At 34.4% G+C, this 57671-nt stretch carries 42 protein-coding genes and 1 rRNA gene (1 of these 43 running past the window's edge); 12 read left to right on the top strand and 31 right to left on the bottom strand.

The genetic code is table 11. The annotated features are described in order from the left end of the window. The 6 genes from VB798_RS03030 to VB798_RS03055 all read right to left on the bottom strand — a co-directional run. A 16S ribosomal RNA gene (locus VB798_RS03030) occupies positions 1–94 on the bottom strand; the annotation flags it as partial. A 484-nt stretch (positions 95–578) separates the two neighbouring features. Next, positions 579–1880 carry a tyrosine--tRNA ligase gene (gene tyrS, locus VB798_RS03035; RefSeq protein ID WP_323255837.1) on the bottom strand — a complete coding sequence of 434 codons (1302 nt, stop codon included), beginning with the start codon at positions 1878–1880 and terminating at the stop codon, positions 579–581. Between the two features lie 111 nt (positions 1881–1991). Next, positions 1992–2654 (bottom strand): response regulator transcription factor, encoded by a 663-nt coding sequence (locus VB798_RS03040; protein WP_323255838.1) that lies wholly within the window; start codon positions 2652–2654, stop codon positions 1992–1994. A 55-nt stretch (positions 2655–2709) separates the two neighbouring features. Beyond that, positions 2710–3483, bottom strand: a complete 774-nt coding sequence (locus tag VB798_RS03045; protein WP_323255840.1) for a sensor histidine kinase — start codon at positions 3481–3483, stop codon at positions 2710–2712. Positions 3484–4270: 787 nt separating this feature from the next. After that, a complete protein-coding gene (locus tag VB798_RS03050) occupies positions 4271–4558 on the bottom strand; it encodes a hypothetical protein (RefSeq protein WP_323255842.1) in 288 nt (95 codons plus the stop codon). Positions 4559–4679: 121 nt separating this feature from the next. After that, on the bottom strand, positions 4680–5264 hold the full coding sequence (locus VB798_RS03055) for a riboflavin synthase (protein ID WP_323255845.1): 585 nt from the start codon (positions 5262–5264) through the stop codon (positions 4680–4682). A 292-nt stretch (positions 5265–5556) separates the two neighbouring features. On the opposite strand from VB798_RS03055, the gene VB798_RS03060 reads away from it, so the two are divergent. Next, a complete protein-coding gene (locus VB798_RS03060) occupies positions 5557–6174 on the top strand; it encodes a DUF1684 domain-containing protein (RefSeq protein WP_323255847.1) in 618 nt (205 codons plus the stop codon). A gap of 538 nt (positions 6175–6712) precedes the next feature. Here the strand turns inward: VB798_RS03060 and VB798_RS03065 are convergent. The 3 genes from VB798_RS03065 to VB798_RS03075 form a co-directional block, all read right to left on the bottom strand. Then, positions 6713–8530, bottom strand: a complete 1818-nt coding sequence (locus VB798_RS03065) for an acyl-CoA dehydrogenase (protein WP_323255849.1) — start codon at positions 8528–8530, stop codon at positions 6713–6715. A gap of 670 nt (positions 8531–9200) precedes the next feature. Further along, complete coding sequence (locus VB798_RS03070; protein WP_323255851.1) at positions 9201–9647, bottom strand: hypothetical protein; 447 nt, start codon at positions 9645–9647, stop codon at positions 9201–9203. Between the two features lie 392 nt (positions 9648–10039). Then, complete coding sequence (locus tag VB798_RS03075; protein WP_407654134.1) at positions 10040–10393, bottom strand: DoxX family protein; 354 nt, start codon at positions 10391–10393, stop codon at positions 10040–10042. Positions 10394–10557: 164 nt separating this feature from the next. Between VB798_RS03075 and ubiE the strand changes: the two genes are divergently transcribed. Continuing rightward, entirely contained in the window at positions 10558–11280 is a 723-nt protein-coding gene (gene ubiE / locus VB798_RS03080) for a bifunctional demethylmenaquinone methyltransferase/2-methoxy-6-polyprenyl-1,4-benzoquinol methylase UbiE (protein WP_323255854.1), read from the top strand. Further along, positions 11229–11981 (top strand): type IX secretion/gliding motility protein PorT/SprT, encoded by a 753-nt coding sequence (gene porT, locus VB798_RS03085; RefSeq protein WP_323255856.1) that lies wholly within the window; start codon positions 11229–11231, stop codon positions 11979–11981. The genes ubiE and porT overlap by 52 nt, the downstream gene beginning before the upstream one ends. Before the next feature lie 111 nt (positions 11982–12092). Here porT and VB798_RS03090 read toward each other — a convergent pair whose 3' ends face one another. From VB798_RS03090 to VB798_RS03115, 6 genes are all read right to left on the bottom strand, one after another. After that, positions 12093–15521 (bottom strand): VCBS repeat-containing protein, encoded by a 3429-nt coding sequence (locus tag VB798_RS03090; RefSeq protein ID WP_323255859.1) that lies wholly within the window; start codon positions 15519–15521, stop codon positions 12093–12095. Positions 15522–15545: 24 nt separating this feature from the next. After that, on the bottom strand, positions 15546–18863 hold the full coding sequence (locus VB798_RS03095) for a VCBS repeat-containing protein (protein ID WP_323255862.1): 3318 nt from the start codon (positions 18861–18863) through the stop codon (positions 15546–15548). 37 nt (positions 18864–18900) lie between these two features. Beyond that, a complete protein-coding gene (locus VB798_RS03100; protein WP_323255866.1) occupies positions 18901–20970 on the bottom strand; it encodes a glycoside hydrolase family 97 protein in 2070 nt (689 codons plus the stop codon). 45 nt (positions 20971–21015) lie between these two features. Beyond that, a complete protein-coding gene (locus tag VB798_RS03105; RefSeq protein ID WP_323255870.1) occupies positions 21016–21597 on the bottom strand; it encodes a hypothetical protein in 582 nt (193 codons plus the stop codon). Positions 21598–21678: 81 nt separating this feature from the next. Further along, positions 21679–23172 (bottom strand): RagB/SusD family nutrient uptake outer membrane protein, encoded by a 1494-nt coding sequence (locus tag VB798_RS03110; protein ID WP_323255872.1) that lies wholly within the window; start codon positions 23170–23172, stop codon positions 21679–21681. Between the two features lie 27 nt (positions 23173–23199). Beyond that, positions 23200–26214, bottom strand: coding sequence for a SusC/RagA family TonB-linked outer membrane protein (locus VB798_RS03115; RefSeq protein ID WP_323255875.1), 3015 nt, complete (start codon positions 26212–26214; stop codon positions 23200–23202). Between the two features lie 508 nt (positions 26215–26722). On the opposite strand from VB798_RS03115, the gene VB798_RS03120 reads away from it, so the two are divergent. The 3 genes from VB798_RS03120 (at position 26723) to VB798_RS03130 (ending at position 34612) form a co-directional block, all read left to right on the top strand. Beyond that, positions 26723–29668: an FAD-binding and (Fe-S)-binding domain-containing protein gene (locus VB798_RS03120; protein ID WP_323255877.1), complete on the top strand. Its 2946-nt coding sequence runs from the start codon at positions 26723–26725 to the stop codon at positions 29666–29668. A gap of 489 nt (positions 29669–30157) precedes the next feature. Continuing rightward, complete coding sequence (locus VB798_RS03125; RefSeq protein WP_323255879.1) at positions 30158–32707, top strand: phosphocholine-specific phospholipase C; 2550 nt, start codon at positions 30158–30160, stop codon at positions 32705–32707. Positions 32708–33160: 453 nt separating this feature from the next. Beyond that, positions 33161–34612, top strand: a complete 1452-nt coding sequence (locus VB798_RS03130; RefSeq protein ID WP_323255881.1) for a hypothetical protein — start codon at positions 33161–33163, stop codon at positions 34610–34612. A gap of 184 nt (positions 34613–34796) precedes the next feature. Here the strand turns inward: VB798_RS03130 and VB798_RS03135 are convergent, their stop codons facing one another. The 4 genes from VB798_RS03135 to VB798_RS03150 form a co-directional block, all read right to left on the bottom strand. Further along, complete coding sequence (locus VB798_RS03135; protein ID WP_323255883.1) at positions 34797–36719, bottom strand: outer membrane protein assembly factor BamB family protein; 1923 nt, start codon at positions 36717–36719, stop codon at positions 34797–34799. Between the two features lie 241 nt (positions 36720–36960). Then, positions 36961–38097, bottom strand: coding sequence for a helix-turn-helix domain-containing protein (locus VB798_RS03140; protein ID WP_323255885.1), 1137 nt, complete (start codon positions 38095–38097; stop codon positions 36961–36963). Between the two features lie 201 nt (positions 38098–38298). Next, entirely contained in the window at positions 38299–38910 is a 612-nt protein-coding gene (locus VB798_RS03145) for a low molecular weight phosphatase family protein (RefSeq protein WP_323255887.1), read from the bottom strand. A gap of 26 nt (positions 38911–38936) precedes the next feature. Beyond that, positions 38937–39269 (bottom strand): ArsR/SmtB family transcription factor, encoded by a 333-nt coding sequence (locus VB798_RS03150; RefSeq protein WP_323255889.1) that lies wholly within the window; start codon positions 39267–39269, stop codon positions 38937–38939. A 159-nt stretch (positions 39270–39428) separates the two neighbouring features. Between VB798_RS03150 and VB798_RS03155 the strand changes: the two genes are divergently transcribed. The 3 genes from VB798_RS03155 (at position 39429) to VB798_RS03165 (ending at position 43274) form a co-directional block, all read left to right on the top strand. Next, positions 39429–40505 (top strand): acyltransferase family protein, encoded by a 1077-nt coding sequence (locus tag VB798_RS03155; RefSeq protein WP_323255891.1) that lies wholly within the window; start codon positions 39429–39431, stop codon positions 40503–40505. A gap of 89 nt (positions 40506–40594) precedes the next feature. Further along, positions 40595–42553, top strand: coding sequence for a M1 family metallopeptidase (locus VB798_RS03160; protein WP_323255893.1), 1959 nt, complete (start codon positions 40595–40597; stop codon positions 42551–42553). Positions 42554–42644: 91 nt separating this feature from the next. Next, positions 42645–43274 carry an NUDIX hydrolase gene (locus VB798_RS03165; protein ID WP_323255895.1) on the top strand — a complete coding sequence of 210 codons (630 nt, stop codon included), beginning with the start codon at positions 42645–42647 and terminating at the stop codon, positions 43272–43274. Positions 43275–43362: 88 nt separating this feature from the next. Here VB798_RS03165 and VB798_RS03170 read toward each other — a convergent pair whose 3' ends face one another. After that, entirely contained in the window at positions 43363–43839 is a 477-nt protein-coding gene (locus VB798_RS03170) for a hypothetical protein (RefSeq protein ID WP_323255896.1), read from the bottom strand. A gap of 348 nt (positions 43840–44187) precedes the next feature. Between VB798_RS03170 and secA the strand changes: the two genes are divergently transcribed. Next, on the top strand, positions 44188–47562 hold the full coding sequence (secA, locus tag VB798_RS03175) for a preprotein translocase subunit SecA (protein WP_323255898.1): 3375 nt from the start codon (positions 44188–44190) through the stop codon (positions 47560–47562). Positions 47563–47714: 152 nt separating this feature from the next. Here secA and VB798_RS03180 read toward each other — a convergent pair whose 3' ends face one another. The 7 genes from VB798_RS03180 to VB798_RS03210 all read right to left on the bottom strand — a co-directional run bounded on the left by VB798_RS03180 (position 47715) and on the right by VB798_RS03210 (position 51988). Beyond that, on the bottom strand, positions 47715–48692 hold the full coding sequence (locus VB798_RS03180; protein WP_323255900.1) for an acyl-ACP desaturase: 978 nt from the start codon (positions 48690–48692) through the stop codon (positions 47715–47717). A 164-nt stretch (positions 48693–48856) separates the two neighbouring features. Further along, positions 48857–49741: a carbon-nitrogen hydrolase gene (locus tag VB798_RS03185; RefSeq protein WP_323255902.1), complete on the bottom strand. Its 885-nt coding sequence runs from the start codon at positions 49739–49741 to the stop codon at positions 48857–48859. Next, on the bottom strand, positions 49742–50245 hold the full coding sequence (locus VB798_RS03190) for a DUF6169 family protein (RefSeq protein WP_323255904.1): 504 nt from the start codon (positions 50243–50245) through the stop codon (positions 49742–49744). It lies immediately after the preceding gene. Further along, positions 50235–50408, bottom strand: coding sequence for a hypothetical protein (locus VB798_RS03195; RefSeq protein ID WP_323255906.1), 174 nt, complete (start codon positions 50406–50408; stop codon positions 50235–50237). The genes VB798_RS03190 and VB798_RS03195 overlap by 11 nt, the downstream gene beginning before the upstream one ends. Before the next feature lie 25 nt (positions 50409–50433). After that, complete coding sequence (locus tag VB798_RS03200; protein ID WP_323255908.1) at positions 50434–51390, bottom strand: glycosyltransferase family 9 protein; 957 nt, start codon at positions 51388–51390, stop codon at positions 50434–50436. Continuing rightward, positions 51387–51797: a type II toxin-antitoxin system VapC family toxin gene (gene vapC, locus VB798_RS03205; RefSeq protein ID WP_323255910.1), complete on the bottom strand. Its 411-nt coding sequence runs from the start codon at positions 51795–51797 to the stop codon at positions 51387–51389. The genes VB798_RS03200 and vapC overlap by 4 nt, the downstream gene beginning before the upstream one ends. Beyond that, on the bottom strand, positions 51794–51988 hold the full coding sequence (locus VB798_RS03210; protein WP_323255912.1) for a type II toxin-antitoxin system VapB family antitoxin: 195 nt from the start codon (positions 51986–51988) through the stop codon (positions 51794–51796). Before VB798_RS03210 ends, vapC begins: the two co-directional genes overlap by 4 nt. Positions 51989–52187: 199 nt before the next feature. Here VB798_RS03210 and VB798_RS03215 point away from each other — a divergent pair, with 199 nt between their 5' ends. Both VB798_RS03215 and VB798_RS03220 read left to right on the top strand, forming a co-directional pair. Then, positions 52188–53684, top strand: a complete 1497-nt coding sequence (locus VB798_RS03215; protein ID WP_323255914.1) for a glycine--tRNA ligase — start codon at positions 52188–52190, stop codon at positions 53682–53684. 277 nt (positions 53685–53961) lie between these two features. Continuing rightward, a complete protein-coding gene (locus VB798_RS03220; RefSeq protein ID WP_323255916.1) occupies positions 53962–54858 on the top strand; it encodes a YitT family protein in 897 nt (298 codons plus the stop codon). 28 nt (positions 54859–54886) lie between these two features. Here the strand turns inward: VB798_RS03220 and VB798_RS03225 are convergent, their stop codons facing one another. The 4 genes in view from VB798_RS03225 to VB798_RS03240 are tightly spaced (at most 13 nt apart) and all read right to left on the bottom strand, a layout consistent with a single transcriptional unit that may run on beyond the window. After that, positions 54887–55672: a class I SAM-dependent DNA methyltransferase gene (locus VB798_RS03225; protein ID WP_323255918.1), complete on the bottom strand. Its 786-nt coding sequence runs from the start codon at positions 55670–55672 to the stop codon at positions 54887–54889. Continuing rightward, a complete protein-coding gene (locus VB798_RS03230) occupies positions 55662–56564 on the bottom strand; it encodes a glycosyltransferase family 2 protein (RefSeq protein ID WP_323255920.1) in 903 nt (300 codons plus the stop codon). The genes VB798_RS03225 and VB798_RS03230 overlap by 11 nt, the downstream gene beginning before the upstream one ends. A 13-nt stretch (positions 56565–56577) precedes the next feature. After that, positions 56578–57666, bottom strand: a complete 1089-nt coding sequence (locus VB798_RS03235; RefSeq protein ID WP_323255923.1) for a DegT/DnrJ/EryC1/StrS family aminotransferase — start codon at positions 57664–57666, stop codon at positions 56578–56580. Next, positions 57647–57671 carry the 3' end of a sugar 3,4-ketoisomerase gene (locus VB798_RS03240; RefSeq protein ID WP_323255925.1) on the bottom strand. Its footprint extends 374 nt past the window's final position, so only the last 25 of its 399 coding nucleotides appear in the window; its start codon lies off the right edge, out of view; its stop codon occupies positions 57647–57649. Before VB798_RS03240 ends, VB798_RS03235 begins: the two co-directional genes overlap by 20 nt.

The raw sequence follows: 57671 nt of genomic DNA on the forward strand, positions 1-57671 counted from the left end.
GTGCGCCACTATGATATTGCTATCACCGTTCGACTTGCATGTATTAGGCCTGCCGCTAGCGTTCATCCTGAGCCAGGATCAAACTCTCCATTGTAAATATCTTACTATAGTTTCGTTGTTCTCTTATGCCCTCTATTCTTAAATAAAGAATCAATAACAAAAACAACCTGTCTATTAAAAAAAATAATATTCTCTATTCCTATCAATACCTCAAAGAACTCTTTAACTCAGCTCAATTAATCTCTTAATCTTACCAAATTTAGCTAGCAATTATCTTCCTAATTACTCTATCTCCCCTTATTCCCTCAGCCCGTTGGCGTCGTTTGGGAGTGCAAAGATGTAGGATTAATCCGTAACCACCAAACTTCTTCCAAAAATTTTTACAATCTTTTTTTGAAATAATTCGCAACATAATCCGTAAATAACTTAATATCAATACATTATTACACTCAATAAATTTGAAAATATTTTGAAAAAAAATCAACACTTAAAGATTTTTATAAAAAGCAGGTCTATTAAACACAAAACGAGCACTAAATTTTGGATTCAGTGCTCGTTTATTTTACTCAAAATATGTCTTAACCAACAATAATTAGGTGGTTTTTCTTGCCTTTTCCTACTAATAAGTATTTCCCATTTAGTAAATCAAAATTAGCTGTATGATTTGGGTCAGCAATTTTGGTTTTGTTAATACTTAGTGCATTTCCTTGGATAGCTCTTCTTGCTTCTCCTTTAGAAGGATAAATTTCAGCATTGGTTACTACAGATACTAAATCTGTCACGGTTGCACTAGCTTCAAAATCAGCAGGCGTAATCGCCGTTTGTGGAACTCCATCAAAAACGGCTAAAATATCTGCATCACTCATTCCTTGTAATACTTCTAATGTTCCTTTTCCAAAAAGAATTTCAGAAGCTTTTACGGCTATGTCGTAGTCTTTTTCAGAATGTACTCTTATCGTTACATCTTTTGCTAATGCTTTTTGCATGATACGAAGATGCGGTACTTCTGCATGTTCTGCTTCTAGTTTCTCAATTTCTTCTTTCGAAAGCAAGGTAAATACTCTTAACAAACGAGCACAATCGGCATCTATAGCATTCAACCAAAACTGATAGAATTGGTATGGCGTTGTCATTGTTGAATCTAGCCAAACGTTTCCAGATTCTGATTTACCAAATTTAGTTCCGTCTGCTTTGGTTACTAATGGTGTTGTCAGTGCATAAGCTTTGTGCTCAATTTCATCTGCACCACCTTCTTTACGTCTGATAATTTCTGTTCCAGTAGTGATATTTCCCCATTGGTCAGAACCGCCCATCTGTAAACGAACATTTTTATTTTTGTATAACCAGTAAAAATCGTAGCCTTGTAATAATTGATATGAAAACTCAGTAAATGAAATTCCAGTTTCTAAACGTTTCTTTACAGAATCTTTAGACATCATGTAGTTTACAGAAAGATATTTACCTGCTTCTCGCAAAAAACCTAAAAAGCTAAATTCTTTAAACCAATCATAATTATTAACAACCTCTGCTGAATTATCAATATTACTAAAATCTAAAAACTTTTCTAATTGCTTCTTGATACATTCTTGATTATGGCGTAGTGTATCTTCTGAAAGAAATTCACGTTCTGCTGCTTTTCCTGATGGGTCGCCAATCATTCCGGTGGCGCCTCCTACTAATGCGATAGGTTTATGTCCACAAAGTTGAAAGTGTTTTAGCAACATAATCGTTGCTAAATTTCCGATATGTAAAGATGAAGCTGTAGGGTCAAAGCCGATATAAGCGGCTGTCATTTCTTTTTGTAATTGTTCTTCTGTGCCGGGCATCATGTCCTGAAGCATTCCACGCCAACGAAGTTCCTCTATAAAATTGCTTTTCATTTCTAATTAATAATAAATATGCTCTCTATTAAACTTTTCGCAAAGTTAGAGATTGTATATTGATATTTCACTTGCCTGAATGGTATTCCTGAAATGTTGAGCAATAATCTCTTAACAAATCCCATTTCGTACTGCCCATGCTACTAGCCCTGCTACGTTTTTCGTACCTGTTTTTTCCATAATTCGGTTTCTATGTCCTTCTACGGTTCTGGCACTTAAACACAACATTTCGGCAATATTTTGGGTAGTTGTACCCTGACAGATATGTTCAAGTACTTCTAGTTCTCTATCCGAAATGCCAATTTGAATACTTAATTGATTTTCAGTTTTTTTCTCTGGCTTATTAATCATCCGGTTGTGCATGACTTTTACCAAAAATGGACCATAATAATAGTCTTCTTTGAAAACTGTATAAATGGCATTTTCTACTTCGTCGGGATGAGCATCTTTTAATAAGTAGCCATTTGCTCCTAAAGACATCAAATGTGTCACAAATTTGTCTTCATCGTGCATCGAAATCACGATTATCTTTACTTTAGGAAATTGCTTTTTGATTCGTTCAGTAGCTCTGATGCCATCTAATATTGGCATATTCAAATCCATCAAAACAATATTGGGAAGTGTTTCGGAGATATTGTCTATCAATTCTTGTCCATTAGATGCTTCAAGTACTACTTCAAAATCATCATTGAGACTTAATAATGAAACAAGTCCACGACGAAAAAGGGCATGGTCGTCGGTAACGGCAATTCTAATTTTAGTTAGGTTACTCATTAATGGTTAGCTTTACAGAGATATTTGTTTATAGCACAATGCTATTTTACAATACTTAGGATTCAGAAAGAGCTACCGTAATGATAAAAGTAGAGCCTCTTCCTATTTCAACATCAAATTTAAGTTGTCCTTTGATAAGACTCATACGACTTTCGATATTTTTTATTCCGATACCTCTACTTGGTTGATTTACTCCTTCTAAATCAAAGCCTTTTCCATTGTCTGAAACCTCTAGTCTAAGTGTATTTTTATTTTCTGTTAAAGTGATTTTGATTTCCTTTGCCTCCGCATGTTTTAAGGCATTGTTGACTAATTCTTGTGTAGAGCGATAAAGTGCTAATTCTATTTTAGCATCATATCTTGCATTAATATCACAAATAAAATGAATGGGAAGATTGGTGTGGAGTGTCATTTTCTGTGAGAAATCTTTCAAAGCTTCTATCAAACCAAATTCATCTAAAGTACTTGGCATTAAATCTTTGGAAATTCTCCTGACATTATGAAGGGCTTCGTTTAGTAATTCTTCGGTTCTACCAAGCAGTAAAGTTCTCTTGGATTCATTCTCTGAATACTTGTTTAATTGAGAAAGACTCATTCTTGTAGCTGAAAGTAATGCTCCGATTTCATCGTGCAAATCTCCGCCGATTTGTCGGCGAACTACTTCTTGAGAGCCAACACTTGCCTCAAGCATGGCTTGATGAAGGGCTTCTTCGTGTGCAGCTCTTTGTATTCTTTGGCGACGATAATATACTACTACAAAAAGTATAATTGCCGAAACTGGCAAAAGCATTGCAATGGTACCTAGAATAACGATTTTGACCTCATTCATTCAATTAAATCATTTATAGGCTCCAAATTTCTGCTTTATCAGTCGTTCATGCAAAAAATATACTAAAAGAATAATAGATGTGGCAAAAGTCATCATCATGATAGTTCCTACTTCGATGATGACTTTAATTGTAGAGGCGTCTTGCTGAACCATAATCCTATTGCTAAAAAGATTCTAAAGATGAATGATAATACATAGTAAATATTCCATAACTCCAAATACAAGTCCATATTCTTATTAAAAAGAATCAATTCTCCATAAAGAAACAAAAACAAAGTTCCAGAAAAGTATAACAAACACGATACGCTTATCCAAAACATCGGTAGTATTGACAATTTCTTTACTTGAAGAGTTTGTAGAAGCTGATAAAAATAGATAAAAACCCACGTGATAACAAGTAAACAAGAAATTGCACTTACCATACCATTATATCTTTCAAAACTCAATCGCTCTGTAAAAATAATAACAGAAAATACTGCATAGATGCCTATAGTGGCATAGGTAAGTTTTTTTATTTTTCTCCCCCTAAAAACTTGGTTGTACATAAACCCAATCATGATACATTCAAAAACAGTAAATGTATTTATTATAAAATGATTGGGTTTGTGTAGTACTATAGACCAATAATTTCCAAAAGCTTCATAAATAATTGCACCTATTATATAAAGAAAAAGTATTCTAAACTCGATAGTTAAGTACTTATTCCTATAAATAGCAATTATCAAAGGAAGTAATAATACGGTAGAGGATATATATGAAAGTATTAGGTCTATCACTTCTGAAAGGTTTAAACGAATTTAGGCTTACATCTAGGTGGACAAGGAGGTGGTCCAATGATACAAGAAGTTGAAACAACTTCACAATCATTGTTAACTCCGCTAATAATTAACTGGTGAACCTCGTCTTCGTCATGAGTATGTTCAATTTTAAAACCTACGATTTCAGGATTTTCTTCTAGCATTGCTACTAATAAAGATGCACTTACATAATGAGAATGTACTCCATGCTTTTTCTTGTAATCTTCTAATCCTTTGGAGATGTTTTCTGATTCTCTTTTGATAAGTTTCCCTGCCATATTTTTAAATGATTGGTTAGTTAATAATGTTCAAAACTACTAAAATGTAAATAACTACAAAGTAATCTAATAAAAATAGCGTATTAATACACCTAAAACAGGTATTTATACGCTATCGCATTTAGAGTGTTATCATCTTCTTGATATACTTCCCTACAATATCAAATTCTAGGTTTACAACATCTCCGATTTTTAAGGTATGAAAAACGGTATGTTCGTAAGTGTAAGGAATAATGGCTACTCTGAAAGTATTTATGCCTGAATTAAATACAGTAAGGCTTGTTCCATTAATACAAATTGAGCCTTTTTCAACGGTAACGTTTTGTCCATCGTTACTGTATTCAAAATCATAGAGCCAAGAGCCATCTTGTTCAATAATGTTGGTAACTACTCCCGTTTGGTCAACGTGTCCTTGTACAATGTGTCCGTCGAAACGTCCATTTGCTGGCATACATCGTTCAAGATTTACTTTTGAACCTATTGTTAAAGCGCCCAAATTGGTTTTTTTAAGGGTTTCGTCGATGGCTGTTACCGAATATTCTTCTCCTTTAATATCAATTACGGTTAAACATACGCCATTGTGGGCAAGACTTTGGTCTATTTTTAATTCGTTGGTAAAAGGACAAGTAAGTGTAAATGTAATGTTTGTTCCTTCTTTGCTAAGATTGTTTACTTTGCCTAGTGCTTCGATGATTCCTGTGAACATTTTTTTATCTGTTATCTGTTATCTGTTATCTGTTATCTGTTATCTGTTATCTGTTATCTGTTATCTGTTATCTGTTATCTGTTATCTGTTATCTGTTATCTGTTAAAAGAGTGCTGTTTTGACAAGTAGTTCCCATAATCTTGATATTATTTTATAAAATAGTGTCACAGTGGGAGTATTCACTGATAACCGTTAACAGATAACTGATAACAACTATCGCTTTCGCAAGTTAATTTACTAATTTTGCTTATCTATCAAGAACAGGCATGTTCCTTTTAAAATTCCTCAGAAAATGTTCAAAAATAAATTCTTCCTTGTTTTTACCAGTGTTATTTTAGTTGCTATCATTATTTACTCTTTTGTTGATTCTCAAGAAAAACCTGCTTCTCAGGCTCTTTCAAATGATTATGCTAAAACGATTCTAGCTTCAAGACAAGCCAAAGATGAGGCATTGAAAACCGAAAAAGATTCGCCCATTGAGGATAAAACAAAGTTCAAAGGCTTACATTATTTTGAAGTAAACCCTATTTATAAAGTAGTTGCTACTTTAGATAAATTAACTAGCGGACAAAGTATTAAAATTGCGATGACTGGAGGAGAAACTGAGGAATATGAAGCTTTTGCTAACCTAAAATTTGAAATTGATGGGAAGAAATGTGCATTAAAAGTATTTAAAACTCCTGAAGGAAACCTGTTTTTGCCTTTCCGTGATTTAACAAGTAATAAAGAAACTTATGGAGCAGGGCGTTATCTTGATTTAAAGATGGAAGATATTAAAGACCAAAGTATTGAGATTGATTTTAATCTTTGTTACCAGCCTTATTGTGCATATAATCCTAGTTTTACTTGCCCAGTACCGCCTGCTGAGAATTTTTTGAATGTTGCTTTGAAGGTTGGGGAGAAAATGTAGGAATAAAAGTTCATCTCAAAGAACCTATCATCCCTTCGGGATTGTTACTTCCCTCCTACTTTAATGTAATTACTATTTGCTTCAATATACATACTACTTGCTTTCATGTAATTACTTTTTGCTTTTATGAACCTGTATATTGTTTTAATGTAATTATTCTATGCTTAGATACACCCATCTATTGCTTTAATGCAATTATTCATTGATTTATAGCACTTTAATAATGTTTATATATTATTAGTTTTTGCTTATCTGGACTTCCTAATTACTTAGATTTAATTGATGTTTACTTTATTGTACCTTATAAAGGTTTAACTGTAATTTAATATTGCTTAACTGCACCTTATTGTTGTTTGATTGTAATTTCATTTTGCTAGATAATACTATATTATTGTTTCAATGTAATTATCATTTGATTTACTGTAATTAATCTTTGCTTTGACAAAAACACCAATTGCTTCATTGAAAGAAGGCATAAAAAATCCCCACTTAAAAAAGCAGGGATATGCGTTTGTTTTGATGTATGTGTAATTTAATGTTATTGAAAAACGATATGCTTTTCCGAATCGACAGTTAGTAAAGTATTATCTGTTAATCTGGTTGCCAAAGCATAATTTTTGATTAATTCATAATGATAGAAGAATTTCATCGTATGAATTTTAGATTCATAAAATGAAGATTCGCTTTCTTCAAGATTTTGGGTAATTAATGCTTGTTTAGCTACAATTGCTTGTTTAAGCCATATCCATGCTACAGTAGTAATCCCGAAAAACTCCATGTAAAGGTTTGCATCTGCTAAAAAAGCCTCATTATCTCCTTTGGCAGCAATACTTAACAAGTGCATCGTTACTTTTTGCAAACGTCCTAGCTCCTTTTCAAGCTTTTCAGCATAAGGTTTTAGTTCATCAAAAGTATTTGCCAGCTCTATACTCTTCATTATTTCATTGAAAAGTAACTGTGGTGCTTTGCCATTGTTCAATGTTACTCCCCTACCTAACAAATTCAAAGAATGTATGCCCGTTGTACCTTCGTAGATAGACATAATTCTGACATCACGAGCCATTTGTTCTAATGGAAAGTCTTCTGTGTAACCATAACCGCCAAAAACTTGTAAGCCTTCATTCACTGCTTTGATACCCATTTCGGCTGGATAAGTTTTAGCAACGGTTGTCATCAAATCAAGCATTAATTGGTAAGGTTTAGCTTCCTCTGAGGCTTTCCCAAGCCCATGAATCATGTCTTGCCAGTGATAACATTCTAATAAAAGTCCCAAAGAGCCTTCAACAACGGCTTTTTGAAACAACAACATTCTTTTTACGTCGGGATGGTTAATGATGTACGTCTGTTCTTCTTCTAAATTTTTATTGTTAAGCTTCCTTCCTTGCGGACGTTCCTTCGCATACTCCAACGAAGCATAATATGCGGCAGAAGCAATGTAAGTTCCGCCCATGCCAACACCTAAACGTGCTTCGTTCATCATCTGAAACATGTAGCTAAGTCCTTTGTTGGCTTCTCCAACTAAATATCCGATTGCATTATCTTTATCACCGAAGGTTAAGTGCATAGCGGGCGTAGCTTTTTGCCCCATTTTATGATATATTCCCGTAGAAATCACATCGTTATCCACATTAAATTCAGTGCCATTGGTATTTGCTCTGAATTTAGGAACAACAAATAAAGAAATACCTTTAGTACCAAGTGGCGCACCTTCAATTCTTGCCAATACTAAGTGAATAATGTTATCGGCAATGTCATGATCGCCAGCAGAGATAAATACTTTCTGACCTTTAATCTTAAAAGTACCGTCACTTTGTGGGAAAGCGGTGGTAATAACATCCGAAAGCGAACTACCAGCCTGAGGTTCTGTTAAACACATAGAGCCCGTCCATTCTCCAGTAACCATTCTTTGGGCATATTTTTCTTTTAATTCGTCCGAACCAAAAGAAAAAATCAAATTTGCACAACCTGCCGTTAAGCCAGTAAACATTACGAAAGCATTATTGGCAGAACCTCTAATCATTTCACTCGCTGCGTTGACTACAGTAGGTAATTGTTGCCCGCCATTTTCATAAGCAAAGGTTGCAGCAATCATTCCTGCATCGCCCATTGCTTTTACATAATCTTTTACCGCAGAATGTACTTTTACTTGACCATTAACTAATTGAGGTTGGTTTCTGTCAGACGAGACATAAGCATTTCTGAGGATTTTATCAGCAATTTCTTCGGTAGTATCCAAAACCATGTCGAACATATCAGGTGTATAATCCTGAAAGTATGAAAACTTAGTAAGTTCTGCCACTTGCAGTACTTCTTTCAACATAAAATCAAGATTGCGACGAGAATATTGCTTATTCATGGTTAATGGCTTTGTGTCTTGTTATGCTTGCATACAATAAAGCGTAAAAGTAATAACATTAAATTTATTCTGCAAGCATACTGTTTCAATTTAAAGCACAAAAAAAGTTGTCATTTGGGGTGACAACTTTAAAATTCCGTAAAAAAGCCTCTTTACTTAGCGTTTTTCGTATTTATGGTATTTTTTCCGACATAAATTATCGTTATAAAAAACAAAATAGTTGTAAGCCAACTAAATTGATTGAGTAATACATCTATTTCCCTATCATTGAAGTAAAGACCAACAGCAATCTTTAATAAAACACAGATTGCATATCCGCAGAGTACAAAATATATATTTTTGTTCACGTTTGTCATAGCCTTGGGTATTACTGATGTTGAAATACAATGCTAATGAGAGTATTATTTTCTAATGGATTTCAAAAAAAACCTTCCAATGAAGAAAAGGAAAAGTCCAAATAAAATTACATTAAAGAGTTGCCATAAAATTAGGCTTAGGTCTGAAGTTAAAATATTTTTTATCATGATTTTAAAAGTTTTTTATTTGGAAACTATTTACAATAAAATTAAGATAAATAAAAGCTTTCAGTAAATTCCACTTGTACGATTATAACCTGCAAAAATACCAAAAACACCTTTGATATTGGAGTAGGTTTTTCTGGACGAAACATTTATTTCTTTAATCTCAGTTCAATGGAATTACCTTGATAAGTTACATTAGAAGCTTGTGAACGTTTAAGTGTCATGTTATTATCATTTATCGTCACAGTATAAGAACCATTCAAATCAATTTTTGGACGAGTAGTTTCATATACGAATATTGATGCTTCATTAAAAGACGATGAAGCATTGTACTGTATATTGACTTTCTCATTTCCTTGAAGATTATAAAAACCATTACAAACCTTTGCTTTGTAATCATCACATTCATTCAATTGAAAAATGCTATTGGGATATTTCACCACAGAATCGGGAGCTGTCTGCCCAGTTTTTGAATAGACAATTTCATCTACTTTCCAAGTACCAGCCATATCTTCTAGGAGTTTGATGGTGTCGTCTTTGCAAGAAAAGAGGAAGATAGTGGATAAGGTTAGGAATAGTTTTGAGTAAGTTCTCATGGTATTTAGTTTAGTGTAAATTAAAATATATTAACGATTTGTAGTTGTTATAAATAATATTGTAGTATCATAATCTCTTTGTTCGATAACCCTTCAGAAACAAGTCGAAGTATTTTAGATTCTTTTCTTGACGAGTAAAAAAATCTACTTCGTTAATTTTGGTGTTGTGATGTATGAATTCCATAGGATTTATTAAGTTTTAGGGAATACTATTTGTTAATTATTAATCAAATATAAATTATTTTTCATTTGACAAAACATTATTTTCAGCATTCAATTCTTATTTTAAACAAGAAAAAATCAACGTGTTGATTTTCAAACAATTAAATAAATGTATTTTAAAAAAATGCACTAAAAATCAGCCTAATACATCCATAAACAGCTGATTCACTTCACTTTGTATAACCATAAGCCCACCAAATCAGCAAAAACTGCAAAGGAATGCGTAACCATAAAATCCATTCTGGAATTCTTGTAAATTTTCCAGAACTAATCATAAAAATATTGGCTGGTAAAACCGCTATCAATAACAGTATTATTCCCCAAGCGGCATAAGTACGTGTTACTGGAAAAAGTAAGGCTACTCCTAAAATCGCTTCTGCTAATCCGCTCAAAAAGACCATTAATCCATGTGCTGGAATATATGGAGGCATAATTGCCAAGTAAAATTTAGGTTTTATGAAATGATTGATGCCTGCAATGGTATAAAGAAACGACATCAAGTAAAGTCCAATTTGTTGTATCATCGTTGTTTTTAGTTTAGTAATAATACTGATTATTCTGTAAAGCTTTGACTAATGATAGAAACAATATTTTCAAACAAGATGTTATTTCACGATAGTATGGTAATTTTGTAAAATTATTAAGATAGAATTATTCCGACGGACAAGGTTGTCCGTACAAAAACATAATGAGCGTAGTTCCTTACAAAGAGCAAAATGCAAGCAAAAAAGAGCAAGTAGCTCAAATGTTTGATAATGTTTCACCGAAATATGATTTTTTGAATCATTTATTGAGCGGTGGTATTGATATTTTATGGCGTAAAAAGGCTGTGAAATTATTAAGAAAAGCCCAACCAAAAACGATTTTGGATATTGCGACAGGAACGGGAGATTTTGCAATTGAAGCTTTGGCTTTGAAACCAGAAAAAATCGTTGGCGTAGATATTTCAGAAGGAATGTTGAGTTTCGGTCGTGAGAAAATCAAGAAATTGGGGGTAGAATCAATCATTGAATTACAAAAAGGAGATTCTGAAAGATTGAACTTTGAAGACAATACTTTCGATGCTGTTATCGTTAGTTTTGGAGTACGAAACTTTGAGAATCTTGAAAAAGGATTAACTGATATGTGCCGTGTGATGAAAAAGGATGGTACTTGTATTGTCCTTGAATTCTCGAAGCCATCAGCATTTCCATTTAAACAGTTATATAATTTTTATTTCAAATATATCTTGCCCGTAGTTGGTAAAATTGTTTCAAAAGATACTTCTGCTTATACGTATTTACACGATTCTGTACAAGCATTTCCTGATGGAAACGATTTTATTCAAGTGTTCCAACGTGCAGGTTTTAACAGAACCCAATGCTTACCACTCACTTTTGGAATAAGTACTATTTATATCGGCAGAAAGTAATTCTTTCTTCTTTGTTTTTTGGCATTTGTTCTGTCGTAACTTCGATAGATGCCAATGCGCAAAACTATGATTACAAGCGAATTTATGATGAGTATTATGATGATAAGCCCGTTCATTTTGGCTTTTTGTTTGGTTTTGGTTCATCAAGATTCAACGTTTATCATAGCAATAGTTTCCAAGCTCCAGGCGATACTGCCATTACAATTGTTTCGCCTGGGAATTTTTCATTTCAAGTTGGAGGTTTGGTCAATTTAAAATTGAACGACCGTTTTGATTTGAAATCTGGGATTAATATTGCACTATATGGTCGTCAATTGAATTATCGTTTTACGAATTCTCCAGACTTTCCACCTGAGCTTCGTGAATCTACTTGGCTTGAAATACCAATTTTATTGAAGTATAAATCCATGAGAAGAGGTAATTCAAGAATGTATGTAGATGCTGGTGTTAAGATTGGACTAGAAACCAATGTTCGTAAAAATGCAAACAATACCCGAAAATTAGATACTAGAACAAGTGACCTTTCTTTAGAATACGGAATCGGTTTTGAACAATTCTTTAAGTATTTTAAATTCACGCCTGAACTTAGATTTTCGCATGGATTAACGAATTTGTTCATTGCCCCAAGTGTGAACAACTACGCTAGAGATATACAAAGATTGAATGCACACAGCGTTACTTTGTATTTGATGTTTGAATAGTTTTTTTGAAGTGATTGGTGATTAGAAATTAGTGATTAGAAAAATTGGACTCTTCATTTTCAACACAATTCATTTATTATCTGGGATTATAAAAATACTAATCACCATTTACTAATCACTTTTCTTCAACACCATTAATTTGTCATTATTTCTGGCGATAATCATTAAGGTTTCTTTGCCTACTTTAATGTTTTTAATACTTTTTACTTGTCCTTTAATATTGATTCCATTCAATTTAGTTACCTCAAACTGACATTTTCCTTTGTTTATCAGTACTGTCCCATAATCGGCATCGTATCGTCCCATCTGAATATTGCAGTCATAAAAATTCCCCAACATCAATACATCTGGCAATTTATCTCCATTGGCATCAATGATTTGAGCAGTGTAAAATGGCGATAATTGCGCTTTTTCTGGAAGCGATTGCAAGGTAAAATTTCCTTTGCCATCGTTTACTAAAATGGCATTATCAAAGTAATTGGCTTCAAAAACATTAGCATTTGCTAACTCATTTTCTCCCACGATGTCCACTATACGAGCTTTGGCAAAATCCTTTGCTAAAAGAAATTTCTTTTTGGTAAATGGAAATTGTTTTTGGGTTTCGGCTTTGTTGGCAAACATTACTTCTGTTCCTCCCAAATAATAACTCAGTACTTGGTCGGTTGTACCATTTTTATCAAAATCGCTTACATACATTCTAACAGGTTCTGTTACCGAAGCTTTGATTCTACTATTTTGTCCTAAATTTCCAGCCAAAATATCTAAATCACCATCACCATCAAAGTCGTAAGGCATTGCAAAATTCCACCAACCTTTTTCTTTTGTCAGCATTTTTTTGACAAATTTCCCTTGTTGATTTTCCATTTCACAGATTCCATCCCATTCTAAAGCTAAAATTAAATCTTGGTCGCCATCTTTGTCTAAATCTTGTAAAATAGCATTTTTTACCAAACCAATATTCTTTAAATCTTTGGCATACTTATCGGTTACATCTGTAAATTTTCCTGTTCCATCATTTTGTAAAAGATATGATGACGGAATTTTTCCGTAAGAATAAGGCACAGAACGGCTCGTAATGAATAAATCCATTTTCCCATCTTTATTAAAATCAAGCGTTTCTATAGCAGAGGCTGATATAAAAATATTTTGAAAAGCATTTTCTCTGGCAGACAAATTTCCTTTGCCATCGTTCAAATAAATTCTTGGCGTAAGATAATTTGATTTTCCAAAATATTCATTCCCTCCTTCTGCCACGACTAAATCAAGATGAGTATCATTGTTTACATCTACCCATTTTGCATCAATTTCTTCATAAATACTGTCTTTCTGAAAAACCACTTGTTTACTTTCTCTGAATTTTCCGTTCAGATTTTGTAAAAATAAACGAGGCATTGAGGTTTTTGAAGAACCTAAAAACACATCTTCTAAACCATCATGATTAATATCTGCGACAGCTAGTGCAGGCCCTTCTGATGACATTTTATGAGGAATCAATGCTTCTCGTTCAAACTCATTAAAATCATTTTCTTGATGTAAAACCGCCAAATTTAGCGATTCTGCAACATCTGTAAACTGAGAAAATGGCTTCGTTTTATGTTTGAATTGCTCATAATCAAACACTGGCAAATGCTTTTGATAAGTAATTGTAAGAGAATCTTTATCCGTTTTTAGTTTAATTTTTTGAAACGTTCTATCTGGCCAAATCAAATAAATAGAATCTACTTCGGCTTTATTTCCTAAACCAATTGTCATCGGAATTTCCATACTTGCTTGAAAAGCTTTTACTGGAAATTTTTCATAGGAAATCGTTTCTCCATCTTTTTTGAAAACCAATACTTTTGCACCAATCGCATTCAAATTCTTTTCTGAACCTTTCAAATACAAACGAAGAAAGGCATTTTCAGGAGCGTACTCATTGGCTTTATTTTCATAGACAAAAGCTTTTTCATTGATATTATTGGTGACAATATCCAAATCTCCATCGTTATCTAAATCAACATAAACCGCTCCATTTGAATACGAGTCTTGATTATTAGCAATATTGTTCTCTTTGTCTTCAAAACGCAGGTCTGATTTATTTTGAAAGAATTTATTGGGAATTTTTATTTCTGGCAATTTATCCACCAATGAAATATCACTTTCATCCATTTCTTTTCTTTCCAATTTCATCTGAATATCTTCGGCAGAAACAAAACTGATATAATCAATATCGTTCATTCGTTTCGGAATTCCATTTGAAATAAATAAATCTTTGCGACCGTCGTTTTCAAAATCAAAAAACAAAGGCGACCAAGACCAATCTGTTGCATGCACGCCCGCAAACATCGCCATTTCTGAGAAAGTACCATCCCCATTATTCAACTGCAAATTGTTTCTGGCAAATTGGTAATTGTAGCCGTAGCTTAATTTGTATTGAAAAATATTATAAGAATCTTCGCCTTCCGAACGCTTCAAAATCTCACGGTCGAATGGTAACATATCCAAAGACATGATTTCTGGATAAATATCATTATTAATATCAGCAACATCAATTCCCATCGAAAACTGACTGGTGTGCATCATCGACTTTTCGATACTTTCCAAAAAAGTACCGTTCTTTTGATTGATGTACAAATAGTCATTTTCATGAAAATCATTACCAATGTACATATCTGGATAGCCGTCAAAGTTAACATCACCAACACCAACACCCAAACCATAGCCTAAAGCGTCTCTTTTAATGCCCGTTTTTTCAGCTACTTCAATATACTTCCCATCATCATTTCTAAAAAATTTATCGCCCGCCAAAGGATGAAAAGTACCTTGAAAAGTACTTCTTACGCCAAAAGTACCATTTTGATGTACAGAATGATTGAGTTGAAACATATCCAAATCACCATCCAAGTCATAATCAAAAAAAGTCGCTTGTGTGCCAAAACCTACCAAATCCAATCCGTACTCTTTCGATTTTTCTTCATAAATAGGAATACCATCTTTGGTAATTTCTTTACAAACGAAGAGTAAATTATGTCCTTTTAAACTTTCAAAACCACCTACTTGGCTGACGTAAATATCTAATTTCCCATCTTGATTAATATCCACTACCGAAACGCCATTAGACCAACCTTTTTCTCCTTTGAAATTTGCTTTTTCAGTAATGTCTTCAAACTTCATGCCTCCACGATTGAGGTAGATTTTATTATCTTTCAGATTCGCTGTAAAACACAAATCAACCATTCCATCATTATTAAAATCGCCTGCACCAACGCCTCCGCCATTATAAAAATACATATAAGTAAAGATGTTTAAATCTTTGGTTGGCGTTAGGTCATTTGAAAAATCAATACCTGTTTTTTCAGCATTTAATAATTCAAAAGTCTCAGGCTCTTTGGTTTTGCAGGAGGTGAAAAATAGGAAGAGGAGGATTAAGAACCTCACCCCCAACCCGCAACGGCGGCCGACCTCTCCTGTTGAGAGGGGAGTCTTAAAATTGAATGAATCTTCCCTATCAACAGTGGGGTTGGGGGTGAGGTTAATTCTATTATCGTTTTTTCTCATCATTTCTATATTTAAAAAATGTAGCAACTATTTGAATTTAAATATTTTAGGCACTTCATTATTCAACAAAGTTAGGAAGTTCACTTTTCCCTGAATCTTGATTGGACTGATTTGCTTCACTTCCCCATTTGTCACAAAACCACCTTCTTGGTTTGTTAATACTTTGAACTGAGCTTTGCCCTTGTTCAGCAAAACATTACCACGACTAGCATCAATCATGCCCAATTGTGGGATAAAACCTGTATAATTCCCTCCCAAAATAATGTCATTCAAACCATCATTATTTACATCAAAGCATTCAATGGCATTAATACACGAAAGCTGGATTACTTCTGGTAAATTCACTAAAGTAAAATTCCCTTTTCCATCGTTAATCGCCACCGAAGATTTACAAGTTTTTACCGTTTTCACCAAAGCTCCTTCTAAAACATTACTAGGAAATAAATCTTCAATCGTTTTATTGGCATATTCTGAATGTCTCAAAATTTGTTTCTTCAAGGCTGGGAATTGTTCTGCCATTTCTCTTTTCAGGAAAACTGGTTTGTCTTTTCCTTCAATACTTTTGGTCATGATTTTGTCTATAGAACCATTATTATCAAAATCTTTTACCCAAATTTTCAAAGGAGCATCCATTGAAGCTTTCAGCGTAAAGTTTTCGCCCATATTTCCTAAAATCAAATCATTGTCACCGTCGTTATCAATGTCTGTTACTTTCAATGCTCCCCAAAAACCTGTAAATTCTTCTAAACCAGTTTTTAGTTTCTCTAACTTTTTCCCTTTTAAAGTAAAAATCTCTGGCGACATCCAATCTCCAACAACAATTAATTCTTTCTTTTTATCGCCATTCACATCTTCCCAATACGCATCACGAATCATTCCTAATTCGGTCAGTTCTGGATTTACTTGTTGAGCAATGTCTTTAAATTCACCTTTACCATCATTTTCATAAAAATAACTTGGTGGATTTTTTCCGTACTCCATCGCATAACTTCTACTTCCTACGAATAAATCAAGGTCGCCATCATTATCAAAATCGTAAGGAGCAATCACAGCTGTATTGGTTGCATTTCTTGGAATTGCTTTTGAATTAAAGGTAAAATTGCCTTTCCCATCATTCAAGTATAATTTATCAATCAACTCTATTTCTCCAAAATGTACTTCATTTCCACCACTTCCTACGTACAAATCCAAGTCTTCATCTTTATCGGCATCAAAAAAGAGTACAGCTGTTTCTTCAAAATAAGTAAAATCATTAAATACTTTTTGAATTGATTTTTTGAAACCATTATTCGTTTGCAAATACAATTGCCCAGCTTGGTCTTTCGCTCCTGCGATATAAACATCTTCTAATCCATCATCATTTACATCACCAATAGCAGCTTTCGGGCCTTCTTTAGATAGTAAAGCAGGAAGATTTTTCTCTTGATAAAAATCAACATACTCATCTTCTTGATGTTTATCGAATGTGCTATTTACTACTTCAAAATAGCTTTTAGGAAAAATGGTTTTTGATTTTGTTTTTACGACTTGTGCATCTTTGATTGAACAAGTAAGTAATTGGTCTGCTTTAGGATTTTTGATGATACTTTCTCGTAAATCTGCCCAAGTAATTTTTATTGAATCAATTTTAGCAACATTTCCCAAGCCAAAAGTTAAATTATATTCCGTACTCGACTGAAAACCTCTTGACGGAATTACCGAACGGGTTTGTACGATTCCATTGGCAAAAACATCTGCTTTTGCACCAATTGCAAAAGTATTTTTACCTTCTCCTTTTAAATGCAGTTTGATAAAATGACTTTTCTCCACCTTTTTGTCAGCATTGTTTTTATAGACAAAACATGGCATATTTACATTATTCACAACCAAATCTAAATCACCATCATTATCCAAATCAGCATAAGTAGCGCCGTTTGAAAACGAAGGAGTAGCCAAACCAAATTCCTCTCCCTTTTCTTCAAACTTTAAGGTTTTGGTATTATGAAAGAAGTAATTAGGAATCGGGACAGAAGGCATTTTTTGAATAATTTTATTAATATCTTCTTTCACACCACTCGCTTGCATTCCTTGAATTAATTCATTGGCGAAGAAATCAATAAAATCTTGGTCGATTACGTCATTATAAATTCCGTTGCACACATAAATATCGTTGTAGCCATCATTATCAGCATCAAACATCAAAGCTCCCCAACTCCAGTCACTTCCTCCTACGCCAGCATAATTGGCGATTTCACTAAAAGTACCATCTTGATTATTGAGCTGAAGACTATTTTGCTGAAACTGATTATAAAAACCACGGTCTTTTTTCAGTTTAAAAACGTAATGATTATCAAATGAAGAAGTAGTTTTTAGACGGTACTCATCACGTGGAAGCATATCTGTAGTGATGATTTCTTGGAATCCATCATTATTAACATCAGCCATATCTGCACCCATCGAAGCCAAGCTGATGTGTTTCATTCGTTGCTCAATTTCTTCTTTGAAAGTACCGTTTTTCTGATTGATATAGAGGTAATCTTTCTCATAGAAATCGTTTGAAACATAAATATCTGGATAATTATCGTTGTTCGCATCGCCAACGGTTACGCCTAAACCAAAGCCAATTAAACTGCTATAAATTCCTGTATCTTTAGAAACATCGTGAAAATGTCCATCATCATTTCGCATTAATTTATCACCGCCACCTTTCAAGAAATCTTTCACTGGCCAATCCTCCGCACGCATATCACGGTTATTGGCATAGTTCAAAGTATTCACAGGAATAAAACTATTGTTGAGAATATAGCAATCTAAATCACCATCTAAATCATAGTCGAAAAAAGCTGCATGCGTAGTGTAACCGCCTTCGTCTAAGCCATACTTCGCCGCAGATTCTGTAAAAGTAAGATTACCATTATTGATAAAAAGGGCATTTTTTTGCTGTTTGGTATATTTCTTTACTCCAGCATTGCAAACATAAATATCTAACAATCCATCATGATTGATGTCAGCCATTACAACTCCAGTATTCCATTTATCGGCTTCTTCGATACCAGCTTTAGCAGAAATATCTTCAAATTTAAAATTTCCTTTGTTCAAATAAAGCTTGTTACTTCCCATGTTTGAAGTAAAAAATACATCAGGCAAACCATCGTTATTGATGTCGCCAACGGCTACTCCGCCACCATTATAAAAGTTTCTATAATTGAAAATATTGAACTCTTCGGTATTTTCAATTTTATTATTGAACGAAATCCCTGTATCTTCTTCCTTCATTAATTCAAACAAAGCATTTTTTCCCTTGTCAGAACAACCAAAACACATTGCCAGAATAGCTAAGAAAGATATTTTTTTAAAAATTTTCATTGATAAAATATTTTTGATGTGCAAATAGGTTAAAAGTTTATAATTTAAAAATGCTAACAGCACAGCCACCGCCTTTTGCCAAATTGATTTTAAGAATTGAATTACTATCAACAATTACTTTTTCGATGGTATAAACTTCTGGATTTTTTTCCCAATCAGCATTGTCTACATCACGATAAATAATTGCTTGATACTTTGCTCCCTTATCCAGAAAATCAAAATTAATTTTGGTTATACGTGCATTTTCATCTGTTACAGCACCTACAAACCAATCATCATTTCCTTTTTGTTTACGAGCAGTGGTAATATAATCGCCCGGTTCGGCTTCCAAAATCTTGGTATCATCCCAATCTACGGGAACATCTTTAATAAATTGTAAAGCATCGGGATGAACTTTCAAATTTTCTGGTAAATCTCCCACCATTTGCAAAGGACTATACATCGTTACGTACATCGCCAATTGTTTGGCAAGGGTTGTTCTTACTCTTGTTTTACGCTCTGGAATAAATTGATTCAAGTGCATTCTGAAAAAACCCGGTGTATAATCCATTGGTCCCCCCATCATTCTTGTAAAAGGCAAAATTGTTTCATGTTCGGGTACTAAACCTAAAGTGGGAGCATTGTTAAACTCATTGCCACGAGCTGCTTCATTGGCAAGCCAGTTTGGATATGTTCTGTGTAAACCTGTCGGGCGAGAAGACTCATGTGCTTCTAACATAATTTTATACTCCACCGCTTTATCAGCCACACGATTATAATGATTTACCATCCATTGGCTATCATGATGTTCGCCTCTTGGAATAATTCTTCCTACATAACCTGTTTTTACGGTATTTATTCCTTTTTCATTCAAAAACTGATAGGCTTTATCAATTCTACGTTCATAGTTAATTGCTGAACCTGAAGTTTCGTGGTGCATGATAATTTTCACTCCTCTTTGTTTAGCATAAGCCAATAATTCATCAAGGTTATAATCTGAATAAGGCGTTACGAAATCAAAAACGTCTTCTTTCCAATTACCAAACCAGTCTTCCCAACCTTCGTTCCAGCCTTCTACCAAAACGCCATCAAAGCCATTATCAGCAGCGAAATCAATGTATTTTTTCACATTCTCCGTATTTGCTCCGTGTTTTCCACTGGCTTTTTCCCAAGTAGCTTTTCCCACGTGCATTTCCCACCACATTCCGATAAATTTCTGTGGTTTTATCCAAGAAGTATTTTCAATCTTAGAAGGTTCATTCAAATTCAGAATGGTTTTTGAAGCCAAAATATCGGTTGCTTTATCGCTAATGATAATCGTTCTCCACGGTGTTTTGGCTGGGGTTTGTAAATAGGCTTTGTTACCAACGGCATCTGGCGTTAGGTGCGACAACAGTTTAAAATTTTGCCTGTCCGCTTGCAAGTGCATCACTGGATAATTCACCAAAGCCGCTTCATGAATGTTTACATAAATGCCTTCGGGCGTTTTCATCATCAAAGGCGTTTGAACAAAATTATCACCAATGACCGATTTTAAAGCAATATCTTTTTCTTTATTTGAAGCTGGCAAAGCGTGAATCTCACTAAATTTTGTGGTATTGTACAAATACTCGTTGGTATCATAATCTCCCGGAATCCAAAAAGTTTTGTTGTTGCCTGCCAAATTAAATTGCGTTAATTCGTCGGCTACAATAAAGTGCTTGAAGTTGGCTTGTTCAGGAAATTCATAGCGAAATCCAATGCCATCGTTAAATACTCTGAAAACTACCTTTACCAACACGTTAGAAGGATTAGCTTTCAAGTTTAGTTTTACTTCTTTGTAATGATTCGTAATAGATTTTACTTCTCCCCAAACAGGTTGCCAAGTATCAAAATGTGTGGAAGTGTCTGCCGAAACCAGACTAAAATGATTGAGTGTTAGAGCAGGTTTATTCAATTTAAAACCCAACGAAGAAGGCTTGATAATAATGGTATTTTTGAGATGAATACCATAAGATATTTCTCCCTTTAGTGAAAGAGAAACATTTAATTTGAGGCGATTATCAGGTGATTTCACCTCGATTAATGTTTGTGCAAAGCCTACAAAAGAGGCATAAAGCACCATCAGAAATGTGCCTAAATACTTCATTGAATTAAATTTTTGATGGATAAAAATGGTTAATACAAATGTATTTTATAAAATAGACTTTCCATCAACAAAGTTCTGAATTAATAATTTAGGTTTTTTGTAGATGATGGTACCTTTAAATTCTTTCCACTTGCTACTATCTTGCTGTTCGTGATATTTAGCAATAGTTCCTCTCAGACTTATTATACACTTTTCTTTGTTCAAATCTGTCACAGTAATTTCACCACTAGTCATCAAATAACCTATTCCTAATCTTAGTTTTTTATCTCTAATTTTACCTATCATTACACTAGATACAATAGGATTTTCTGCGAAAACTTGTTTAACAATAGGCATATCTTTAGTCCATTTCTCTGTAATAAAAGAAACAACCAAATTTCCCTCATATTGATCAGTAATATTCAGCCGAAACGATGTTGGATATATTTCTATATCACCAGTAAAAATACTTTCAGATTGATAAAACAAAGTATCTTGAATAGTTATAAGAGCTTTAGCACGACCATCTTCCAACTTACTTAATATCATTTCAGTATCCTCAGAAGAATTTGAACAAGAACTTAGCAACCAAATGCTAAAACTAAATGCTAAAAAAAGAGATGTAGTATAAAATTTCCTCAAATTCATGTTTGTCAACATTTTAGTTACTTCATAAATCAAAAATGCTCGAAAGTTCGAGCATTTTTGATTTATGAAGTAACTTATTGATTAATATCCTGTATTTTGCTTCAAGTTCGGGTTTGATACAATTGCAGAAGAAGGAATAGGGAACAAAACAAGATTTGCATCTTTTTTATCAGCTCCATTTCCAGTTAAGAATTTACCAAAACGAACTTCATAAGTTCTTGCACCACCTTCCCAGTAAGTTTCACGACCAATTTCGTCAAACAAAGATTGGTCTGTTAATGAAGCAATAGCACTTGCTCCACGAGCAACTCTTAATTGATTAATAAGTAATAAAGCCCCTGCAGCATTTCCACTTCTGTAAAGTGCTTCTGCTTTCGCTAAAAATACCTCTGCATAACGCATCAAAATATATTTACCTGCATCAGATGGGTGATATTTAATAACACGAATTCCTTTATCAGTAGCTGCACCTGCTAAAGGTACATCACGAGTAAATGAAAGAACTTTCTGAGTACGAGTATCAATCAGAGGTTTACCATTATCATCAATTTGGGTTCCAATCAAGAAACCACGACCAATACCTGAGAATTCTTTTCCATTACCTTTTGCAGGCTCACCAATACGTTGGTCATTTTTATCAAATTTATCATAAAAATCAGCTAAAGTAGTAAAGCCATTCCAACCAGATGGGTTTTGACCGTAGTGAAGGGTCATAAACCAACGGTTCTGTGGAGTACCCTCTAAACTCACAAAAATAACTTCAGTAGAAGCGGCAGTAGAAAAGTTTTTGAAATAACTACTCTCAAGAGAAAAACCAGAAGCTGTTACAGCATCACTATATTTTGCTACCAAATCCATATCAGCTTTATCAAAAGTATAAGGACCTTCAGGTTTTGCAGACTTGTAAACAGCTTTGTTCAAGAATAATCTTGCTAAAAGTGCATTAGCAGAAGCTTTCGATGCTGCTCCATTAGTAGCTGAAGGTTTAACTTCAGCTAAAGCAGGAAGAGCTTCTTGTAAATCTTTAACGATAAAGTCAAAAGCTTCAGAACGAGTCATTACTTTCGGGTTATCATCAACACCTTGAGTTACTTCACGAAAAGGTACTTGACCAAATAAATCCATTACATGATACATATTAAATGCACGTAAAAACTTAGCTTGAGCCATTTGTGAAGCAGATGGATTTGAAGCAATGATCTCAGTCGCTTTATAAACACGTTGATTCAAATTATTCCAAGCATCTCTTACATAAGTATGAGAAGCATCCCAAGTATGAGCATCAAGTGTACGCCAAACACCATTATCACCCCAGTCAACACCACGGGTCGGAGGAATCATCTCAGCTGATGTGTGCTGACCTAATGCGTAAATTCCAGCTTGATCAGTGTAAGTTCCTAAATCTTTATAAGCAGATGCCAACATTTCAGTTGGATCACCTGGCGTAAAAACACTTCCACCTGTTGAAACACGGACTATTGAATCTTTTTCCGTAACAACTAAGTCAGTACATGACGAAAGTGAGATAATACTCGCTCCTGTCATTAATATTTTGAATATATGATTTCTTTTCATCTTTGAATACTAGATTATTATTTGAAATTAGAATGAAATATTTGCACCGATTGTCCAAGTTCTAGCTCTTGGATAAGCTGTGTAATCAATCCCGAATGATGGAATACCATTCAATGATTTATTTGTACTAACTTCTGGATCTTGTCCACTGTAATTCGTAAAAGTTAACAAGTTTTGTCCAGTTACGAAAATTCTCAAATTTGAAATAACTTTACTTTCAGTTTTAACTTTGTAACCTAAACTAAGGTTTTGTAAACGAACAAAGTCACCTTTTTCTAAGAAACGAGTTGAAACGTCAGGAGCATTTAAGGCACCTTCACCATTACCAATTACGTTCTTAACAACATTACGACCATTGGCAAAAGAACCTTGAGTAAAGAAAGCATTTGCTGTATTCGAATAAATATAATTTCCAAATACACCATTGAAGAATACGCTCAAATCAAAGTTTTTGTATTTGAAATTGTTTGTCAAACCTCCAGTTACTTTAGGAAGTGGACTCTTTCCATCTAAGAACTTTTGAACATCACCATCAGGATAGATTGAATTTCCAGCTGCATCAAATCCACCAAACTGACGAAGGAAGAACGCAAATAAAGGTTGTCCTTCTGCAATACGTTGAGCAAATGCCCCAGATAAACCTTGTCCATTGATTTCACCTGTATCGTAAGTACCTTTTAGGTTTTTCACTAGGTTGTTGTTGTAAGCAACATTGAATAAAACTTCCCAGCTGAAATCTTTTGCATCAACAGCCGTTCCGTTTAAAGTTAACTCAATACCTTGGTTTTGGATATCAGTATCTAAGTTTTTCCAAACGAAAGGAGTTGGTGCTGGCTGAGCAGATACCACGTTGAATAACAAATCTTTTGTGTTTTTTTGATATACATCTATGCTACCAGATAGTCTGCTTTTCAAGATAGCGAAGTCTAAACCAATATTTACAGAAGTAGTTGTTTCCCATTTCAGGTTAGGGTTGTTAAATGCAACAGCATTTAGACCACCACCTTCTATGTTAGTTGCACTTTGATTAATAGACCATCCATCATATCTATCTCTACGGTCATAAAGGTTATGAGGGATTTCTTGATTACCTGTTACACCATAACCTACACGAAATGCTAAATCAGAAAATACTTCTCTTGGAACAAACGATTCTTCAAACAACTTCCACTTGAAAGCAAATGAAGGAAAATATCCATACTTATTGTTTCCTCCAAATTTAGATGAACCATCAACACGAAGTGTTCCTGTAAATAAGTACTTGTTAGCAAATGCTAAGTTTACACGTCCAAAATATGATTGTAACTCATCTTTAGCAGAATTTGAGTTTTGAATCAAAGACCCTTTTCCAGCAGAATTATCTGCAGAACCTAAGTTATTAATCATCAAATCTAAATCAGATGTACGGAAATTACTTGCCGTTACTTGCTTGCTATATCTATCAAAACTCTGATAAGAATAACCTAATAAACCTGTAAATGAAAGATTTTTAAATTCTTTTTCATACGTGAAGTAGTTTTCCCATAGTTTATTATCTGTTTCAATATCTCTTACATAAGCACGACCTAAACCACCAACACCTTCAATTATTAAGTCTTTTGAATAAGCAGATTTTCTACTAGAAAATGATTTATCAAAACCTAAAACGGTTTTAAATTTCAATCCTTTAAATAGTTGTAATTCAGCATTGATATTACCTAAAGCACGTAAAGTATTAGTATTATCTTTTGATAAATTCAAAAAAGCTACAGGGTTTGGTTCAGTGATACCCGGTTGATTATATTTGCCCCCTGCGCCATATACTGCTAAAGTAGGGTTTGATTTCAAAACACCTGCTAACAAATCTCCTGTAAAACCTGAGTTTTCAGAAACTGGTACACCAACATCTTGAGTACTTGCAAAGTTTAAGTTTGAACCAATCGTCAATTTATCATTGATGAACTTCTTTGCTCCATTAAAACCTACACTGTATCTATCCATTTTAGATTTCTGAATGATACCTTCTTGGCTCATATATCCTAAAGAAAAACGATAACTTCCAGATTGATCACCACCACCATAAGAAAAATTGTGTTGGTCAGTCTTAGCAGTTCTAAAAATTTCATTTTGCCAATCAGTGGTTCCTTTTTGGTTTTGTCCACCAGCAGCAATATATTCAGAAGCACTTAAAAGGTCATATCTTTTAGTGATTTTACTGATACCATGAGAGTAACTATAATCTAAAGTTCCTTTTCCTTTTCCTTTTTTGGTAGTAATCAACACAACACCATTAGCTCCACGAGATCCATAAATTGCAGTAGCAGAAGCATCTTTAAGAATATCTATGCTGGCAATATCATCTGGGTTCATGAAATTAAGAGGGTTTTTTGCCGGTTGACGACCAACACCGCTTGATTCACCATCTCCTGAAGTGTTATCTCCACTAAGAGGTACACCATCAATTACAAATAAAGGATTGTTTCCACCACGAACAGAAGATGTACCTCTGATACGTACGTTAATTCCTCCACCTGGTTCACCACTAGCTTGAGTAATTTGAACACCCGCTACACGACCTTGCATTAATTGCTCTGGAGAAGACACAACACCTTTGTTGAAATCTTTAGCACCGATTGCACTAACTGACCCTGTAACATCTTTCTTTTTGACAGTACCATAACCTACTACTACTACCTCATCAAGTGCTTTTGTTTCAGAAATCAATGCAACATTGATAACTGAACGACTACCTACTGAAACCTCTTGTTTGGCAAAGCCAATAAAAGTAAAGATTAGTGTAGAGTTATCTGGCACACTGATTTTATAAGTACCGTTAACATCTGTTTGAGTACCTCTATTAGTACCCTTTACTGCAACTGATACGCCTGGTAATCCTGAAGCATCTCCTGATTCAGTTACTTTACCCGTAACAGTTCTATCTTGAGCATTCATGCTCATAGATACAAACATTGTAACAGCCATCACAACTACTTTAATTAGCGAGTTTGATGCTGCACCTTGTCGCATAGAGCGACAGAACCATCTGTAAAAATGATTATTCATAAGGTTTTGTTAAGATTTGAAAATGGTTAATGAAATCAAGAGAAACTTTACAAAATTTCATGCGAAAGAAAGGAAATCACCGACTTTAAAGTTTCAAAGGGAAAGGATGTAAAGTATGAAACTTTGGTATTTTCGCAATAAAAAATGTAAAATTGCTCTAATAAATCAATGCAAAGTAGAGGAAAAAGTTTCTATAATTCAATTTTTTTAAGGAAAAATTTAATTCAACATTTCCATACTTATTCTTAAAAAATTGTACTTCTACTTATTTTTAAAACTTAAAATGTAGCACAGTTTGTGATATAACCGTTCAAATAATGCCCTCAAAGCATTTTTTGTTAAAAAATGTTAAATCTATTAGCAACATTATGCCTATGTATTTTTGTACTTTTTCAATACAAACACCTTAATAAAATATTTTTATACGTTTCAAATTGATTTTATTGGTAAATTTGAAGTCTGAAATAAGAACTTAGAAAAACTATATTATTCTTTGTAGAATCCAAAAATGACCAATCCAACGATACTTTCTCAGCTTGCCAGTCAATTAGAGGGTGAACTCCATTATGATACCGTTATGCGAACGCTATACGCAACTGATGCCTCTGCCTACAGAGAAATGCCTCAGGCTGTAGCTCTTCCGAAGACCATAGAGGATATTAGAAAATTAATAAATTTCGCACGTGAAAATAAAACGTCAATCATTCCTCGAACGGCTGGTACTTCTTTAGCGGGACAAGTTGTGGGTAATGGTATCGTTGTGGATGTCTCTAAGAATTTCACTAAAATTCTTGAAGTAAATAAAGATGAACATTGGGTAAGAGTACAACCGGGCGTAGTGCGTGATGTATTAAACATTGAGCTCAAAAAACATGGTTTATTTTTTGGACCTGAAACATCTACTGCTAATCGTGCAATGATTGGCGGAATGGTCGGCAATAATTCTTGTGGTTCAAACTCGGTGGTTTATGGCTCTACTCGTGACCATTTGATGGAAGTAAAAGCCATTTTAGCAGATGGAACAGATGTAGTTTTCAAGAATGATGATTTGAGTACTTTTAAAAATCTTGTTCAGTCAGCACAAAGTAAAAATGGTTCGGCGACTTTATTGGATAAAATTTACTTGAAAACCAATGAAGTATTATCTAACGAGACCAATCAGGCTGAAATCAGAAATGAATTTCCCAAACCAAGTATTGAAAGAAGAAATACGGGTTATGCTTTGGATATGCTTTTGAATTGCGAGCCTTATACCGAAGGAGGAAAACCTTTCAATTTCTGTGAGTTAATTGCAGGTTCAGAAGGTACTCTTTGTTTCTTGACAGAAATCAAATTACATGTGAACGATTTACCTCCAAAAGAAATTGGTTTGGTTTGCGTTCACTTCAATGATGTTCAAGAATCACTCAAGGCAAACTTGATTGCACTGAAATACAAACCTTCAGCTTCTGAGTTGATGGATCATTATATTTTAGAATGTACTAAGGCAAGTGTTGAACATAGTCAAAACCGTTTCTTTGTTCAAGGAGATCCGGGTGCGATTTTGGTCGTAGAATTACGTTCAGATTCAAAGGCTACTATTGAACAACAAGCCAAAGAAATGGAAGCAGAAATGCGTGCTGCTGGCTTGGGTTATCACTTTCCAGTGGTATTTGGCGAAGACACCAAAAAGGTTTGGAATCTGAGAAAAGCTGGATTGGGTTTACTTTCTAACCTTCCGGGCGATGAAAAAGCGGTAGCTGTAATTGAAGATACTGCCGTTGATGTAAACGATTTGCCAGATTTTATTCGTGAATTCAATGAGATTCTTGAGGCTAATAATATGTACTCGGTACATTATGCACATGCGGGTTCTGGAGAAATTCACTTGCGTCCGATTATCAACTTGAAGACGGTTGAAGGAAATAAACAATTCCGTTTGATTGCCGAACAGATTGCTACTTTGGTGAAAAAATACAAAGGTTCACTTTCGGGAGAACATGGCGACGGACGTTTACGTGGTGAGTTCATCAAACAAATGGTAGGCGACCACAACTACGAATTGATGAAAGAAGTAAAACGTACTTGGGATCCTTACAATGTGTTCAATCCGAACAAAATTGTGGATACTCCGCCAATGGATACGTTTTTGCGTTATACTCCGGGGCAACAAACGCCTGAATTTAAAACAACTTTCCGTTTCCACGACCAAGATATTTTACAGCATGCCGAACAATGTAATGGTTCGGGAGATTGTAGAAAAACGCCTGCTTCAGGCGGAACGATGTGTCCGTCTTATATGGCTACTCGCAATGAAAAAGAAACGACTCGTGCCAGAGCCAATATTCTCCGTGAGTTTTTAACACATTCTGATAAAGCGAACCGATTCAATCACGAAGAAATCAAAGAAGTATTTGATTTGTGTTTAGCTTGTAAAGGTTGTAAAGGTGAATGTCCATCAAACGTAGATGTGGCTAAATTGAAAATGGAATTTTTACATCAATACTACAAAGAAAATGGTGTACCATTGCGTAGCCGCATGGTTGGGAATTTTTCTTCTCTTTCAAAAGTAGCATCTTACGTACCGTGGGCTTATAATTTTATTTTTGATACGCCAGCTCTTCGTAAAATTGCTAATACTGTCGTAGGTTTTCACCCAGACAGAACAATGCCTTTATTGAGTAATACTACTTTTAAAAAGTGGTTTGACAAAAATCAAGTAACATTAAAACCTGCTGAAACTAAAAAGCAAGTCTTTTTATTCATCGATGAATTCACGAATTATAACGATGTAGAAATCGGTATCAAAACCGTAAAATTGTTGAATCGTTTGGGTTATGAAGTACTTATTCCAAATCATGCAGAATCTGGTCGTCCACAATTATCAAAAGGGCTTTTGGATGATGCTAAGAAATTGGCGAATCAAAACGTTAGTCTTTTAAAAGATGTTATTAACTCAGAAACGCCTTTGATTGGGATTGAACCTTCGGCAATTCTTACTTTCCGTGACGAATATCCAGATTTAGTAAATGATGATTTGGTAGAAGCAGCGAAAGCTTTAGCTAAAAATACTTTCATGGTAGAAGAATTTTTAGCTAAAGAAATTGACGCAAAACGTATTTCTAAAAAAGTATTTACGACAGAAAAACGTTTGATAAAATTACATGGACATTGTCAGCAAAAGGCATTGTCGAGTTTAGTTCCTGCCAAGAAAACACTTTCATTGCCTGAAAACTATGAAGTACAAATTATTCCTTCTGGATGTTGTGGCATGGCAGGTTCTTTTGGTTATGAAAAAGAACATTTTGAACTATCGAATCAAGTGGGTGAATTAGTACTTTTCCCAACCATTCGTAAACAAGGAGAAGATGTAATCATTGCAGCTTCTGGAACAAGTTGTCGTCATCAAATTCATGATGGTACAGGTCGTACAGCAAAACATGCTGTTGAGATTTTGTATGAAGCCTTAGTTTAGATATGAGTTATGAATTATAAATTATGAATTTATTTCACTGATAATTCTAATCAGAAGTCAAGAATCACAAAAGAGCGGTCGAAATTAGTTTTTCAACCGCTCTTTTGTGATTGATAGGTAATGAATTCCTACTGTTTGAGCGGAGCGAGTTTAGGAATTCTTGATTTTTTTGCGGCCGCCGCTGCGGTTACTTTTTGCATCAAGGCAAAAAGTAAGGACGAGTATAAATCCAAAAAACATTGAACTCATTTAAAAGAGAAAAATCGGGATGACTCATGTATGGCATTCGATTCTCGACTTGACAACCGCAAAGGTTTGCAGCTACATTAATTATTAACCTTAACAAAGCAATAATATACCAGTACAGTTTAATCCTCCGCCCTACTTTATCTTTGCATCCATATCAACTTACTAATTATTTGAATCAGTTTTGCCAATCTGTTCCGATTACTGAAAGCAGAATTCTGATAGCCAACAACAAATCAACACATGGAATCAAGGAGAGAGTTTATCAAAAAAGCGTCTGTATTAGCCTCTGGGGCTGGTTTTCTGGGAATGTTACCTGCTTCTATTCAAAAAGCAATGGCAATTAATCCTGCCGAAGGAAGTACTTTCTGGGATGCTGAACACATTGTCATTTTGATGCAAGAAAACCGCTCTTTCGACCATTGTTTTGGTACTTTGCAAGGTGTGCGTGGTTTCAACGACCCTCGTGCGATTACACTTCCGAATAGAAATAAAGTGTGGTTGCAACAAAATGAAAAAGGACAAACTTTCGCTCCTTTTCGCCTAAATCTACGTGACTCAAACGCTACTTGGATGAGTTCTTTACCACATTCTTGGGAAAATCAAGTGGATGCTTTGAACGGTGGCAAGAACGATAAATGGCTTCATGTAAAACAATCTGGTCACAAAGAGTACAAAGATATGCCCTTGACTTTGGGCTATTATAACCGTGAAGACATTCCTTTTTACTACGCTTTGGCGGATGCTTTTACGGTTTGTGACCAAAATTTTTGTTCGTCTTTAACAGGAACAACACCCAACCGTTTGTATTTGTGGACAGGTACAATTCGTGAAAAGCAAGCTTTTGATTCAAAAGCGAATGTAAAAAACGAAGACCTTGATTATGGCAAATGGGCAAAATGGAAAACTTTTCCGGAACGTTTAGAAGAAAATGGTATTTCTTGGAAAATCTATCAAAATGAAATCAGTTTGCCTACTGGTTTAGAGGGCGAAGGCGATGCTTGGTTGGCTAATTTTACTGACAATCCGATTGAATGGTTTGAACAATATCAAGTAAAATTCTCTCCAGAATATTATCGCTATATTCAAGAAGTAGTGAAATTTTTACCGAAAGAAATCGAAAAGCTTTCTGCGGAAATCCCAACACTTGCAGCAGGAAGTGAAGCTTTGAAAAAAGCAGAAAGAGCTTTGGCACAAAAGAAAAGTTATTTAAAAATCGCTCAGGAAGATATTGTGAATTACACGCCTGAAAATTTTGAAAAGCTTTCTACTTTCCAAAAAAATATTCATCAAAAAGCATTTACTAACAACCGCAAAGACCCACATTTCCATGAACTTACTTCATTGGAATATTCTGATAACGGAACTGCCCGAAAATTAGAAGTACCCAAAGGTGACGTTTTGCATCAATTTCGCCAAGATGTTGCGAATAATCAGTTGCCTGCGGTTACTTGGTTGGTTGCTCCCGAAAATTTTTCAGACCACCCCGGCGCACCTTGGTACGGAGCTTGGTACTTATCAGAAACGATGGATATTCTTACCCAAAATCCAGAAGTTTGGAAGAAAACTATTTTCATTTTGGCTTACGATGAAAACGACGGTTACTTCGACCACGTCCCTCCTTTCCTTCCGCCACATCATCAAAAACCTGACACTGGAAAAGTTTCGGCAGGCATTGATGTTTCGGTAGAACAAGTAAATATGGCTCATGAAAAGAAAAGAGATTACTACAAAAACCAAGAAAAAGATACTCGTGACGGAGCAATAGGTTTGGGTTTCAGAGTACCTCTTTTGATTGCTTCGCCGTGGAGCAGAGGCGGAAATATTTGTTCTGAAATTTTCGACCATACTTCTATTTTACAGTTTTTGGAAAAATTCCTCAGCCACAAAACAAAGAAAAATATCAAAGAAGAAAACATTTCGGAGTGGAGAAGAACCGTTTGTGGTGATTTGACTTCGGTGTTTAAACCTTACAATGGCGAGAAAATCGCTCTTCCGACTTTTGTAGCAAAAGAACCATTTTTGGAAAGTGTTCATAAGGCAAAATTCAAAAATGTACCTTCTAATTTCAAGGCTCTTACAGCCGAAGAAATCAAAGAAGCCAATACTTTAGGCAATGCCTCCGCCTTGATGCCCAAACAAGAAAAAGGCATTCGAAAAGCTTGCGCTTTACCTTATGAATTGTATGCTGAAGCTGGTTTTAGTATTGATAAAAAAACGTTTGAACTAACTCTTTCGGCTGGAAATAAAGCATTTGGCACAAAATCAGCAGGAGCAGCATTTGTGGTTTATACTCGTTATACACAAAATGGTTTAGACGAAATCAGCACCAGAAACTATGCAGTAAAGGCAGGCGACACGTTAAAAGATACTTGGTCATTAGTAGAATTGGCAGATAAAAATGCCCAAATAGAAGTGTACGGCCCGAATGGTTTCTTTAGGTCTTTCAAACTGAATAATGCACAGACGAATGTGGAAACGGCTTTGACTTACCAGAATAACCAGCTTACTAAAAATTCTTTCACAGGTAATGGCGTGTTGATTTTGAAGAATAATGAATCACAAAACCTACGTTTTGTGATTGAAGATTTGAGTTATAAAACAGGCAAAAAAATAGTAGAAGTAGCCAAAGGTAAAAGCTTAACCGTAACTTTAGATTTCAGTAAAAGTCACGCTTGGTATGATTTTGCCGTAAAAATAGAAGGCAATAAAACCTTTGAACAACGCTACGCAGGGCATATCGAAACAGGCAAAGAAAGCTTTACCGACCCTGCGATGGGACAAGTAATATAAGTAGCACAGGTTTCCTGAATTTCAGCACCACAGAATTCCAACCTGTCTATTTTTGTCCGCAACCGTAAGAATAAGAGCTTTGACAAATTTCAAAATTTGTCAAAGCTAAAATCTATTACCCTTTGCGGTTTTCTTCGGTTTTTAATCCTCAAATCCATCAAAAAGATAGGGAAAGCTATCTCGGAGATAAGACAATCTATCTTTTTCACGCAATTTCCCGCAAAAAAGACACATCAACCCATCTAATTCACGCAAAATACCGCAAAAGAGATAGGACGACTATTCTTTTAGATAGCTTGTCCTGTCTTTTTGATGGATTGGGGAGTGGTTTTGAGGGGATTACTGACTAAAGAAATAAATCCCATTGCAACAATTTATAAAAAAAGTAAGCGAAATGCTGAAAAGACATTCTTGCCGATTAATTTTAAGGTATAATCCTTGTTTCCTATCGTCATGAAAATTATCAAAATCCTAAAAATTAGTTCGCTGGTCTATTTACTGATTCCGACTTATCTGTTTTTACTTACTTGGGTAAGGGCGGAAATTGGAATAAGTGCTTGCTTAATTATTAGTATTTTTGTTTTCAATTATCTAAAAAAGAGTCAATCTGATGATATTCGTCGCTTAAAAACTCCTCTTACTTGGTTTACTGTTTCGCTAGTTTTTATTTTGGCTTTAGTACTAAATCTACTGGTTGGTATCGGTGAATTCAGAGAACAAACCGTCGATTTTATGGCGAATAACCTAAAGTACCGTGACCTTGTCCAAAATAAATGGCCACTGTATTATCCTGATTTCAAGGTATATATGTGTTATTATTTGGGTTATTATCTTCCAACAGCAGGACTCGGAAAAATCGTTGGTATTGAATATTGTCGCTATATTTCTTTGGCTTGGAGTACCACAGGCGCATTCTTGGTTTTCCTTTGGGCTATTACCTTTCTTGATAAATATCGTCTATCCGTCATTGCTGTAATTATCTTATTTTCAAATGCTTGGCTATTGTATAAAGTAATACTTTGGCTTGACTTTCAGACTTATATTTATCCACCTTATCATGTAAAACTGAATGATTTTTGGTTGATGCGACCACCATTTTGGGAAGGTTTTGCCCTTGCACCACAGCATGTTTTACCTGCCTGTTTTGGAGCTTGTTTTATGTTGGAGGCGAATGTTCTGAAGAAAGTAAATTTGGATGAAATATTGCTGATGTTATTGGCAACAATGTATTGGAGTCCATTGGCAAGTATCGGGATTTTTCCTTTTGTACTGTATTATTACTTCAATAATTGGTCAAACTTCTTTACACTGAAAAGTATTTTTGAGAAAATATTTTTGGTTCTTGGTTTTACTCCACTGATTATTTATTTCCTCAGTACACAAGGCGTAAACAGCGATAACACACAATTTATGTGGCAAGCTGGCGTAGCAAAATGGTATTGGACTTATCTATTTTATATTGTTTTTAACTTCCTGATTTGGTACTTTTTCCTCAAACAATTCGAACACCCATTTACAAAAATGGTCAACGTCGCTTTACTTTTTTTGACGATTGTACCCTTATATCAAATCGGAATTGCTAACGATTTGAATATTAGAGCGTCCGTTCCTTCCATGTTTATTTTGACGGTTGCGATTGCTTATGTTTTTGTAGAAACTCCCAAAAGAAAGCTTTATTATTGGCTTGGATTAGCCTTTTTCTTGGTGAATACTTTACCGACTTTACATCAAGTTTATAAGAGTATTTTACCTTCAAAACCACAAACTACCATCGTAAAAGCCGATTATAAACAATTTCACAATATGCTTTCTTTTCAACAAGTAATGTATGGCGACAGTACTGCGGTGTTGGAATACTCTTTGAAAAATGATTCTTTCTTTGAAAAACATTTATTGAGGAAATGAAACAAAAAACATGTAGCGGTAACTCTTGCAGTTACCGATTACATTTCCAATAAATCATCCCATCGGCAACCGCAAGGGATTGCCGCTACGGTTTTAATATTTGAATTACACAATAAAAAAACTCCCGCTCATTGAACGAGAGTTTTAAAAACCTAACCACTAAATATTTAATCTTTTATTTCATTTAGAATTTGAAAGCCGTAATCTCATTATCTTTTGAACGATAATACATCAAGCCACCAATTTCATCTAAATCATAAACTGGTTTTTTATCGCCCAAAATTACTGTCGCTTCCACCTTTCCATTGTCTTTATTCACTTTCACCAAGCCCACTCCTTTTTGAGAACCGTCATTGGCATCATCAGTTAAAATTGCTTGATAATTTTCTGTTTGCGCAGAAGCTTTAAAACGTTTGTTCATCATTGCAAAACCCGCAGAAGCCACAGCAGACCACATTTGTTGTGCTTGTTCTTGCTGACGAATATAGCTATCAACCTCATAAGTTCTACCTCCGCCAGCCGTTGCTCCTTTTGCATAACCTGCATTTGCCGCAGCAGCAACCGCTAACATAGTTCCACCAACGGCCATGATACCACCGAAAATCTTTCCAGCAGTGCTGGCCGTTGGGGAGTGAAAATATTGGCTATACATTACATTTCCTGCGAAACCAAACTTCACTAAATTCTGACTAGAGGTCAACAAAATACCGTCGTTGCGTACTTGAAATCCTGAAGGAGCTTCTTTTTCGTTCAGTTTTACTTTATCAGCAACAAATTCTTTCATGCTTGCACTTTGAAGATTTACTTCAAAAAGTTTCTTATCAGAATAAATCCATTGTAAATAATCCTTCTGACAAGCCACATTTCCTTCTTTCAGCTTCAACGATTTATCCCATAAATCTTTACCCGTTTCCAAGCTTTGAAAGTTTACTTCTTCTGTAGTACGATAAAAAATACCTTTGGGTGTTAGTTGTAAGTCAACAATTTGCCCATCTACTTTATTGGGTTTATCAAATACGTGTTGACCAGTTTTCAAATCCAAAATACTGAGTGAGTTTTTCCCTCTTGAACTTTCCATCGAAATCAAAAGTCCTTTGTCACAGTAATTATAAAATGATAATGTTCCTTTTAATTTCGGACCTTTTCCCCACAAACGAGTACCGTTTTGATAATCCAACATGATAATTTCTGGGTCGTCGGTAGCAACAATAAATCCGCCATTATCATAAATAGTTTCAACGATTTCTCCTCCAACTTTTACAGGATCAGCCCAGAGGGCTTTTCCTGTAGCAAAATCAAAACTATTAACATACTTTTTACTGGTATAGAAAAAACTATTTTTATCTCTACCTGGGCGAATTTGTGTAAAGTAACGAAATTTAGGATTTAAAGAATTTGCCATACTAGCACCTAAGCCAGCACTTTTATCAACGATGACTTCGGCATTCGGACTTTTTTGTTCAATCTCCCAAACCTTTTCACCTGTTTGTCCATTGAAACGAAAGATTGCCTTATTACTTACCACTAAAATATCTCCATTCATAACAAATGGACGACCTGCAAACATCTCAGTTCCTCCAAAGTCTTTCAATTCTTGTGTAAACTTTGCATGCCCGTCACCAGCATCTACCAAAGTCATGATTTTCTTACCATATTTATTTAAGCCTAGAAAAAGTATTCCTCCGAGTGGCGGTAATTCTGTACGCATTTCTACCGTTCTAAACCCCATTTCGCCTGTATTACACAATACTTTTCCAGAGACTACATCTAAAATAACATGATCCATCGACATCAAACCTCGCTTATCTACCAAAGCTACTAAAGGCGAATTTTCAATTGGGTCATAACGTTCTTCTTTCAGTTTTTTCAGGAATTCATGTTGCCATAATTTTTGTCCATTTTCAGGATTCAATCCATACAAAGCGTCATCAGTTGATACTACCAAAATACCAACGTCGGTCATTCTTTGCCAATTAATGCCACGGGGAAAACTGGTCTTCCAGAAAGAAGGCGTTTCGGCTTTTGTCAGAAGAGTAGCGTTACTCTGATGAATACCAAAGCTTAAAATCATTAAGCATAGACTAATGAAAAGTATTCGTTTTTTCATGAGAAGATAAATTTAGGATAAGCAATTTTTAGATTTGGGCTTTCATTAAAATCGCTCTTTAGATTTTGATTTAACAGTGGCAAATGTAGAAATTGGCTATAGAAACTAAAAAATTAAGGAGTCCAGACTTATAAATCTGCACTTATTCGAGTGAATGAGTGAATGGAAGTGCGGTTTTACGATGGTTAGTTCCCTAAAATCAATATTTCTTACTTTTTATTTTTCTGAGTGAGTTTGTTTATCAAACTGCTAAAAGTACTTCTTTACGGTATTCGGCTGGGGTTTGGTTTACGTATTTTTTAAAGACTGCGTAAAAAGAAGATTTTGAATTAAAGCCACATTCGTAACCGATTCCTTCTAAAGTAAGGTGCTCGTATTCGCTGGAAACTAATTTTAATTTTGCTTCTTCTACTCGATAAGTATTTACAAAATCGAAGAAGTTTTTCTGAAAATGTTGATTCAAGATTTTTGATAATTGATAACTCGGAATTCCTAAATCATCTGAAAGCATTTTAATGGTAAGTTCGGCATTCAAATAAGGCTTATTTTCTTGCATAAAATGAAGTAAAGTATTGGCAAAACTATCATCCAAAGCAGGTAATGATACCACCACTTTTTGTTCATCTAATTTCCTATTTTCATTTTCGGATATTACTTCAGAAAATGTTTCCAAAGTACTAAACAGTTCAGGCTGGCTATAGGCTTTCCAAGCTACAAAACTTAAAATAGGTAATTGCATCAAAGGCACATAAGGAAAGAATTGTATAGTTAATAAGCCATAACCAAGCGGTAAAACAAAGTGGAAAATCACTAAAAAAAGTAAAACATTGTACAACCAAACCAACCTAAGTTTATCAATACTTGAAAAGAAAGTTGTTAGAGCCAAACGATACTTTAGCAATTCGACCAAGCTTGCAACTAAATAAGCAACATTAGAAATGTACAAAAGTAGATGATAAGGTCTATTGATAGGATGCTTATCGGCTTTAATTAAATCAACATAAGCTTGAATTTCGGAAGCAGGAATAAAAAATAATTTTCCATAAAAGAAAATCGTAGCAATGATGGCGGGAATAAAATGCAAGAGCGTTTTGCCTTGATATTTTATCGTTTTACCCGTGAAAGTTTGTACAAAAAAATACAATAAAACACCCCAAAGAAACCGAAAACCAGCACTTAAATGGATGAGATATGGAAAATGGTTTATAAAATCTGAAAGGCGAAAAATAAAGAAATGAAAATTACTAAGTGCTTGGAGTAGAAAAAGTAAGCCTAAATACAGATTACTTCCTGCATTATTATGCCGATTTTTGAGAAAGAAAATAGCTAAACCAAGCAAAAAGAAAACACTCCCAAAGCCAATCAAATTAAAAATCATCTCCTAATATCCGTTAAATCGCAAAATCTAATAAAGCCCAAAGTCAAATTTACAAAAATTCTGTATTTAATTATTCTTTTCAAGAAAATGAGGTTTCTCGTAAAAACTGAAAGAAGAAAATGAATACTTAATGCTGAAAAACACTATAAATCAGCCAATTTTTAATCCTAAAAAAGCTAAATTGAATTGAGCTGACATTATTTATTGAATATTTGAAAAGACAAAAAGAGTTTCTTGTGCAATCTGACGAGAACGTTGTTCATACTTTGCATCTTGAAGAGGCGTATTGTCGAAAGCTTTAGGGTCGTCATAAGTAGTGCCTATTCTCAATTCTACTCCAGGAATAAAAGGACAGTTTTCTTCAGCATCCGAGCAAGTCATGATGGCAGCAAAATGTTCTTTAGGATTCGCTTCGCTGTTATATACTTTAGAAAAACACTCAGTACTTTCGTTTACACCAAACTGAACAGTGTAAACTGGATTAGTTTCTTTATTATCACTTTCGATAACAAAACCCATTCTTTTTAAAGCATTAATTGCATTGATATTAAAAGCCGTTGCCTCTGTACCACCAGAGTACGTTTTTACATTATCAATTCCATAATAAGATGCCGCAACAGCAGCCCAAACTTGTCCAAAATGACTTCTCCTTGAATTATGTGTACAAACATAAACTAACTCAATCGGTAAATTTGCCTCTTTTTTTGATTGAATGTATTTACTGATTTTTAAAAGTAAAGATTTTCTTTGTTCCGGAATAGCATCAAATGAATTGATTAATTCATCACATATTTGCTTAATTGAAGAATACATTTTTGTTAAGAATTAAGGTTAAAATTTTAGCAACAAGATTTAGCGTTGGGTGTGTATCCATTGAAAAAAGCATTTAAAATATCTTGAAACTGCTTCCAAGTATTTTCGTCGATACAGTAGCAAATGGCGTTTCCTTCAATATCACCTTTTATCAATCCCGCATTTTTCAACTCTTTTAAATGTTGAGAAACAGTTGGTTGTGCAAGTGGCAATTCATTTACAATATCTCCACAAATACAAGAATCAACTTTAATCAAATAATCCAAAATAGCGATTCTGGCGGGATGTGCAATCGCTTTGGCGAGTGTTGCCAGCTGATTTTGGCGTTCGGTAAAATGGTCTGTTTTAGTTGCTCCCATTATGAATCATTTGTTTTAATCGCAATATTACGATTAAGATATTAAAACAAAAAAAGAAATTATGAAAATTGCATCAAGCAAGAATAATAAATACCTTGCTTCCAAAAGGTAAATAGTGATAAAATCAAATCAATACATAACCCATTTATAAATTAAATAATGATTATTAATAATAGTAAAGATTCAAGAATAACAACAAAAAACACGAATAATAGATTACTTGAACTTGATGCTTTGAGAGGTATAGCGGCGCTCTCTGTTGTTCTATTTCACTTTACAATGGGGAGAGAAGAGTCCAAATGGGGATTCAAATTAGGCACAACTGGTGTTGATTTATTTTTCATCATCAGTGGCTTTGTGATTTTCATGAGTTTAAATAGAGTCTCCAAAAGTAAAGATTTTATCATTAACAGAGTAAGTAGGTTATATCCAACTTATTGGTGTGCTGTTACTTTCACTTTTTTGTTAATTATCTGCAAAACTTTATTACTCAAACTTGATTTCCATCCAATCAATGAGTTTTTAAATTATGCAGGAAACCTTACAATGTTTCAATATTATTTAGGTATTCCAGACCTTGACGGACCTTATTGGACTATGATTATTGAAATGCTTTTTTATATTTTGATACTTCTTTTATATCAATTCAACTTATTAAAACTGCTTAATATTTTAGGTTTAATCACTTCAATATCAATTGTAATCCTCACTTCTTTCTGGGGAAATCATAACATTGTAAAAGCAATTCTGTATTGGATACCATTATTACCTTACATTCCTCTCTTTTTAGCAGGAACAGTATTTTATAAAATTTATATTAATAATCAACAGAAAATTAGCAATTATGCCATCATTCTGTTGTGTTTGATTGCTCAATTTCTACTTTTTGAGCATTCGGGCAGATCTCATCATTTCATCAATCATCAAGAATATGCCATAATGATTTGTATTTACTTTACACTATTTATACTTTTCGTCAATCATAAATTAAATTTTATCGTTTCTAAATTGACTTTATTTTTGGGAAAAATCTCCTTCGCTTTATACCTTACACATCAATATATTTCGTTACAATTTTTGTTACCAATATTAGTAAATAAACTTCATCTCAATTTTTGGATTGCAGCACTATTCATAACTTTACCAATTTCGATACTAATAGCGACGCTCATTACAAATTATGTCGATATTCCATTAAGTAAGAAAATGAAAGAAAAGCTAAAGTCTTATAGTTGATTTCCAAATCATATTTAAGCTATTTATCACCCCAAACATTTAAGTACTTTAGATAAACTATTTAATAATTTTCCCATAATTCATCAAAAATGAAAAAAATACTCCTTGCAGCTTGCTTACTCTTGAGTTCAGGCAATCTGTTTTCACAACAAAAATCAAATTATAGTCAATACGATTTGTTCAATCCCTTGTTCAATTATACACTTTCTACCCCAACAAGAAGTGGAACAGGCTCTCCGGGAAGTACTTATTGGCAAAATTCAGCCGATTATAAAATCAATATCGCTTTAGATGATGAAAAAAATACGGTTGAGGGCGATGTAGAAATTACTTATAAAAATGCTTCGCCAGATAAGCTGAATTTCTTGTGGCTACAGTTAGACCAAAATCAATTTAATACGAAATCTCGTGGTGGACTCACCACTCCTATCAACGGTGGACGTTTCGGAAACACAAGTTTTGAAGGTGGTTACCAAATAAAATCAGTAAGTATCGACGGAAAACCTGCTGATTTTTATGTGAATGATACTCGTATGCAAATCAAATTGGCAAATCCAATTATTGAGCGTACAGGAATTACGAAAATTAAAATTTCATATTCTTTCAAAATTCCAAAATATGGTTCAGACAGAATGGGAACGCAAGAAGTAAACCAAGGAACGATTTATGAAATGGCTCAGTGGTATCCAAGAATGTCAGTTTATGATGATATCGAAGGCTGGAATGTACTTCCTTACTTAGGTGCAGGCGAGTTTTACTTAGAATATGGCAATTTTGAATATGCAGTAACTGTTCCTTCTTCACATATTGTTGTCGGTTCTGGAGAATTAATAAATCCGAATGAATGCTGGACTGCCGAGCAAATCAAACGCTTTGCAGAAGCATCTAATAGTGATAAAACCGTAATAATTCTAGGAAAAGATGAAGTAGGAAGCCCTAGTTCTCGTCCTAAAAAAGAAGGAAAAATTACTTGGAAATTCCGTTGTAACAATGCTCGTGATGTTGCTTTTGCTAGTTCAAAATCATTTATCATTGATGCTGCCAAGATTAATTTACCAAGTGGCAAAAAATGTTTAGCAATGTCGGCATATCCAGCAGAATCAGCAGGAGATAAAGCTTGGTCTCGTTCAACTGAATATGTAAAAGGTTCAATCGAATATTACTCTAAATGGCTTTACGAATATTCTTATCCAGTGGCAACCAATGTGGCAGGTTCAATTAGTGGAATGGAGTATCCGGGCATTATCTTCTGTGGGATGCGTGACCAAACTGAAAGTCTCTGGGGAGTAACCGACCATGAATTTGGTCATAACTGGTTCCCGATGATTGTAGGTACAAACGAACGTAAATTTGCTTGGATGGACGAAGGTTTCAATACTTTTATCAATTTTTATTCAACCGATAATTTTAATAGCGGAGAATACAAAGGTAATAAAATGGACATGCACCAAATGTCTAAACAGCTTTTCAGAGATTCTGCTGAGCCTATCATGAATATTCCTGATGTAATTCAACCAAATGGTTTGGGTTATGAAGCTTATTATAAACCAGCCATTGGTTTAAAGATTTTGCGTGAACAAGTACTTGGACAAGAACGTTTTGATTATGCTTTCCGTGAATACATCAAACGTTGGGCTTTCAAACATCCAACGCCTTATGATTTCTTTAAGACGATTGAAGATGCAGCAGGCGAAGATTTATCTTGGTTTTGGAGAGGTTGGTTTTATGAAACGTGGAAACTTGACCAATCTGTAAAAGATGTGCAATACATCGAACAAGACCCAAAAAATGGAGCGATTATCGTGATTGAAAATTTAGAAAAATTAGCGATGCCAGCCGTTGTTGAGATGGAAATGGTAGGTGGAAGCAAGGAAAGAGTAACATTACCTGTAGAAATTTGGCAAAGAGGTGGTACTTGGACTTTTAAAACCACAACCAACTTACCGTTGAAATCTGTAACGATAGACCCGGATCACGTTTTCCCAGATTTCAACTCAAAAAATAATACTTGGAAGCCTTTAAATTATAAGGCTCCCAAGCCGAATTAAAGCTTTTAAATCAAATAAGGATTAGTCGATTGGCTAATCCTTATTTAATTTTATAAACGCATCCATACTATTATTCTTAACATTACCTATCATGCAAAACACAGAATGGTTAGCAATGGCAAAGAGAATTCAGGCAATTGCACAAGCTGGATTATTTTATAGCCAAAGTCCTTACGATCAAGACCGTTATCAAGAATTATCTGACCTCAGTGTTCAAATTCTAAGTAAACTTTCTGACGAACCTATTGAAAAAATTGGTGCTTTATTTACTGAGGAAAGAGATGGTTATCAAACCCCAAAAGTTGATGTTCGAGCAGTAGTTTTTAACGACAAAAACGAAATTCTGATGGTAAAAGAAAGGGTTGACGACCGCTGGGCTTTACCGGGTGGTTGGGCTGATGTGGGTTATACTCCTTCGGAAGTAGCCGTAAAAGAAGTAAAAGAAGAAACTGGCTTGGATGTAAAAACCGTTCGACTTTTGGCGGTGATGGATAAGAAAAATCATCCGCATCCAGCAGAAGCTTGGTATGTTTATAAGCTTTTTATTCTTTGCGAGAAAATTGGTGGAGAGATTTCGCAAAATACGATGGAAACCTCTGATATTCAGTATTTTTCTTTAGAAAATCTCCCTCCTCTTTCTGAACCAAGAAACCTTGAATCTCAAATTAAATTGATGTTTGAATACAAATATAATCCTAACAAAGAAGTTTATTTTGATTAGCTATAAGCCCTGAGCTTTGAGCTATCAGCTTTGAGTTTTTATATTTTTAATTAATGCAAAAACTCAAAGCTCATTGCTCACAGCTTTTTTAATACTTCAAGACAATCGTCGTATCGTTCTTAAAATACCTTTTTATCGTTACGTCTAAACTTCCTGCTTTTTTGATTAAAGTATTTTTGGGCATTACAAAATCACCTAAACCAGTTTTTTCATTTCCCAAATCTACTGTTTGTACTTCTCCTTTGGCATCAATTAGTTGGAAAACATAGTGAATCTCATTGTCTGGAGGAATAATATTAACCCACTTTTTAATAATTTTTCCTTCCCAAGCCATCTCTTTTATATCAGAAACACCTTGATACACCCTACGAGTATCATTTTTGGTTCTGAAATAATCAATCCCATAAATAATTACTACCGCCGCAATAATCAATGGCGTTAATTTACTTGATAAAATACCTGTGTCTTTACTTGAAGAGTTATCTGAACCACCAAGCATATTGCCAATCAAAGGCATTTTTAATTTCGGACGAGGTGGACGGCGACGTGGATATGGTTGTTCCATTACTTGTGTTGTTTAATATCAAAGTTTAAATATAGATAAAATATTTTTAAAACTATATTTTTAGTTAACATTTACTAATCTTTAAAATATATTGAATAAAGCTCATTTTAGCTTATGAAATTGCCACTAAAGCATAAACGATGTAAATCACTGATTATAAAGACGTTATTTTAAAAGCAACTATTTTTCATATTTTAGAAAATAGCAATCTGCAATATTATTACAAGGAAATTGTTTTTAAAAGCGTTGAATGAACTAAATTTGTAAGTATTCTATTTTTAGTTTGTAATACAAATGATTGACGAAATTAATTCAATCATTACTTCTAAATGATTAAAACCCAACACAATGATAAATTCAATCACAAAAGCAGTAACAAAGCTGTTTGGTACAAAATCAGAAAGAGACATCAAAGAATTGATGCCTTATGTGATTAAAACCAATGCTGAGTTTGCTTCACTTCGTAATCTTTCTGACGAACAACTTCGTCAACAAACCGCTGACCTAAAGGCAATTATACAGAAAAACCTTGCTAAAATTGATGCTGATATTTCTGATTTAAAATTAGAAGTAGAAGCCAATCAAGAGATGTCTGTTGATGCTAAAGAAACGATTTTCAATCAAATTGATAAATTACAGCTTGATCGTGATAAACAATTAGAGGTAGTATTACTCGAAATTCTTCCAAAAGCTTTTGCCGTGGTGAAGGAAACTGCTCGAAGGTTTACCGAAAATAAAAAGCTAGAAGTTCCGGCTACTGTTCACGATAAATTTATCGCTGCAAAAAAGAAAAACGTTGAAATTGTTGGCGATACTGCCATTTGGCATAACAAATGGCTTGCAGCAGGTAATGAAATCGAGTGGAATATGATTCACTACGATGTTCAATTAATTGGTGGTGTTGTACTTCATCAAGGTAAAATTGCCGAAATGGCAACGGGTGAAGGTAAAACTTTGGTTTCTACTCTACCATCTTATTTGAATGCTTTGGCTGGACAAGGAGTACACTTAGTAACCGTAAACGATTACTTAGCAAAACGTGACTCTGAATGGAATGCCCCGCTTTTTGAATTCCACGGTTTAATTGTTGACTGTATCGACAAGCACGAACCTAATACTGAAGAACGTCGTCAGGCTTATTTAGCAGATATTACTTACGGAACCAACAACGAATTTGGGTTCGATTACTTACGTGATAATATGTCACGTACACCAGAAGAGCAAGTACAACGCAAGCATCATTTTGCGATGGTCGATGAAGTCGATTCAGTGTTAATTGATGATGCTCGTACTCCTTTAATCATCAGTGGACCAATGGCTCGTGGTGATGAACAAGAATTTGATGCTTTCAATCCTTTGGTGGCTCGTATGGTTGAGCAACAAAAGAAATTGGTACAAGACTTTTTGGTAGAAGCTAAAAAATTGATTGCGGCTGGTAACAAAAAAGATGGTGGGTTAGCGCTTTTCCGTGCATTCAGAGGTTTACCAAAAGCAAGACCAGTAATTAAATACTTGTCGGAAACAGGTATCAAACAGATTTTACAAGAAACGGAAAATATTTATTTGGCTGATAATCAAAAATTAATGCCAGAAGCTGATGCTCCGTTGATGTTTACGATTGAAGAAAAAAACAACCAAGTAGAGATGACCGAAAAAGGTCTGAACTTTATGACTCGCATGGTTGAAAATCCTGATTTCTTCGTTATTCCTGACCTTTCTGTTGATTTGAATCAAATCGAACAAGCAGTTGGCATCACAGAACAAGAACGTTTAATCAAGAAAGAAGCTTTAATTCGTGATTATTCTGCCAAAACACAACGCATTCATACGGTTAGCCAGTTGTTGAAAGCTTTTACTTTATTTGAGAAAAACGTTGAGTATATCGTTGACGAAACAGATGGTAAAGTAAAAATCGTTGATGAATCAACAGGTCGTATCATGGAAGGTCGTCGTTATTCAGACGGTTTGCACCAAGCGATTGAAGCAAAAGAAGGCGTAAACATTGAAGATGCTACGCAAACTTATGCAACGATTACTTTGCAAAACTTCTTCAGAATGTATCACAAACTTTGTGGTATGACAGGAACAGCTGAAACGGAAGCAGGTGAATTCTGGACGATTTATAAATTAGACGTTGTTACGATTCCGACAAACCGTAAAATTTCTCGTTTCGACCACGAAGATAAAGTTTACAAAACCGTTCGTGAAAAGTACAATGCTGTAGCCGACGAAATTCAAGAATTAGTTAATGCGGGTCGCCCAGTATTGGTGGGTACTACTTCGGTTGATAACTCTGAATTATTAAGTCGTATGCTTACGATTCGTAAAATTCAACACAATGTATTGAACGCCAAACAACACGCTCGTGAAGCTGACATCGTTGCAGAAGCTGGTCAAGCAGGAAAAGTAACAATTGCTACTAACATGGCGGGTCGTGGTACAGATATTAAATTATCGCCAGAAGCTCGTTCATCAGGCGGTTTAGCGATTGTTGGTACAGAAAGACATGAATCACGAAGAGTTGACAGACAGTTGAGAGGTCGTGCGGGTCGTCAAGGTGATGTTGGTTCTTCTCAATTCTTCCTTTCATTAGAAGATGACTTAATGCGTAAATTTGGTTCAGACCGTATCGCAAAAGTAATGGACAGAATGGGTATGGAAGAAGGCGAAGTAATTCAACATTCAATGATTACTTCTTCGGTAGAAAGAGCTCAGAAAAAAGTAGAAGAAAACAACTTTGGTATTCGTAAACGTCTTTTGGAATACGATGACGTAATGAACTATCAACGTAATGCTATTTATAAGCGTCGTCAGAATGCCCTTTTCGGAGAACGTTTGGCTTTAGATATTGCTAATAATACGTATGATGTTTGTTCTGAAATCATCCAAAATAACGTAAGTTATGATGAGTTAGAATTACGTTGTATTGAAATTTTGGGCATCGAACCTCCGTTTACTCGTGAAGAAATTGGCAAATTAAATACACAACAACGCACTACTCGTTTATATGATGCTGCCGAAAAGCAATATCATATCAAAAACAAAGGCTTGGCTGAAAAAGTAGTTGCTTTTGCAAAAGAAGCCATTACTCACGGATATGCAGGTATGCAAGTGCCATTAGTAAGTGGAACAATGGTATCTCAATTATTTGCTGATGCACAAGAAACACTTGATACTAATGGACGTAAATTGATTCAGGAAATGGAAAAATCAATCGCTTTGAGTTTGATTGACCAAGAATGGAAAGAGCATTTACGTGATATGGACGACTTGAAACAATCGGTTCAAAACGCAAGTTACGAGCAGAAAGACCCATTGTTAGTCTATAAATTTGAAGCGGTAAAATTATTTGAACGTTTCTTGAGTAGAATCAATTTAGATACAGTAAGTTTCTTGATGAAAGCTGATATGCCAGAAATTCAAGAAGCATCTACTCCTGTGGCTCCGACACGCCAAGCACAACAGCCAAAACTGCAAGTACAAAAAGATGAAGCGATTTCATCATTATTGGGCGGTTTGGCTGGCGGCAGAGGCGATGAAAATGACTATCATGACCCGAGTGCTCAAGTAGTTGAAAAAATTGCTCCACGACAAGCAATCAAAATTGCTGACCGTAATCAAAGAGTAACTGTTCAATATCGTGATGGCTCTATTAAAGAAAACATCAAGTATAAAACAGTTGAACAAGATGTAGAAAAAGGCATTGCAGTAGTTATTGCCTAAATAAATATTTATTCTGAACATCCGTTTAATTCATGATCAATTATCTGAATTGAACGGATGTTTTTTTTATAGTAATAGATTTTGCTTCCAAAAAGTGCATAAAAAAGCCTCAAATCCTGAAAGATTGAGGCTTTTTTTAAGTAAAGAATATCTTAATGAATCCAACTAAATTTATATTCTAGTTCAGGAACTTTGATTCTGTCTGTTAAACGAGTTAAACGTTCTGGTAAACGCATTAAATAGTCTTGTGCTTTTGCTGCTGGGCCACTCAAACCTGTCATTGTTGAGATATTCCAATCTTTCAATAACAAATCTGTAATTTCGATATAATCTTTCCCTGTATAAACACCAAGTCTTTGTGCTGCATCAGAAAAATGTCCATATACACCGCTTTTCTCGCCATTCATTTCACGTAAAAAGTGAGCAGGCATTACAATTTTTTGTTTCATCATGTCTGCAAAAGCAATCATCATTTCCGAAGGGTCAATTTCAAAAATACTAGTGATAAAACTTTTATAAGCTTTATGATGACGCATTTCATCAGCCGCAATCATTGCACACATTTTTGACAATGAATTATTACCATGTTTTTTAGCTAATGAAGCAGTACGACGATGCGAAATATTGGTCGCTAATTCTTGAAAAGAAGTATATACAAAAGTTTTGTATGGATCATCATCTGTTTTAATATCAAAACCATCAGCAATTAAGTATTGCGTTGAGATTTCAACAGCTTTCATATTAACACGACCAGAAAGATATACATACTTATTTAATAAATCTCCATGACGATTTTCTTCAGCCGTCCAAGCACGAGTCCATCTAGCCCAACCTTGTGGTTCATTAATCATATCTACACCTTCAACCACCATGATAGAAGATTCATAAGTAGGTAAAGCTTCCTCAGTAATCATATCACCAATAAGAACCGCCCAATAATCATAAGGTAGTTCACGAGCAGCTTGTTGAAGTTCTTTTACTTCATCAAAAAATGTTTCCTTACTAGCATCTGGTAAAAAATCAGAAGGTTGCCAGTTAGTATCTATCGGAATGAGGTATTTGTTCACGATGTCGTCCATATTAACGGCAAGGTGATTCATTACTTCAATTCTTTCATTTCGCTTTTCCATTTAATTGTTGTGGTTTGGGGGACAAAGAGTATCGGTCAAAAGTTTATTATCATCACAAAAACTATCCTATTTTCGCTACCGAATTTTACAAAGGTACTGAATATTATATAAATGGTAGAATGATAATTATCATTATTACGACATAGAATTAAATATTATTCAGATTAGTCAATAAATCTTTTCGTAATTGGATGATAACTATCCACTCGGCGGTCTCTGAGATATGGCCAAGTAGAACGATAATACTCAGTTTTAGCTAAATCTACTTCCTGAATATGCACTTCTTCTTGTTCGTGCGAACCCAAATAAAGTAATGTACCAAAAGGATTTGCTACAAAACTTCCACCCCAAAATTGTTGGTCAGCCTCACGTCCTACTCTATTAACGGAAACCACATGAACCCCATTTGCTACTGCATGCGAACGTTGAATGGTTTGCCAAGCATTATATTGTTCACGGTTGATATTCGGGTCAGTTTCGTTAGTATCCCAGCCAATTGCTGTTGGATAAAACAATACTTCTGCTCCCATCAAAGCCGTAATTCTTGATGCTTCTGGATACCATTGATCCCAACAGATAAGCACGCCGATTTTAGCAAATTTCGTCTGAAATACTTTATAACCTGAATCTTCTGGCGAAGCATCACCAGGAGTAAAATAAAATTTTTCGTAATAACCTGGATCGTCGGGAATGTGCATTTTTCTGTACTTTCCTAAATACGAACCATCTGCATCCAAAACAGCAGTAGTATTGTGATACAAACCTGCGGCACGTTTTTCAAACAAAGAAGCAATAATCACCACACCCAACTCTTTGGCGACTGCCGAAAGTGTATCCGTAGATGGACCAGGAATGGCTTCTGCTAAATTAAAATTAGCGTGGTCTTCTACATCACAAAAGTATAACGAAGTAAATAATTCTTGTAAACAAACAATATTTGCGCCTTTTTGAGCCGCTTCACGAATTCCTTGAATCGCTTTTTGCATATTTTCTTGTACATTTTCTGTACAAGACATTTGGACAAGTCCGATGTTAATTTTTTTTGACATTTACTTATTCTCGTAGTTTGTGGACAAATCTTGAATTTCTCCAATAATTTCCACCATGTTTGGATTATCAATTCGCATAATCAGTGAAGTAAAATATTTTTCAAAATTTGTCCCAAAAACAAAATCAATTTTCATTAAACTCAACTTATTATACTGCTCAAACCATTGGCTAAATTTTCTGTTGCGAGCAGTAGCTTTGCTATCTGAATTATCACAGATATATACAACAATTGTTTCTTTTAAAGTGAAAAAATCTTGGAAGATTAAAGCTATAGTTAGTGGAATTCTTGAATCAAGTGAAGGCTTTTTATGAGTTAAATTCTCTGCTACTTCAATTACAAACTCATAAGTATATTGATTATAACTTGAATTCTCTGCAAAAATATAGTTACTCTGCTTGAATTTAACTTCATAAACAATACCCTGCTCTGTTACAAAAGCATATGTATTGTTTTCATCTTTGAAAGCAATATATTCATAAGCCTCTTTCCTATTAGTTTGCATTACGTTTTTTTAGCTCTTCAATAGCGTTTTTTATTAATGGATTTTTCAAATCCTCACGAATTTCTTTTTGTAAAGCTTTCTTATTTGTCAGCATCTTCTGAGCAATAGAGACCATTCTTTCTTGAATGGCTTGATGTTTTGCAAATTCCTCTTGTGTCGTCATAGCTTTTGTTTTTAACAATACAAATTTACTCAAATTTCATTTCATTCATGCACTTAAAATGTCCCAACGGACATTTGTCATAGCCAATTTTTGAACATGGGCGACAAGCTAAGTGCTTCACTTCGAGGGCTACAAAATTAGTTTGATATGGGTACATTCCAAACTCTGGTACAGTATTTCCCCAAATAGAAATTACTTTTTTCTTGAAAGCTGCCGCTACGTGCATCATCCCAGTGTCGTGCGTATAAACAATCGTCGCTTCTTTAATCAACGAGGCAGACTGGTTTAAAGTGCATTTTCCACAAGTATTTAAAATGTATTTTCCTGTTTCATTTTTCAATGCTGAAATTAAGTTTTCAGCTTGTGCTGCATCTTCCTTCCCTCCTACCAAAACCAGCGGTGATTGAATAGTTTTGCACAATTCAATCATTTTATTCAAGGGTAATTTCTTGGTTTCGTGCTGTCCGCCAATAGCATAAACTGCATAAGTATTTCTGAAATTTTCGGGCAACCAATCAGCGGGTAAAATATCTTTTTCAGGAATGAAGTAATCTAACCCTTGATTATCATTTTGTATGCCTAAATACTCAATCGTTTTTAAATTTCTATCTACAATATGTACTTTTGGCATAATATTCTTTTTGAATTTTACCAAAAGCCATTTTTGAAAGTTCAACTTATCAAAACTATAAGATTTCACGCCTAATCTGAATTTAATAATTCTTGTTCTCAGATTATTATGCAAATCTATCACATAGTCGTACTGTTCAAACTTTAGTTGTTTTATCAAATCATTAAGACTGTCCTCCAACAAAAAGTACTTATCAATGTACGGATTATTTTCTACTAAAGTTTTATAAGATTTCTTCGTTACAAAATGTACTTCGGCATCAGGATACTGTTTTTTCAAACAACGCACTACTGGCGTGGTGAGGATAATATCTCCAATCGAAGAAAAACGAAGAATTAAGAATTTGGTCATGTAAATTGGGTGATTTTCAGAGAAGAATTTTGAGCGATTAAGTCGAAATCAGCATCTTGATGACAAATTTCAACGTTAAAATGAATGGCATAAGCCGCAATCAAACAATCATTAGCTTTACGAATGGTAACGCCTTTTTGTCGTAATGAACGATATAAATTGGCTGATTCGATGGCAATTTCAATTGGATTCAATACCAAGCATTTAAAACTTAGTAAGGATGTTTTTAACCTTTCAAATTCTTGAAGACTTTTTGTTCCTTGAAGAATTTCTTGCAAAATTGTCGGTGTCAGCCACAAAAGTTGATTTTCAGCAATATACTCTCGAAGCAACAAAGCTTGTGGTGTTGATTTATGTTGAATAAGCTGAATCCAGACCGAAGTATCAAAAATAATCGCTGGTTTCATTGGCTTCTCCATTGTTCTAAATCACCTTCCCATTGAATTCCTTGGTCTATTAATGCTAATAAATCCACTCGTTTTAAATACATCAAGTACTCCTTCAAAGCGATATTAACAATTTCTTTTTTGGAAGAAGCTGGTTTTAATAGACTTATCTCTTTGAGGATTTCATCATTTATTTCAATATTCGTTCTCATAATCATCTGAGTTTTTATACACAAAAATAACGATTTTTATACACATAGATTTCATTTTGAGAGAATTTGAATATTTATGACAAGCAAGTTGATGAATTATTCCAAAATTCCCCCAGAAAAGCAATAACTTTGTATGATTGCGAAACAGAAGTAATTTTACCTTTCTGAAGAGTAATGTTTGATTAAGAAAATTAAAATCATGGCTGAACAAAAACAACAAGATACTGCTTCCACGCTAAAAGAAATCATTTCGCACGCCAAAGAATATGGCTTTGTGTTTCCTTCTTCTGAAATTTATGATGGTCTTCAAGCCGTTTATGATTACGGTCAAAACGGAGTTGAATTGAAAAACAATCTTAAAACTTTGTGGTGGAAAGCCATGACAATGTTGAACGACAACGTTGTTGGGATTGATGCAGCCATTTTTATGCACCCGCTTACTTGGAAAGCTTCTGGTCACGTTGATTCATTCAACGACCCAATGATTGATAACAAAGATTCTAAAAAGCGTTATCGTGCCGACCAATTATTAGAAGCTAAAGCCGAACAATACGAAGCAGAAGGCAATCCTGAAAAAGGCAAAGCTTTGTTGCAAGAAATGGCAAGATTATTAGATGCTGGTGAATTGGATGGCGTTCGTCAATTGATTATTGATGAAAATATCAAATGTCCGATTTCAGGTACTGGCAACTGGACAGAAGTTCGTCAGTTTAATTTGATGTTCTCTACGCAAGTTGGTGCGGTTTCTGAAGATGCTTCTTTGATTTACTTACGTCCAGAAACAGCACAAGGTATTTTTGTCAATTTCTTGAATGTTCAGAAATCTGGTCGTATGAAAATTCCTTTTGGAATTGCTCAAATCGGTAAAGCTTTCCGTAACGAAATTGTTGCTCGTAACTTCATTTTCCGTATGCGTGAATTTGAACAAATGGAAATGCAATTTTTCTGTCGCCCTGGTACTGAAATGGAATGGTATAATGCTTGGAAAGAAACTCGTTTGAAATTCCATAAAGCTATTGGTTTACCTGCTGAAAAATTGAAATTCCACGACCACGAAAAATTGGCTCACTACGCTAACGCAGCGGTGGATATTGAATACCAATTCCCATTCGGTTTCAAAGAAATGGAAGGTATTCACTCAAGAACAGCTTTCGACTTAACGGCTCACCAAACGCTTTCAAAGAAAAAACAACAATATTTTGATGCCGACCTTGACGAAAACGGTAAACCTTATGGAAACTACATTCCATACGTAGTTGAAACTTCTGTAGGTGCTGACCGTCTGTTCTTAGCAGTACTTTGTAACGCTTATACCGAAGAAACTGTTGGCGAAGGCGAATCTGAAAAACAACGTACTTATTTGAAATTCCATCCATCGGTTGCTCCTATCAAAGCTGCGGTTTTACCTTTGGTTAAAAAAGATGGTTTAGCAGAAAAAGCACAAGATATTTTCCATTCATTGAAACGCTCGTTCAATACAACTTATGATGACGGCGGAGCAATCGGGAAACGTTATACTCGTCAAGATTTAATTGGTACTCCTTACTGTATTGTAGTTGATTATCAAACGATGGAAGATGAAACGGTAACAATTCGTCACCGTGATACAATGGAACAAGAAAGAGTAAAAATCTCTGAATTGCGTGAAAAAATCGGCTATGCAATCAGCATGGAAAGAGTATTTGAACAATTATAAATTGACATAATTTATTCTAAATAAAAGGCTTCTGAGAAATCGGAAGCCTTTTATTTTGTTTAAGCACAATAAAACATACCTCTATACGTTATACCTGTACATTTCTATTGAAAAACTGGTTAAAGCTCTCCTTGCTTCAATTCCTGAATTCATTTCTTGTAGTTCCTTTTGGTACTAAACATCCAAATTACGTTAGTAATAATTGATGTCAAGTAGTTTGATTTATTAGTTTTTTGTATTTTCATAAGCACAATAAGCTCATTAAACCCCTAATATTATGACAAAACACATTCTACAAAATTCTTCGCAACAAAATAATTTAGTACTTCAATATGGCAAAGATGCTTTATTGGTTATCGTTGGTGTACTTTCTGCAAGCTTCGGGCTTAAGGGTTTCTTACTTCCAAATGACTTTTTAGATGGAGGCGTTACGGGTATTTCACTGTTGATTAATATATTAACAGACATCAATTTACCTGTATTAATTATCATTGTAAACCTACCTTTCATTTGGTTGGCATACACTCAAGTATCAAAAGTTTTCGCAATAAAAACATTAATAGCAATTGGACTTTTGGCGCTGAGCTTGACATTGATTTCTTTCCCAATTGTTACTACGGATAAACTACTAATTGCGGTTTTTGGAGGTTTCTTCCTTGGTGCAGGAATCGGACTTTCCATTCGTGGTGGCTGTGTGCTAGACGGAACAGAAGTACTTGCCCTATTTATTAGCCGTAAAACAGTATTGAGTGTTGGTGACGTTATCATTGTTATCAACGTAATTATATTCTCGGCAGCGGCAATTTTAATAAACATTGAAACAGCAATGTATGCGATGCTTACTTATTTGGGAGCTTCTAAAACCATCGATTTTTTAATTCATGGTCTTGAAGAATTTACAGGAGTAACAATCATCACAGAACATAGCGAAGCTGTCAGAAAAGTAATTATTGAAAAATTAGGCCGTGGAGTAACCATTTTCAATGGAAAAAGAGGCTTTGGAAAAAGAGGACAGCTCAATGAAGATTTAGAAATAATCTATACCGTAGTTACTCGTCTGGAAATTCAGAAACTCACAGATGAAATAGAAAACATTGATAAATCAGCTTTCATTATACAGCAAAGTATTAACGATGTAAAAGGTGGAATGATAAAAAAATTACCACTACATTAAAAATAATTTTACTCAAAACGGGCTGATTTCATGAAGAAACAAGCCCGTTTTTCTTTGAAATCTTCATAAATAAAGAACTTCCGAAAAAGCCTTTTTTAAGTATTTTTTCTTCAATTTTCACTAAATGATAAAAAAAGGTATTGATGAAATTGGAAGGTACTTCAACATCTGAAACTACATTTTTTGTATCAATTAATTTTAATGCAATTCCCAATCGTTGGCTTAATCTTACCGTTAAGACTAAAGGAGATAAAAACCATGTCCAATAAGAGTAATAATCAATCGTCAACAATTCTTTTGGTAATAAAGCTTCAATGTCTTGAAGAGTAAATCTTTGTTTTCCACCAACAGCAATATCGTGTGTTCCCCAAAAAATATTAAAAGCATTATTATTAGAAATAAAAATGGCATCATCTTTTAGCAAACCATGTATCGCATGAAAAATATTGACAATTTGGGCATTCTCTAAACAGTAAAAAACATCATTACAGATAATCACATCAAACTTATTTGAGATTATTAATTCATCCAAGAAGTTAATATCAAATCTTCGAACATTCAAATTTCGTTCCTTACAAAAAGAAATAGCTGCTTCAGAATAATCTATTCCTTGAATATTTTGAAATCCTTTTTTGATTAAAAAACTCATCAATCCACCCGTTCCACAACCTATATCTAAGATATTTACTTGATAATTTTCAGGATACTTTTGAGTAATTTCTGCCAAAACTTTTTCGTGTAAAATACGATACCACCAAAGCTTTTCTTCAGCCTCAAACATCACTTTGTATTCCTCAATATTACTATTCAGCATGACTCAAAACTTTATATTTCACAGAATATTGTGGGTAATTATTTTGGGTTAAGAACATCCTTCCCATGTATTCACCAATAATACCAAGTGACATTAACTGTACTCCCCCAAAAAACATGAAAACTGTAATTGAGTATTGAGACATTACTCCCCAAATATCTAAGCCAAAAAGTAATAAAGAAAGTAAAATCAGGAAAAAGCCAGAAAGTAAAATAAACCTTGCTGGAAGAATAGAATAGCCAAAAATAATTGTGAGAAAAAGTACTGACAATTTACTAAAAGTATAATTTGAGCGTCCTTCTTCTCTTTCTGAATGTTCTACATGAACGCTTCCAACATTAGATACCACACTAAAAATTATTCCATCAATATATGGAAATGGTCCTTTATAGTGACAAATTTCGTTGACAATATCTTTGCTAATCAGCTTAAAACTAGACAAATAAAGTCCTTTTGGCTTATTTAGCAACCTTGTAGCAAGTTGATTGACCAACCAACTGCCAAAATTCCTAAAAATACTATGTTTTTTATCTGAGTAATAAGTATAAATTACTTCATGTCCAGTTTTCTCAGCTTCTTCTAACAATTTAATAATTTCAGATGGAGGGTTTTGGAAGTCATCGTCAATCATTACTGCATAATCACCACGAACATGATTTAATCCACACATTACAGCATTAAATTCACCAAAGTTTTTTCGTAATGAAACAAAGGTAATATTTTTGTATTTTTTTGATAATGCTAAGCAAACTTGTTCTGAATCATCTGGGCTTCCGTCATTAACCAATACAATTTCAAAACTATACTGATTCAGTTCTTCGTGAAGTTTCTCAACCAGTTTACCAATAGTTTTTGCACCTCTATAAACTGGAATGACAACTGATAATAACATAAAATAAAATGGTTTAGTATGAATTTATCGTTTCTACGATATAATTAATTTCGTTTTTAGTCAAAGCTGTATTTAGTGGGATACTAACTACTTCATGATGGATTTTTTCTGTAATGGGTAATGATTTATCATTCCACTCTTCAAAGGCTTTTTGTTTGTGAGGAGGGATTGGATAGTGAATATCAGTGCCAATTCCTTTTGAATTCAAAAATTTTATCAAATTATCTCTATACTCAGTTCTTAATATAAATAAATGCCAAACGTCGTCATTAATTGTATCAATATTAGGCAAAATAACTTTATCATTTTTAATCTGATTTAGATAAATAGAAGCAATCTCTCGCCTATATTGATTATCCAAATTAAGTTGCTGAAGCTTAAGATTCAGTATTGCTGCTTGTATTTCATCCAATCTACTATTTAAGCCTTGATAATCAAATACATACTTTTTACTTGAACCATAATTCCTTAAAGCTAAGATTTTTTCAGCCAATTCATCATTATTAGTCGTAATCGCCCCAGCATCACCTAACGCTCCTAAATTTTTAGAAGGATAAAAACTAAAGCCCGCTGCATCTGACAAATTTCCGGCTATTTTTCCTTCATATCTGGCACCATGAGCCTGAGCAGCATCTTCAAAAACATGAAGATTATATTTTTGAGCAATATGAGAAATACTATTCATATCACAACATTTGCCATAGAGATGGGTAACTAAAATTGCTTTAGTCTTTGAACTGACCACTTTTTCAATATTGGCAGAGTCAATTAAGTATGTTTCTAAAGAAGGTTCAACCAAAACTGGAATATACCCAGCTTGTTTAATTGCTAGAATCGTAGCAATATAAGTATTCGCTGCTACAATAATCTCTGAGGATGGAGGGAAGTTACTTGCTTTTAAAATGATAATTAAAGCATCTAAACCATTAGCAACACCAAAACAGTGTTTAACGCCACAAAATTTTGCGAAGTTCTGTTCAAATTCTTTACCTTTCTCACCAAGGATATACCATCCTTTTTCAACAACTTCTTTTACAATATTTTGAATTTCTACTTCAAACGGCTTATTTATTAATTTTAAACTAAGAAATGGTATCTGCATTTTTC

Origin of the sequence: Arcicella lustrica (genome assembly GCF_034930985.1) — a bacterium.
GTDB classification, from domain to species: domain Bacteria; phylum Bacteroidota; class Bacteroidia; order Cytophagales; family Spirosomataceae; genus Arcicella; species Arcicella lustrica.

What these genes read in the sequence shown, in the direction of transcription:
- VB798_RS03230 (WP_323255920.1), bottom strand. Translation starts at nt 56,564, where the DNA reads ATGTTATTATCAGTTGTCATTCCAGTTTATAGAGGTGCAAAAACTATT.
- porT (WP_323255856.1), top strand. Translation starts at nt 11,229, where the DNA reads ATGCTTACCACTCACTTTTGGAATAAGTACTATTTATATCGGCAGAAA.
- VB798_RS03235 (WP_323255923.1), bottom strand. Translation starts at nt 57,666, where the DNA reads ATGCAGATACCATTTCTTAGTTTAAAATTAATAAATAAGCCGTTTGAA.
- VB798_RS03210 (WP_323255912.1), bottom strand. Translation starts at nt 51,988, where the DNA reads ATGAGAACGAATATTGAAATAAATGATGAAATCCTCAAAGAGATAAGT.
- VB798_RS03130 (WP_323255881.1), top strand. Translation starts at nt 33,161, where the DNA reads ATGAAAATTATCAAAATCCTAAAAATTAGTTCGCTGGTCTATTTACTG.
- VB798_RS03075 (WP_407654134.1), bottom strand. Translation starts at nt 10,393, where the DNA reads ATGATACAACAAATTGGACTTTACTTGATGTCGTTTCTTTATACCATT.
- VB798_RS03195 (WP_323255906.1), bottom strand. Translation starts at nt 50,408, where the DNA reads ATGACGACACAAGAGGAATTTGCAAAACATCAAGCCATTCAAGAAAGA.
- VB798_RS03165 (WP_323255895.1), top strand. Translation starts at nt 42,645, where the DNA reads ATGCAAAACACAGAATGGTTAGCAATGGCAAAGAGAATTCAGGCAATT.
- VB798_RS03065 (WP_323255849.1), bottom strand. Translation starts at nt 8,530, where the DNA reads ATGAATAAGCAATATTCTCGTCGCAATCTTGATTTTATGTTGAAAGAA.
- VB798_RS03135 (WP_323255883.1), bottom strand. Translation starts at nt 36,719, where the DNA reads ATGAAAAAACGAATACTTTTCATTAGTCTATGCTTAATGATTTTAAGC.
- VB798_RS03120 (WP_323255877.1), top strand. Translation starts at nt 26,723, where the DNA reads ATGACCAATCCAACGATACTTTCTCAGCTTGCCAGTCAATTAGAGGGT.
- VB798_RS03215 (WP_323255914.1), top strand. Translation starts at nt 52,188, where the DNA reads ATGGCTGAACAAAAACAACAAGATACTGCTTCCACGCTAAAAGAAATC.
- VB798_RS03145 (WP_323255887.1), bottom strand. Translation starts at nt 38,910, where the DNA reads ATGTATTCTTCAATTAAGCAAATATGTGATGAATTAATCAATTCATTT.
- VB798_RS03090 (WP_323255859.1), bottom strand. Translation starts at nt 15,521, where the DNA reads ATGATGAGAAAAAACGATAATAGAATTAACCTCACCCCCAACCCCACT.
- VB798_RS03150 (WP_323255889.1), bottom strand. Translation starts at nt 39,269, where the DNA reads ATGGGAGCAACTAAAACAGACCATTTTACCGAACGCCAAAATCAGCTG.
- secA (WP_323255898.1), top strand. Translation starts at nt 44,188, where the DNA reads ATGATAAATTCAATCACAAAAGCAGTAACAAAGCTGTTTGGTACAAAA.
- VB798_RS03180 (WP_323255900.1), bottom strand. Translation starts at nt 48,692, where the DNA reads ATGGAAAAGCGAAATGAAAGAATTGAAGTAATGAATCACCTTGCCGTT.
- tyrS (WP_323255837.1), bottom strand. Translation starts at nt 1,880, where the DNA reads ATGAAAAGCAATTTTATAGAGGAACTTCGTTGGCGTGGAATGCTTCAG.
- VB798_RS03125 (WP_323255879.1), top strand. Translation starts at nt 30,158, where the DNA reads ATGGAATCAAGGAGAGAGTTTATCAAAAAAGCGTCTGTATTAGCCTCT.
- VB798_RS03045 (WP_323255840.1), bottom strand. Translation starts at nt 3,483, where the DNA reads ATGAATGAGGTCAAAATCGTTATTCTAGGTACCATTGCAATGCTTTTG.
- VB798_RS03100 (WP_323255866.1), bottom strand. Translation starts at nt 20,970, where the DNA reads ATGAAGTATTTAGGCACATTTCTGATGGTGCTTTATGCCTCTTTTGTA.
- VB798_RS03190 (WP_323255904.1), bottom strand. Translation starts at nt 50,245, where the DNA reads ATGCAAACTAATAGGAAAGAGGCTTATGAATATATTGCTTTCAAAGAT.
- VB798_RS03225 (WP_323255918.1), bottom strand. Translation starts at nt 55,672, where the DNA reads ATGCTGAATAGTAATATTGAGGAATACAAAGTGATGTTTGAGGCTGAA.
- VB798_RS03105 (WP_323255870.1), bottom strand. Translation starts at nt 21,597, where the DNA reads ATGAATTTGAGGAAATTTTATACTACATCTCTTTTTTTAGCATTTAGT.
- vapC (WP_323255910.1), bottom strand. Translation starts at nt 51,797, where the DNA reads ATGAAACCAGCGATTATTTTTGATACTTCGGTCTGGATTCAGCTTATT.
- VB798_RS03095 (WP_323255862.1), bottom strand. Translation starts at nt 18,863, where the DNA reads ATGAAAATTTTTAAAAAAATATCTTTCTTAGCTATTCTGGCAATGTGT.
- VB798_RS03060 (WP_323255847.1), top strand. Translation starts at nt 5,557, where the DNA reads ATGTTCAAAAATAAATTCTTCCTTGTTTTTACCAGTGTTATTTTAGTT.
- VB798_RS03155 (WP_323255891.1), top strand. Translation starts at nt 39,429, where the DNA reads ATGATTATTAATAATAGTAAAGATTCAAGAATAACAACAAAAAACACG.
- VB798_RS03110 (WP_323255872.1), bottom strand. Translation starts at nt 23,172, where the DNA reads ATGAAAAGAAATCATATATTCAAAATATTAATGACAGGAGCGAGTATT.
- VB798_RS03070 (WP_323255851.1), bottom strand. Translation starts at nt 9,647, where the DNA reads ATGAGAACTTACTCAAAACTATTCCTAACCTTATCCACTATCTTCCTC.
- VB798_RS03170 (WP_323255896.1), bottom strand. Translation starts at nt 43,839, where the DNA reads ATGGAACAACCATATCCACGTCGCCGTCCACCTCGTCCGAAATTAAAA.
- VB798_RS03055 (WP_323255845.1), bottom strand. Translation starts at nt 5,264, where the DNA reads ATGTTCACAGGAATCATCGAAGCACTAGGCAAAGTAAACAATCTTAGC.
- VB798_RS03115 (WP_323255875.1), bottom strand. Translation starts at nt 26,214, where the DNA reads ATGAATAATCATTTTTACAGATGGTTCTGTCGCTCTATGCGACAAGGT.
- VB798_RS03200 (WP_323255908.1), bottom strand. Translation starts at nt 51,390, where the DNA reads ATGACCAAATTCTTAATTCTTCGTTTTTCTTCGATTGGAGATATTATC.
- VB798_RS03040 (WP_323255838.1), bottom strand. Translation starts at nt 2,654, where the DNA reads ATGAGTAACCTAACTAAAATTAGAATTGCCGTTACCGACGACCATGCC.
- VB798_RS03160 (WP_323255893.1), top strand. Translation starts at nt 40,595, where the DNA reads ATGAAAAAAATACTCCTTGCAGCTTGCTTACTCTTGAGTTCAGGCAAT.
- ubiE (WP_323255854.1), top strand. Translation starts at nt 10,558, where the DNA reads ATGAGCGTAGTTCCTTACAAAGAGCAAAATGCAAGCAAAAAAGAGCAA.
- VB798_RS03185 (WP_323255902.1), bottom strand. Translation starts at nt 49,741, where the DNA reads ATGTCAAAAAAAATTAACATCGGACTTGTCCAAATGTCTTGTACAGAA.
- VB798_RS03220 (WP_323255916.1), top strand. Translation starts at nt 53,962, where the DNA reads ATGACAAAACACATTCTACAAAATTCTTCGCAACAAAATAATTTAGTA.
- VB798_RS03050 (WP_323255842.1), bottom strand. Translation starts at nt 4,558, where the DNA reads ATGGCAGGGAAACTTATCAAAAGAGAATCAGAAAACATCTCCAAAGGA.
- VB798_RS03140 (WP_323255885.1), bottom strand. Translation starts at nt 38,097, where the DNA reads ATGATTTTTAATTTGATTGGCTTTGGGAGTGTTTTCTTTTTGCTTGGT.